At 37.4% G+C, this 57,671-nt stretch carries 49 protein-coding genes, 1 tRNA gene and 1 pseudogene (1 of these 51 running past the window's edge); 32 read left to right on the forward strand and 19 right to left on the reverse strand.

The annotated features are described in order from the left end of the window. Window positions 1–291 precede the first annotated feature (291 nt). Together ABEB31_RS13955 and ABEB31_RS13960 are read left to right on the forward strand one after the other, a co-directional pair. On the forward strand, window positions 292–423 hold the full coding sequence (locus tag ABEB31_RS13955) for a hypothetical protein (RefSeq protein ID WP_347052247.1): 132 nt from the start codon (window positions 292–294) through the stop codon (window positions 421–423). A gap of 496 nt (window positions 424–919) precedes the next feature. Beyond that, window positions 920–1,618: a hypothetical protein gene (locus ABEB31_RS13960; protein ID WP_347052248.1), complete on the forward strand. Its 699-nt coding sequence runs from the start codon at window positions 920–922 to the stop codon at window positions 1,616–1,618. Window positions 1,619–2,237: 619 nt separating this feature from the next. Here the strand turns inward: ABEB31_RS13960 and ABEB31_RS13965 are convergent. Continuing rightward, window positions 2,238–2,684, reverse strand: a complete 447-nt coding sequence (locus ABEB31_RS13965) for a hypothetical protein (protein WP_347052249.1) — start codon at window positions 2,682–2,684, stop codon at window positions 2,238–2,240. A 491-nt stretch (window positions 2,685–3,175) separates the two neighbouring features. On the opposite strand from ABEB31_RS13965, the gene ABEB31_RS13970 reads away from it, so the two are divergent. Further along, window positions 3,176–3,883, forward strand: a complete 708-nt coding sequence (locus tag ABEB31_RS13970; RefSeq protein ID WP_347052250.1) for a protein phosphatase 2C domain-containing protein — start codon at window positions 3,176–3,178, stop codon at window positions 3,881–3,883. Window positions 3,884–4,945: 1,062 nt separating this feature from the next. On the opposite strand, the gene ABEB31_RS13975 is transcribed toward ABEB31_RS13970, so the two are convergent. The 5 genes from ABEB31_RS13975 to ABEB31_RS13995 are packed head-to-tail and all read right to left on the reverse strand — an operon-like array spanning window position 4,946 to window position 14,515. Continuing rightward, entirely contained in the window at window positions 4,946–7,975 is a 3,030-nt protein-coding gene (locus ABEB31_RS13975; protein ID WP_347052251.1) for a type I restriction endonuclease subunit R, read from the reverse strand. Window positions 7,976–7,984: 9 nt separating this feature from the next. After that, window positions 7,985–8,800 carry a DUF3226 domain-containing protein gene (locus tag ABEB31_RS13980; protein ID WP_347052252.1) on the reverse strand — a complete coding sequence of 272 codons (816 nt, stop codon included), beginning with the start codon at window positions 8,798–8,800 and terminating at the stop codon, window positions 7,985–7,987. A gap of 2 nt (window positions 8,801–8,802) precedes the next feature. After that, window positions 8,803–10,932: an AAA family ATPase gene (locus ABEB31_RS13985; protein WP_347052253.1), complete on the reverse strand. Its 2,130-nt coding sequence runs from the start codon at window positions 10,930–10,932 to the stop codon at window positions 8,803–8,805. 23 nt (window positions 10,933–10,955) lie between these two features. Further along, entirely contained in the window at window positions 10,956–12,167 is a 1,212-nt protein-coding gene (locus ABEB31_RS13990) for a restriction endonuclease subunit S (RefSeq protein ID WP_347052254.1), read from the reverse strand. Next, window positions 12,167–14,515 (reverse strand): type I restriction-modification system subunit M, encoded by a 2,349-nt coding sequence (locus ABEB31_RS13995; RefSeq protein ID WP_347052255.1) that lies wholly within the window; start codon window positions 14,513–14,515, stop codon window positions 12,167–12,169. The genes ABEB31_RS13990 and ABEB31_RS13995 overlap by 1 nt, the downstream gene beginning before the upstream one ends. 568 nt (window positions 14,516–15,083) lie before the next feature. On the opposite strand from ABEB31_RS13995, the gene ABEB31_RS14000 reads away from it, so the two are divergent. The 6 genes from ABEB31_RS14000 to ABEB31_RS14025 all read left to right on the forward strand — a co-directional run bounded on the left by ABEB31_RS14000 (window position 15,084) and on the right by ABEB31_RS14025 (window position 20,949). Next, window positions 15,084–15,587, forward strand: a complete 504-nt coding sequence (locus tag ABEB31_RS14000) for a PcfK-like family protein (protein ID WP_347052256.1) — start codon at window positions 15,084–15,086, stop codon at window positions 15,585–15,587. Then, complete coding sequence (locus ABEB31_RS14005) at window positions 15,584–16,900, forward strand: PcfJ domain-containing protein (RefSeq protein WP_347052257.1); 1,317 nt, start codon at window positions 15,584–15,586, stop codon at window positions 16,898–16,900. Before ABEB31_RS14000 ends, ABEB31_RS14005 begins: the two co-directional genes overlap by 4 nt. A gap of 414 nt (window positions 16,901–17,314) precedes the next feature. Further along, window positions 17,315–17,731, forward strand: a complete 417-nt coding sequence (locus ABEB31_RS14010; protein ID WP_347052258.1) for a single-stranded DNA-binding protein — start codon at window positions 17,315–17,317, stop codon at window positions 17,729–17,731. A 33-nt stretch (window positions 17,732–17,764) separates the two neighbouring features. Further along, on the forward strand, window positions 17,765–18,826 hold the full coding sequence (locus tag ABEB31_RS14015) for a DUF932 domain-containing protein (protein ID WP_347052259.1): 1,062 nt from the start codon (window positions 17,765–17,767) through the stop codon (window positions 18,824–18,826). A gap of 249 nt (window positions 18,827–19,075) precedes the next feature. Then, entirely contained in the window at window positions 19,076–20,617 is a 1,542-nt protein-coding gene (locus ABEB31_RS14020) for a MauE/DoxX family redox-associated membrane protein (RefSeq protein WP_347052260.1), read from the forward strand. A 62-nt stretch (window positions 20,618–20,679) separates the two neighbouring features. Then, entirely contained in the window at window positions 20,680–20,949 is a 270-nt protein-coding gene (locus ABEB31_RS14025) for a DUF6520 family protein (protein ID WP_347052261.1), read from the forward strand. 55 nt (window positions 20,950–21,004) lie between these two features. On the opposite strand, the gene ABEB31_RS14030 is transcribed toward ABEB31_RS14025, so the two are convergent. From ABEB31_RS14030 to ABEB31_RS14040, 3 genes are read right to left on the reverse strand one after another with little or no spacing between them, the layout of a single operon-like run. Further along, window positions 21,005–23,623, reverse strand: a complete 2,619-nt coding sequence (locus tag ABEB31_RS14030; protein ID WP_347052262.1) for a S9 family peptidase — start codon at window positions 23,621–23,623, stop codon at window positions 21,005–21,007. After that, on the reverse strand, window positions 23,610–24,995 hold the full coding sequence (locus ABEB31_RS14035) for a RagB/SusD family nutrient uptake outer membrane protein (protein WP_347052263.1): 1,386 nt from the start codon (window positions 24,993–24,995) through the stop codon (window positions 23,610–23,612). Before ABEB31_RS14035 ends, ABEB31_RS14030 begins: the two co-directional genes overlap by 14 nt. Before the next feature lie 11 nt (window positions 24,996–25,006). Beyond that, entirely contained in the window at window positions 25,007–28,039 is a 3,033-nt protein-coding gene (locus ABEB31_RS14040) for a SusC/RagA family TonB-linked outer membrane protein (protein ID WP_347052264.1), read from the reverse strand. A 486-nt stretch (window positions 28,040–28,525) separates the two neighbouring features. Here ABEB31_RS14040 and ABEB31_RS14045 point away from each other — a divergent pair, with 486 nt between their 5' ends. After that, entirely contained in the window at window positions 28,526–28,807 is a 282-nt protein-coding gene (locus ABEB31_RS14045; protein WP_347052265.1) for a helix-turn-helix domain-containing protein, read from the forward strand. A 47-nt stretch (window positions 28,808–28,854) separates the two neighbouring features. Here ABEB31_RS14045 and ABEB31_RS14050 read toward each other — a convergent pair whose 3' ends face one another. Both ABEB31_RS14050 and ABEB31_RS14055 read right to left on the reverse strand, forming a co-directional pair. Continuing rightward, window positions 28,855–29,031, reverse strand: coding sequence for a histone H1 (locus tag ABEB31_RS14050; RefSeq protein WP_347052266.1), 177 nt, complete (start codon window positions 29,029–29,031; stop codon window positions 28,855–28,857). A 64-nt stretch (window positions 29,032–29,095) separates the two neighbouring features. Further along, a complete protein-coding gene (locus tag ABEB31_RS14055) occupies window positions 29,096–30,772 on the reverse strand; it encodes an AraC family transcriptional regulator (RefSeq protein ID WP_347052267.1) in 1,677 nt (558 codons plus the stop codon). Window positions 30,773–31,103: 331 nt separating this feature from the next. On the opposite strand from ABEB31_RS14055, the gene ABEB31_RS14060 reads away from it, so the two are divergent. The 18 genes from ABEB31_RS14060 to ABEB31_RS14145 all read left to right on the forward strand — a co-directional run bounded on the left by ABEB31_RS14060 (window position 31,104) and on the right by ABEB31_RS14145 (window position 47,094). Beyond that, the gene (locus ABEB31_RS14060) at window positions 31,104–31,796 is read left to right on the forward strand and encodes a hypothetical protein (RefSeq protein WP_347052268.1); all 693 of its coding nucleotides are present in this window, start codon (window positions 31,104–31,106) and stop codon (window positions 31,794–31,796) included. Between the two features lie 282 nt (window positions 31,797–32,078). Further along, window positions 32,079–32,963 (forward strand): helix-turn-helix domain-containing protein, encoded by an 885-nt coding sequence (locus ABEB31_RS14065; protein ID WP_347052269.1) that lies wholly within the window; start codon window positions 32,079–32,081, stop codon window positions 32,961–32,963. A gap of 32 nt (window positions 32,964–32,995) precedes the next feature. Further along, window positions 32,996–34,180, forward strand: a complete 1,185-nt coding sequence (locus ABEB31_RS14070) for a hypothetical protein (protein ID WP_347052270.1) — start codon at window positions 32,996–32,998, stop codon at window positions 34,178–34,180. Between the two features lie 144 nt (window positions 34,181–34,324). Further along, window positions 34,325–34,525, forward strand: coding sequence for a YqaE/Pmp3 family membrane protein (locus ABEB31_RS14075; RefSeq protein WP_347052271.1), 201 nt, complete (start codon window positions 34,325–34,327; stop codon window positions 34,523–34,525). 214 nt (window positions 34,526–34,739) lie between these two features. Beyond that, complete coding sequence (locus ABEB31_RS14080; RefSeq protein ID WP_347052272.1) at window positions 34,740–35,195, forward strand: hypothetical protein; 456 nt, start codon at window positions 34,740–34,742, stop codon at window positions 35,193–35,195. A gap of 129 nt (window positions 35,196–35,324) precedes the next feature. Next, a complete protein-coding gene (locus ABEB31_RS14085) occupies window positions 35,325–35,663 on the forward strand; it encodes a DUF4134 domain-containing protein (RefSeq protein WP_347052624.1) in 339 nt (112 codons plus the stop codon). Continuing rightward, a complete protein-coding gene (locus tag ABEB31_RS14090) occupies window positions 35,663–35,989 on the forward strand; it encodes a DUF4133 domain-containing protein (RefSeq protein WP_347052273.1) in 327 nt (108 codons plus the stop codon). Before ABEB31_RS14085 ends, ABEB31_RS14090 begins: the two co-directional genes overlap by 1 nt. A gap of 20 nt (window positions 35,990–36,009) precedes the next feature. Continuing rightward, a complete protein-coding gene (locus tag ABEB31_RS14095; RefSeq protein WP_347052274.1) occupies window positions 36,010–38,478 on the forward strand; it encodes a TraG family conjugative transposon ATPase in 2,469 nt (822 codons plus the stop codon). Between the two features lie 11 nt (window positions 38,479–38,489). Then, the gene (locus tag ABEB31_RS14100) at window positions 38,490–39,179 is read left to right on the forward strand and encodes a conjugal transfer protein TraI (protein ID WP_347052275.1); all 690 of its coding nucleotides are present in this window, start codon (window positions 38,490–38,492) and stop codon (window positions 39,177–39,179) included. 15 nt (window positions 39,180–39,194) lie between these two features. Beyond that, window positions 39,195–39,812: a hypothetical protein gene (locus tag ABEB31_RS14105; RefSeq protein ID WP_347052276.1), complete on the forward strand. Its 618-nt coding sequence runs from the start codon at window positions 39,195–39,197 to the stop codon at window positions 39,810–39,812. Between the two features lie 11 nt (window positions 39,813–39,823). Continuing rightward, window positions 39,824–40,456: a TerB family tellurite resistance protein gene (locus ABEB31_RS14110; RefSeq protein WP_347052277.1), complete on the forward strand. Its 633-nt coding sequence runs from the start codon at window positions 39,824–39,826 to the stop codon at window positions 40,454–40,456. Window positions 40,457–40,466: 10 nt separating this feature from the next. Beyond that, window positions 40,467–41,660 (forward strand): conjugative transposon protein TraJ, encoded by a 1,194-nt coding sequence (gene traJ, locus ABEB31_RS14115; protein WP_347052278.1) that lies wholly within the window; start codon window positions 40,467–40,469, stop codon window positions 41,658–41,660. A gap of 11 nt (window positions 41,661–41,671) precedes the next feature. Continuing rightward, window positions 41,672–42,295, forward strand: a complete 624-nt coding sequence (traK, locus tag ABEB31_RS14120; protein ID WP_347052279.1) for a conjugative transposon protein TraK — start codon at window positions 41,672–41,674, stop codon at window positions 42,293–42,295. Next, window positions 42,292–42,702, forward strand: a complete 411-nt coding sequence (locus tag ABEB31_RS14125; RefSeq protein WP_347052280.1) for a hypothetical protein — start codon at window positions 42,292–42,294, stop codon at window positions 42,700–42,702. The genes traK and ABEB31_RS14125 overlap by 4 nt, the downstream gene beginning before the upstream one ends. A gap of 32 nt (window positions 42,703–42,734) precedes the next feature. Beyond that, on the forward strand, window positions 42,735–44,012 hold the full coding sequence (gene traM / locus ABEB31_RS14130) for a conjugative transposon protein TraM (protein WP_347052625.1): 1,278 nt from the start codon (window positions 42,735–42,737) through the stop codon (window positions 44,010–44,012). Window positions 44,013–44,031: 19 nt separating this feature from the next. Beyond that, the gene (gene traN / locus ABEB31_RS14135; RefSeq protein WP_347052281.1) at window positions 44,032–44,859 is read left to right on the forward strand and encodes a conjugative transposon protein TraN; all 828 of its coding nucleotides are present in this window, start codon (window positions 44,032–44,034) and stop codon (window positions 44,857–44,859) included. Between the two features lie 28 nt (window positions 44,860–44,887). Continuing rightward, the gene (locus tag ABEB31_RS14140) at window positions 44,888–46,030 is read left to right on the forward strand and encodes a hypothetical protein (RefSeq protein WP_347052282.1); all 1,143 of its coding nucleotides are present in this window, start codon (window positions 44,888–44,890) and stop codon (window positions 46,028–46,030) included. Window positions 46,031–46,056: 26 nt separating this feature from the next. Next, a complete protein-coding gene (locus ABEB31_RS14145; protein WP_347052283.1) occupies window positions 46,057–47,094 on the forward strand; it encodes a hypothetical protein in 1,038 nt (345 codons plus the stop codon). Between the two features lie 489 nt (window positions 47,095–47,583). Here ABEB31_RS14145 and ppdK read toward each other — a convergent pair whose 3' ends face one another. After that, window positions 47,584–50,349: a pyruvate, phosphate dikinase gene (ppdK, locus tag ABEB31_RS14150; protein WP_347052284.1), complete on the reverse strand. Its 2,766-nt coding sequence runs from the start codon at window positions 50,347–50,349 to the stop codon at window positions 47,584–47,586. Between the two features lie 759 nt (window positions 50,350–51,108). Here ppdK and ABEB31_RS14155 point away from each other — a divergent pair. Next, window positions 51,109–51,381, forward strand: coding sequence for a DNA-binding protein (locus ABEB31_RS14155; protein ID WP_347052285.1), 273 nt, complete (start codon window positions 51,109–51,111; stop codon window positions 51,379–51,381). Between the two features lie 350 nt (window positions 51,382–51,731). On the opposite strand, the gene ABEB31_RS14160 is transcribed toward ABEB31_RS14155, so the two are convergent. The 7 genes and pseudogenes from ABEB31_RS14160 to ABEB31_RS14190 all read right to left on the reverse strand — a co-directional run bounded on the left by ABEB31_RS14160 (window position 51,732) and on the right by ABEB31_RS14190 (window position 56,704). Continuing rightward, window positions 51,732–52,343: a hypothetical protein gene (locus ABEB31_RS14160; protein WP_347052286.1), complete on the reverse strand. Its 612-nt coding sequence runs from the start codon at window positions 52,341–52,343 to the stop codon at window positions 51,732–51,734. A 182-nt stretch (window positions 52,344–52,525) separates the two neighbouring features. Continuing rightward, window positions 52,526–53,833 (reverse strand): site-specific integrase, encoded by a 1,308-nt coding sequence (locus tag ABEB31_RS14165; protein WP_347052287.1) that lies wholly within the window; start codon window positions 53,831–53,833, stop codon window positions 52,526–52,528. A gap of 292 nt (window positions 53,834–54,125) precedes the next feature. Continuing rightward, window positions 54,126–54,206 (reverse strand) — tRNA-Tyr (locus tag ABEB31_RS14170). Window positions 54,207–54,392: 186 nt separating this feature from the next. Then, window positions 54,393–54,779 (reverse strand): annotated as a pseudogene (locus ABEB31_RS14175) (TlpA family protein disulfide reductase); the annotation flags it as partial. Between the two features lie 18 nt (window positions 54,780–54,797). Then, window positions 54,798–55,562 (reverse strand): DUF4369 domain-containing protein, encoded by a 765-nt coding sequence (locus tag ABEB31_RS14180; protein ID WP_347052288.1) that lies wholly within the window; start codon window positions 55,560–55,562, stop codon window positions 54,798–54,800. Window positions 55,563–55,820: 258 nt separating this feature from the next. Then, window positions 55,821–56,261: a KTSC domain-containing protein gene (locus ABEB31_RS14185; protein ID WP_347052289.1), complete on the reverse strand. Its 441-nt coding sequence runs from the start codon at window positions 56,259–56,261 to the stop codon at window positions 55,821–55,823. Window positions 56,262–56,455: 194 nt separating this feature from the next. After that, window positions 56,456–56,704, reverse strand: coding sequence for a hypothetical protein (locus ABEB31_RS14190; RefSeq protein WP_347052290.1), 249 nt, complete (start codon window positions 56,702–56,704; stop codon window positions 56,456–56,458). 85 nt (window positions 56,705–56,789) lie between these two features. On the opposite strand from ABEB31_RS14190, the gene ABEB31_RS14195 reads away from it, so the two are divergent. From ABEB31_RS14195 to ABEB31_RS14205, 3 genes are all read left to right on the forward strand, one after another. Beyond that, window positions 56,790–57,344 carry a hypothetical protein gene (locus ABEB31_RS14195; protein ID WP_347052291.1) on the forward strand — a complete coding sequence of 185 codons (555 nt, stop codon included), beginning with the start codon at window positions 56,790–56,792 and terminating at the stop codon, window positions 57,342–57,344. Next, on the forward strand, window positions 57,344–57,490 hold the full coding sequence (locus ABEB31_RS14200; protein ID WP_347052292.1) for a hypothetical protein: 147 nt from the start codon (window positions 57,344–57,346) through the stop codon (window positions 57,488–57,490). Before ABEB31_RS14195 ends, ABEB31_RS14200 begins: the two co-directional genes overlap by 1 nt. Before the next feature lie 91 nt (window positions 57,491–57,581). Continuing rightward, a protein-coding gene (locus ABEB31_RS14205) for a hypothetical protein (RefSeq protein ID WP_347052293.1) crosses the window boundary here: on the forward strand, window positions 57,582–57,671 show its 5' portion. Its footprint extends 144 nt past the window's final position; only the first 90 of its 234 coding nucleotides appear in the window; it begins with the start codon at window positions 57,582–57,584; its stop codon lies beyond the right edge, outside the window.

Consider the following 57,671-nt stretch of genomic DNA (forward strand, 5'->3'; position numbering starts at 1 on the left):
TAGTTAGTTAGTTAGTTAGTTAGTTAGTTAGTTAGTTAGTTAGTTAGTTAGTTAGTTAGTTAGTTAGTTAGTTAGTTTTTTACTTTATTTAAGATTGTGTTTGATTGTAGCACATTGTTTAAATGTTTTAGAATTTTTTAGTTTGATTTTGGCCGGTGAGGGGGAGGTTGGTTGGAAGGTGGCTTGCTTTGATGGAAGCTTTTTTTCTTTATTTTTTTAAAGTTTGTATGTGTTTTCTTATATTAAATTGCTTATATTTGAATTTGCATAACCAATTAATTTTTTAAAATTATGGCACTTAAACCAGGACCAAAAAGAATTGCTGATTCTACAGGCAAACCAGACCAGCGCCAGCGTGATAATAAAAGCACGCCTGGAAATAATCCATCATTAAAGCCATCCAAAGGTTCAGGTAAAAAGTAATTTTGGGATGATTTTTAAAAGGTGAGTTTTAAAAACCTTAGAATTAAAGACCTATCACTATGGATAGGTTTTTGTTTTTTAGTATGTGATCCTTGATGATTAAATTGCTTGGAAATTCAGAGCTTTATTGTACAAAGGCTTTAATAATTCACTATGTTTCTTAACGCCGGACGCAAACATGCCGCCGCATTGATCAAGAACTGAACACTTAATACATTCGTCAAAATATATATTCTTCCAGTCGGATATTGATTTACGGGAATACCTCCAAAGATGTTCAGGCAGTGTGCAGAGCTGCGCATTATAGATTGAGACATTCATTCCAAAATCTGCAAGATAGCTGATGGCATCCGAAACTGGGCTCCTTATTGGTTGAAAAATAATAAATGGAATTTGCAGGAATTAAAGAGCTTAGAGCATGCAAGGGTTGACCTTTATAGAGCACGTTTTGCACCGAAATGGGTCAAGGAATTAGAAAACTTAATAACTAAATAATATGTTTAATTTTTTTAAAAAGAAAAAGAAAAAAGAATATCCCATAACAAAAATTGAACTAAATTTTTTTAAAAGCTTGGTAGATATATTACCTCATAAATATCAATATTTGTTACCACAAATAAATGATGATTTTTTAATTGCTTATAAAGAAAATGAGCTCGGATTTAAGGATAGTTATACTTTTTTGCTCAATGCAAAATTAGATCCTAACTATATAAATAAAAGATTACCTCATTTTTTTATCTTGCAAAATATTAAAATATGGAATATAGTAAAAGGTGATTTCATCTCAATTAATTTAAATATTCTATCAGGTTATTTAGGTGGTTTTAATGTCGAAAGTATTGAATTCTCCAATTTTGATTTTGCTAAATTTGATATTTCGGAAATAAATGAAAAACATTTTGAAAATAAAGATTTAGAAAAACTATTACTGAACTTTGATAAAAATGAAAAAAAGATTTTGTCTGAATATTTAAACAGTACTTATAATATAGATCTTCCGGAAGGAACCTTTTATTATATTGACAATATTGGAAATGGGGATGTTATAGCTCTTGATAAAATGGGCATTGTGTACTTGTTAACTCATGACCCCGTCAAAACAATTCCTATTTTTTCGAAAGAAGAATTGCTCTCTAAATTAGAAAATAAAACCTTAATAAATGATTCAAAAATAATTTATGAATCAATGTAAGATAGGAGTAGTTAAATTAAGTATTTATAAATTTGACGTTAACGAGTCTCATAAATAAAAATGGTAATTTATCCGATTTCTTGGTGGTTAAGTAGTGCATCAAACATTATAGGTTATCAATAATTCATATTAATAGTGCATAAAATTAAAGACAGCCTTCTGGCTGTTTTTAGTTTTATACTGCCTTAATCGAAAAAAAAGAGTCAAATCAAACTGGCCTTACAAATTGTGTTGGTGGTATGTTGGAACAAGTTTATTTTAATTTGACCGATAAAGGGGAAATGGCTGTAATGTTTTTTTAGATAAAGCAGAGATTATTAAAAGTTAGTTAGTTAGTTAGTTAGTTAGTTAGTTTTTTACTTTATTTAAGATTGTGTTTGATTGTAGCAGATTGTTTAAATGTTTTAGATTTCTTTAGTTTGATTTTGGCCGGTGAGATAGATGTTGGTAGGGGAGTGTAATTTTTTAAAAAGGAAATTACTTTAAAAAGATTTGTAGAGTCTGGTTCGAGTCCTGTTCCCGATACAAGTAAAAAGCTTCAGAGAAATCTGAAGCTTTTTTGTTTTATATTTCGTTGTTTCCATGAGCGAAACGCTCGAACAAGCAAGGCTATAATATTCTATATTTGTTTAAACAATTCTATCAAGGCATTTTTTGTTGCAACATGATGTGCGGTTCTTTCTGATGTTTTCCAGTTTCCATCGACAACTGAAAATTTTAAAACTACATTGTTGTTTTTGCTAATTGTCGATAAGACTTCGATAAATCTTAATATCACTGGTTTAATATATTCCTCAAAATATTTCGGAAGTTTTTCTTCTTTAACTTTCCATTCATATGTATAACTATTAACAGGAGTATTACATTTACTATGTAAGTCTTGAATATACTCTATTTTTTCACTATCCCTTTCAATATCTAATTTTATTCTGACTTTACCATATCTTCCTGCGTTCATTCTATAAATTTCATTTTCTCCGTATAATGGAAGCTTAGACAAATCTATTTCTCTCAAAAGATTATCTAAAATTTGATAATAATCACTTCCTAATATTATTTCGCTCATTTTAAAAATTTAAATTTTTATTAAAGTATTAAAAGATATGGTTTTAACAACTTACTATAAGTAATAAAATGACATTACTTTTATATCATAGTTTAACATTACAAGCGAATATAAGGAATGTTTCCAATACAATTTATGCAGATAAAATTTTATTAAAATCATCAACAAATCGGTTAGATATTTGAATGCTTCCCGCTACATTTAAAAGATTATATTATAAAGAGATAGGTTTTTTTTATGATGATTTTAAAAAAAAAGAAAAAGTTTTACCTTACAAAACAATATGATTCATAAATCCTGTCAAGTTAACCTTATAGGATTCGAACCATTTTACTAAAGTATCATATCTAAAAATTAGATAAATCAATTATTTACGCTCATGCCACTCTTGGTGGAAATGAATTATATTCGCACTAAAAATCCCTCTTAATATAAACATATATTTCAATCAAAACAGATTACTAATTTCCGCACAAAAAACCAGAAAAGAAATGAATATTTATTCCTCAATAAGAATCGGAGATTACCATCAAAATAATTGTGAAGATCATTTATACATAAATGAATATGGAAGAGATATGATTTTATGTGCTGTCATGGATGGTTGTACAACAGCAATGGAGAGTCATTTTGCATCTACTTTAATTGGAAAGATATTAAAAAAAATATGCATAGAAAAAGGTTATAAAGACTTTATTGATCCTAATAGTTTAGAAGATATTGACGAAAGTTTAAAGTCTATTTTAAAAAAAATACTAATTGAGTTAAAAAATATAAAAAATGCATTAATGCTGGATACGAAAGAATTATTGACAACAATGCTAATAATGCTGATTAATAAAAAAACTGAGCAAGGACTTATTCTTGCAATCGGGGATGGATTTGCAATTGTTAATGGGAATAAACATGAGTTTGACCACGACAATAAGCCAGACTATTTGGGGTTTCATCTGTCAGAAAATTTTGAAAAATTATATGATTCTCTAGAACAAAAAATAAAATTCAACAAAATAAGTGACATTTCTATTGCAACAGACGGCATATTTACCTTTGAGAAAGTAAAATCTGCCAAATCAAATGAAGATATTGATACTATAGATTTTTTAACAATGGATACTACCAATCAAGATCAAAATGAAATGCTTACTTTAAAACTAAAAAAAATAAGAACATACATTTGGCTTAGTTCCTACCGATGATTTCTCTATCATTCGTATAATAAAAAAGTAATGGATATATTATCCTAAATTGGGATCGGCGAGAAAAAGTAAACTGTTAAATCAAATTGGAGTTAAATTTTTCAAATCATCTTGAAAATGGTTCGAGAATTGTCCCTTTAGGGCTAATAAAAATACTATCTAAAACTTAGTTTACTAGCGGGTACAGTAATCGGATAATGTATTATCAGTAATTAAGTAAATTTTTTACATATCATTTCGAACCTAATGCCGGCAAGCCTTGATTTTGCTGAGGTTTTAATCTTGCATGAATGATGTGTCATGATTGTTGTTGCGGATGAAGAGGTTCCGCTTTGAAAGAATGTGACCACCAGTAAATACTGGAGTTTATATGTTATTTAAGAGCAGGCAAAGAAAAAAGTGTACCTCGGTTTAAACAATTTTTTTTACACAGTTTTTAGTTAGTAAAATTCTTTTTTTTTAAAGATTGTTTTTAAGTGTTTGTTTTGGCCGGTGAAAGGTAGATTGGTAGGGAAGTGTAATTTTATTAATGGAGAAAATATTTAAATGAGATTTTTAGCGTGTTGGTTCGAGTCGTGTTCCCTCTACCAACAATTACTTTCAATAGCTCACTTTAATAGCGGGAAGCATTCAATTATCTAACCAGATATTGCAGATTATGATGTGATTTTTGCATTAGCATCTTAAAGTAATATCTAAATAAAATAATATAAATCATTTGGTTACAATCCCGTCAGTCTACAAAAAAAAGCCTGATATTTAAATTATCAGGCTTTTTTATGAAATAACTATGTCAATTCAAATCCTATTATCAATTATTGTGTAAATTTGCCACACTTAAATGGCCGTTTTTCCCCATTTGATAGAACCTAAACCTTCAAGATGAACATCATTATAAATATCCTGTAGTCTAATGCAGTTTAAATCAGGAGCTGTGCATAATGTCGTTGGGCTAAGATTACCTTACTTGTCTTTTAATAAGCTGATTATAGAATATTTGTAGCTAAAAGCAAGAAACTGAAACTCTTCAGCTAAATCATAGTTATTAGCCATGCATGCTTTTTAAACACTTAAAATTCTCTTCAATGTATCTTGCATCGCTATTCTAAAAGCATCATCTTGTGTCACCTTCTTGTATAAATCTAGCTCCATCTTACGTTGCTGTGCCATCACATCATCGAATATTTTTTTGAAAGCGATTTCTCTATTTTGATTATCTGCGTTTTCAGAATATTTTTCGACGAAATCTGGATGTGCCTGAATGTTTTTTGCTAAACTTACAAATTTGACTCTTTGCTCTTCAGGTGTTGCTTCCCACCCTTGAAACCATTTTTCATTAAAACTATTGATAATTAGATCCAGTGGATTTTCTTCCTTGCCGCTGCCGTGCGCACCTCTTGGATTCGGATTTTGTGGATCAAGTTCAGTTTCAGAATCATCCAAACTTATTGTTGTATTCAATTTAACACGCTCTAGACCATAAGTTGATAAATCAACTGAATTTAGAAGTTCGTCTAAAACATCTATACTCGTATCGACAATAATCAATTTGGGTATCAAAAATTTTAAAAACCAAAATAGCTTTTCCCAATTCAGAACTTCATAAGGCAAAATAGAAGCCATCTGACCATATATCTTGACAAACTGTTTTGCTTTAATTTTAAAATCAGCTTTTTCACTGTCTTCTAATTCCAATTGTGAATTGAATCGATCAGCGGCTAAATCAATTATTGGACTTAACAATTGCGCATCTACCTTTTTAAAATATTTATCTACAAAATCTTCTACTTCGCTCCATTCATAAACTCCAACATTATCTAAGACGGCTTTAATTTCGTGCAATACATTTACATCTGTAGCTTTATTTAGCGATGTTGCTGTATAGAATGGATCAAAAGCATCTTTCATATCTTCTGAAGAATTGAAAAAATCAAGAACAAATAAATCCTCTGTTTTCTTTCCTAATTTATTAGCTGAACGATTCAAACGTGATAATGCCTGAACTGCCAAAACACCCTGTAGCTTTTTATCAACGTACATTGCGGTTAATTTTGGTTGGTCAAATCCAGTTAAATATTTGTTAGCGACAACCAATATTTTGTATTCATCACTATCAAACTTATCTCTTGTATCTTTTTCCGCAAAACCATTAATACTATCTTCTGTATATTCAATGCCATCAATTATTTTCTTACCAGAAAAAGCAATAACCACTTTAAACGGTTCTCCTTTTTCTTTAAGTATTTTTTGAATAGCGAAGAAATACTTTATCGCTGATTCAATACTTTGCGTTGCGACCATTGCTTTAGCCTTTCCTTTAAGCTTTTTTGTATTTACAATTTTATTGATAAAGTGATCAACAACAATGTCTGCTTTTATGGCAATTGTATGTTTGTGCTGCTCAACAAATGCTCTTAATTTTTTTTGAGCTTTATTAGTATCAAACAATGGATTATCCTCTATTGATTTTTCAATTTCATAGTAACTTTTGTACGTAGTGTAATTGGCTAAAACATCTAAAATAAATCCTTCTTCTATCGCTTGTTTCATTGAATACAAATGAAATGGGTTGAATTTTCCATCTTCTTGTTGTTCTCCAAACTTTTCCAGAGTATTTGATTTAGGAGTTGCTGTAAAGGCTAAATAAGAAGCGTTCTTACTCATCTTACGTGAACGCATGATTTCGATTATCTTATCTTGAGGATCTTCGCTTTCGTCTTCATTGTTACTTCCCATAGCACGATTCATATTGTCGGCTGCGGAACCACTTTGACTACTGTGAGCTTCATCAATAATTACGGCAAAACGTTTATCCCTTAAATCTGCAATTCCGTCAACAATAAATGGAAATTTTTGAATAGTGGTTATGATAATTCGCTTTCCACTTTCTAAATTTTCTTTTAATTCTTTGGAGGAGTAAGCAGGAGCTACAATGTTTTTTACTTCAGAGAATTCCTTGATATTTTCGCGCAATTGTTTATCTAGCAATCTTCTATCTGTAACTACAATCACGGAATCAAAAAGTGGATTTGTTATTCCTCTACTTCCTGCAGTTGTTTCACTTTCAGGATATGTTTCTATTAGTTGATAAGCTGCCCAAGTAATTGAATTTGATTTTCCAGAACCCGCTGAGTGTTGAATTAAATATGTTTGACCAACACCATTTTTACTAGCATCAGCAATAAGTTTTCGTACCACATTCATTTGATGGTAACGAGGAAAAAATAAATTCTTTTTATTAAGTGGGTCATTTTCTTTACCATCAAAACGAACAAAGTGCTGAATGATATTGGACAAACTTTCACGCGTTAAAACTTCATCCCATAAGTAAGATGTTTTATGACCAAATTGATTTGGCGGATTTCCTTTCCCGTAATTATGACCTAAATTAAAGGGTAGAAAAAATGTTTTTGCGCCATCCAATTTTGTCGTCATATAAACCTCATCTGTATCAACAGCAAAATGTACTATACAACGACCAAAGTTTAATAAGGGTTGCGTAATATCTCTTTTAGTTTTGTATTGGTTTTGCCCATGAACTTTGGCATTTTGCCCTGTCCAATGGTTTTTAAGTTCCATTGTTGCGATAGGCAAACCGTTGATAAACAGCACCATATCTATTTCTTCGCGCTGATTGAGTAAAGAATATCGAATCTGGCGAGAAACGCTAAATTCATTATTTCCGAAATTAGCTTTTGCTGCAGCACTACTACTAGCCAATGGTAAAACATATAACAAAGTAAAATGAGCATCATCAACCTCTAAACCCTTACGAAGCAAACGCAAAATGCCATACTTTTTTACCAAACGATCAAAACGTTCCAAAATCTTGAGTTTCCAACCGTTTTGCTTTTGTAATTTAGAAAGTTCCTCTGCTTGTGTGTTTTCTAAAAAATGCCAAAATCGAACTTCATCAATAGCATATTTTGTGTTGAAATCTGAAGCATATCCAATATAATAGCCATTGCCTCTAACATAGGATTCTCTTTGTTCCTGAATATCTCCGTCCTGTTTCAAATCTTCTAAACAAGAACCTGTTAATTTTTTTTCTATTGCAGATTCTAGTGCTTGTTCGTTGGTTTGCGATGGCATATATTTTGTTTAATTAAATGAATTAATATAATCAAATATCTCAACGCATTTATCGCTGGCTTTTATTTTAGCTTCTGTAATATAGTCAGATTTTTTTATGCAAACAGTATTTGATGAACCAGAAATTTGCAATTGCCCAACAACACCAATTGTTGATTTTTCTTTATCATATTTTTGGGCTTTTCTTTTATCATCATAATGACCTACCAAGTAATTATTTGCATTGTCAAATATTTGCTCATTACCTTCTATCATCAAAGGCATTAAAACATCTTCAAGTTTACCTTTCTCATTATCAATTCCTGTAAATATAAAAGAGCCTAATTTTAATCCCAAATGATTAAAGACCTCTTTATGATTTGTAAAAGGTTTTATGTTTAAAACTTCAAATATTTCATCGTTTAATTCTGAAATCCTTGTTACCACTCCTTTATCATCCGCATCTAAAAAATACAAGACTCCTAGGCTTGTACCTTCTGGTAAAGAACTAATTTCATTTTCATTAGGTATTAAGGAATAGAAATCATTTAGTAATTGTTTACGTATATCTTTCTTGCTGTCTCCACCCATTGTATATAAAAGATAAAAATTAGAATTAATTTTTAAAGAACTACTAGGTAAAAGGACTTGTCTCACCTCTTGTAAGTTTAAATCCTCTACATTAGTTTTTGACGCTTCTGTCCTTAATAAGTCATTAATCGGAGTCGGAAAATCTTTTATCTTTAGTTTATCATTACTAGAATATCCGTTATGTTTTAAAATTCTTGCAATAAATTCTACATCGTGTGGACCTTCACAAAGAATTGCTATAATTTGTACTGCCATACTTATCTAATATCAATGTTAATAGTTTCAACTAATTGTTTCAATTTATTTCCTTCCAAATATTTACAGACCACTTTGCCATCAATTTCACTTAATGCAAAGGCTGTAAGTTCATCGTCTGGGAAATCATTTTCAACAAAAGCATCAATGCATTCTTTGCTATGTGTCGAGAGAAATACTTGAACATTAAATTTTACCGCCAATTCCTGTATAAATTGCGTAAAGTCAATTAAAAGGTTTTTATGAATTGCACTATCTAACTCGTCAATACATATAATGCCATTTTTGCTGTATCCCATTAATAAGGCAATTTCAAAAATTCTTTGTAAACCCTCTCCATATTTTGTTATATCAATAGCGTACGGAATTTCATTTGTACTAACCATGAAACGACTTTCGTTCTCTATACTAACCATTTCGATTTTATCGATATTTTTATCCATTTTTTCACGGATAAACAACATTATCTCATCAAAATATTTTTCTTGTATGGCCTTTGCATGCGCTTTTTTTAATAATGAACCATCATATCGGTAAGGACTACTAAAAGTCGCTTGACATAAAAACTGACTTTTTTCAAAATAGAATTCGGGATCTTTATTATCAAATAAATGAATAGTACTCGAAAAATTATCACCATTTACATTTGCATCAGTTACAATACTATTTAGATAATGACTTTTTTCAATGTTTTCAGTTGTTTCATATTTGTTTATAGCTAGCGAACATTGGGTGTTGTTAAATTCAGCTTCTATTTGAATATCTTCAACAAAAATTTTATTAAACCATTTTGTTGGAAACTGCTGATAAAAACGCCCCCTAAATCTTTCTAAATCAATAATTGATTGAAAATTATTTAATCTCGTGAATAAGTAAAATAATTCTAGTATAGAGGTTTTACCTAAATTGTTTCCACCCGCAAAAATATTTACACGGTTTAAATTCTTTATCTCAATATTGTGTAATTTTCTATATTTGGCAATATTTATTATTGAAAAGTGATTTCGTACCTCAGTGAAATATATTGCTGCATTTCTTTCAATTAACTCAATATTTGCAGAATTGCTTGGTATTAATTTATCTAATTTATCTCTTAATTTTACAACTTTAGCATATTCTTCTTCTGACATAAATTCGCTGAATTGAAATGCTGTTTGTACTTCTTTATTTATATTTTCCATTGCATTCCGCAAACGCGATTCTCCTACAGCATCACTCAGCGCAAAACCTGCAGTAATACTCCTTGATTCTTCCATTTGTTCAACTGCTTTTGGCTCATTAATAAACTTTGACAATTCTCTTATTTCATGACTTTTGGTGATTATAGGTTCTTTTATAATTTCTTGTTCGTCACCATCCTCGTTTGTTTCCGTTGTCTCCTCTCTAGAAATCCACGAAAACAACTTTTCTTCATTCATCATCTGTTCAGGAGCCATATCATGATCGTTCCATTGCAACCAATCTTTCATTTTAACATTTTTGATAATTTCTTCAAAAATTGAAAACATTGTCGTTTGAAACTGGTCCCCATAGTCACTCTGCTTATATCTCTCAATTAATGATAAAATACGCAAACTTCGCCTCAAATTATGCTTATTTATTGCCAGTGAATTACAAATTTCTAATTCCGACAATCCGTGTTTGTATCTTAAATCTTGAATCAGTTGTGCTTGATTGACTGGATTCCATCTTTTTTTTCCGCTTATATGATGTAAACCCATAGTAATTAAATGTTGTACAGGACTTTCACCAGATATCAGAACAAGCTCAACACTTTTGAAATCACTTTCAGATAATTTACCTACATCATTTCCTTTTTTAAATTGTTCAAAAAGAAATTTTAAAGTTGCGGCTCTTCTATTCCCTTCTATTACTAAATAATTGTTATTTGGTAATTCTTTGACTTGAATAGGATCGAGTTTTAACACCCCATTTGCTTTAAAACTTGTAAGTAAATCAGATATGTTTTCTTCGTTTTTGCCTACTAATAAATTATAAGTTCTATCTTGAATCCTTCTTTCACTAATGTCATTTTCATGTACTTCACGATATTCTTTATTATCAATAAATCGGTAATTATTTGCATCAAGCATTAATCTGTCTATATGCTTTATGATGAATTTATCCTCCATAATGTACTTTTTTTCAAATTTACTTAAAAAACTCTTACCTTTCCACTAACAGCATCAGCTATCAAGCTCATTCTATATTCCTTCAATTTTTCAATTTCTTGCTCTTTGAACGAAATAGCTGCATCAAATTTTAGTGTAAAGTTTTCTATATTAGAGACTATCTTTTGTTGTTCTTCAATTGGCGGGATAGCAATTTTATGATTATTCAAATCACTTTGAGTCATACTTGGTAATGCAGTTGCGGTACTATAAAATTTAAATGGTATTGTGGTAGCCACAAAATATAGAAACTTTACAATATTTCCATTTTTAGAATTTGCATAAAACATTGTGTCAACAGCCCAAAATTTTCCATTAAAATATAATGGCTTGTCTATTGTTCCTTTCCTCCCTAACAAAACTACCTCACCATCATACATGTATTCAGTAGCAAAAGCGAACTGACCTCCTGATCCAATGACAGGATAACCCTCATTTGTTTGTATATGTTTATAATCCGAACCGTTATTTATATTTAAAACATATTTCAGCTTTTTCAATTCCCAATGCTTAGGAATTTTTCCGATCCATTCTATACCAGTATCTTTCAACTCAACATTTATATTTAATCCTCCAGTCACTGCATTTTGAATGAGAATTTGCCTACGTTCTTTGAGTAATTCAATTTGTTTTTGCTTGATGGCAATGGCTTGTTCTATTTTTGCAGTTTTATTGTTAAGAAAATTTGCGATTGCGACTTGTTCATTAAGAGGAGGATAAACAAGTTCGCAATTTGCAATATGTGTAAAACTTAATGTTTGTCGAACTCCTGACCCTAATGTTTTCATATATTGCACATCAAAAATATGTAGCAGCCACTTGTAATATTCTTTATTTAATTTCAAATTCGCATTTAAAACAATATATCCTGAACTCACTACAACATCTTTATCTGAAAGTGCAATTCTTAAACTGATAAGGTCATAATTTAAGTTTAAAGGATTTATCAAAAAATCCCCTTTTGATAAAACCTGATAAGATCTTTTTGTTGATTCAGGAATTTTTTCATCATCCTTGAAAACGACTTTTCCAAAGCTGATTGAGCCGCAATTTAATGCCACATTAGTTGTTTTCTTCTTTTCTGAAAAGACATGTTTAAATTTCTTTTCTTCCCAATGCTCGGGAATGTCTCCTAACCAAGATTCTCTTGATTTTTTATATTTAGTATAGGGATGTAAAACAGTAACTACTTCCATTATGCTAAATTTAAAATTTCATTTATTAATCCATCACTTTCTTTCTCTAAAGCTAAAATATCAGCTGTTACTTCTGCGATATTACGTAATGATTTATGTTGATAGAAATATTTATTAAAGCTTATTTCATAGCCAATTTTTGTAGCATCTAAGTTTATCCAAGCATCTTCGATATGCGGTTTTACTTCACGTAAAAAATATGCATATATATTTTCTTTCAATGGTATATTTTCCGTATCACGTAAATCACTTTCGGTCTCATAAATGATGTATTCTCCTTTTTTATCAGTTGTATAATAACCGTAATTTGGTAGTTCACTTTCGTTACAATTTAAGTGCTCTAAAAGTTTTTCGAGTTTGTTCCCGCTAAGTTTTATAATTCCTTTTACTACTTTTTGGGCATCCGCATCGTACCAACTTATTATATTTAGTATTGTATTTTTTTCTGAAGCGGAAAGTTTTAGTTTTTCTGTTTTAATTACATCATCAACTAGAGCACGAAACTTATTAAAATCATTAAATTCGTTTGTTCCAATTTTTTGAAGTAATTTCAAACCATTCTCCAGTAAAAACTTTTGCTTTTCCCATAGAGTCTTATTTGTTAAGGCGGCTTCTTGTTTGCTATTTAAATTAAGTTCATGTTTTTCTGCCCAGTGTAGAATCTCTTTTTTATGTTTTGTTATATTTGTATAAACTTCTTCACCATAAGTTTCATACGCATATGACATAGCAACTTTTAGAGATTTATCGTATCTCAATTCTTTAATTTTTTCTTTAGTGAACTGAGCTTTTAAACGTTTGGGTCTTTCGATAGTTATTTTGTAGTAACCAAAATCACTATTATCAAATACTTTTGAAGCTATACTATTATCAGCGCTACGTTCTATAGTTTCTAAATCAGTATACGTTTTTACGATTTCTGTGATATGTTCTGGTGATAACTCACAGTTTTTATTTCCTAAATTCTTGCGAAGCTTACGATACAATTGCGCCGCATCAATAAGTTGTACTTTACCTTTTCGATTATCAGTTTTGTTATTACTTAGAATCCAGATATAAGTTGAAATTCCCGTATTATAAAATAAGTTGTTGGGTAATTGTACGATTGCTTCAAGCCAATCGTTTTCAATAATATGACGGCGAATATTACTTTCACCTCCGCCAGCATCACCTGTGAATAAACTGCTGCCATTATGCACAGAAGCAATTCGTGTTCCTGTTTTGCTATGTGTAAGTGGTTTCATTTTACTTACCATTTCCATTAAAAACAGCAATTGTCCATCTGAAGAACGTGGAATAGCATCTGCATCTTCTTGTACTCCCCAATAATTTTTCAATTTTAATTGAAATCGGAGATCTATAACATCTTTTCCATCTTTAATATATTTTTGTTCACTTGCCCATGATTTACCATAGGGTGGGTTGGATAGCATAAAATCGAAAGTAGTACCCGCAAATTCATCAGTAGATAAGGTGGAACCCACACGAATGTTCTCAGGATTATTTCCTTTAATCATCATGTCAGATTTACAAATTGCATAAGTTTCATCATTAATTTCTTTGCCGTACAAATAAACATCACCTGTTGCTCGAATTTCTCCATCTTCATCTTTGATAAAATTTTGTGATTCTGTTAGCATACCACCACTTCCGCAGGCGGGATCATAAATAGTCATAACAGGAGGCAAATTATTCTTGATAGGATCAAAAATAATATGCGTCATTAGATCAATTACTTCACGAGGTGTAAAATGTTCTCCGGCTTCTTCATTATTTTCTTCGTTAAACTTCCTAATTAATTCCTCAAAGACATACCCCATTCCTAAGTTTGATAATGCTGGAAGTTTACGTCCATTGCTGTCATTTTTCTCAAAAGGAGTTAAATTAATATCAGGTGAAGTAAATTTTTCTAACACGTCAAGCAATACATCTTTGCTTGCCATATGCCTTACTTGGCTTTTTAGTTTGAATTTTTCAATGATTTCTTTAACATTATTGCTAAAACCATTTAAATAATCCTCAAAATTTGCCTTCAATAACTGTTGGCTATTTGTAGCGGTATCATGTAAACGTTGTAAAGTCCATTCGCTTGTATTATAAAAAACAAATCCTGAAGCAGCACGTAATCCATTTTCATCCCATTCTGTAAAACCTGCTTCGTCTCGTTGAAAGAATAATTCTTCCATAACTGAATCTTTCGTTGGCTCTAGTAAGGCATCTAATCGACGTAGAACAACCATTGGTAAAATTACATCACGGTATTTACCTCGAACGTATACATCTCGCAAGCAGTCGTCTGCTATTGACCAAATGAAGTTAACTAATTTATTATGTACAGATTGATTCATTAAATATATGTTATTCTTATAGTTTATTATTATGAGCTGTAAAACTATAAATTTCGAAGCTGTTAACCTAAGCTTGTTTGTATAGATTAACTTAGGTTATAAAAATAACTTTTACTTTTATATAGTTAGGGTCTGTGGATACAATGGTTCCGCATACCATAATCCATAGTAAGCCTATTACTTAGCATTGAAAAGGTTCATTAAAAATGATCTTTAAAAAAGTGTATTTCAAATTTCATCGTTGATTTAATTTTCTAAAACCGCATCATTTAACTTTTTGTAGATTTTATATTATATACAACTAATCATATTTCTTATAGATTAATTTATCCTGTTTTCATTCAAAACGGCTAAAAAGGGCAGCCAAGATAGCGCCAGCAGTATGCTGCATGCGCATAACAGACTTCATTTTATTACGTCTGCCCTTCGGGACTTATAGCACTCCGCATCCTTTACCTGCCGCTTGATCTGTGCTTTCTTTTTTTTCGTTTTTTCTTTTGAAAACAATTTTTTTAAGGGGCGGATTTTAAGAAGCACAAGCAGATGTTTAATCTTAAAGCGATGAGTTATGAAAGGTTCTGACAAATTTAATACTGCCATTGAAGACTATTTAAATGACAGGGCGCAGGGCGATACTGCCTTTGCACAGCATTACAGTAAAGCTTCCAAAAACCTGGAGAGCTGTTTTAATTACATTTTTGGCGAGGTTAAAAAGACAGGATACTGCGGTTTTGACAATCAGGAAATATTTGACATGGCAGTCAGGTATTATGAAGATGATTCCATTGGAGTGCCTGCGTCTGTTAAGTGCAGGGTGGAAGTTAATAAGCCTGCTGAAAATGATTTGTTCAGCTGTCCTGCGGATGTTGCTCAGCCTGCTGTTACTTTAGGGCAGGGTAACGTTTTCGAAAGTACGGTTCCTGAAAATGATACAGCGGAAACGGGGGAAATTGCAATAACTCACGATGATGATGTTGTGAAAACGGAGCCAAGCGCTGTAAAGTCAGATATAAAGACAGTAGTCACAGGTCGAAAAGCAGATTCAAAAACTTTAACGCTTTTTGACCTATGACACCGAAAACCACTATCGAAAAGGAGCTTACAGGTTTAAGTGAAACACTTGCACCTGTTAACGAGAGAATGAAACGTTGGGCGGAAAAGAATATTTTCCTGAAATGGGGCGTGCTGTCAAGAGGAAAATTCCACTGTTTGGAATGTGCGCACTGTTGGAAACCTGATGCGCAGAAAGCATCGTGCCAAAAGTATATGAACTGCACCGCATGCCGAGGGAAACTCAGAATGCAGCAGTACAATCAGGTGCATTTCAAAGAAATAGAATACTGGGCAGTACTGAATGTCTGCATGGAATTTCAGGTAGTGCGCATCATCTGTTCGCACAAAAACATGAAAAAGAACTGCCTGCCTGATTACTATCATAAGGAAGTAATGCAGCATTGGATTAGTTCCGAAGGGGAGGTGCGCACCTTATCGCTGAGCACGAACGTCTTTTCCAATACGTATGATGCATGGAAATATTACACCGCCCTTGAAATCCGTCCCAAAAGTTTTGAGGGCAGCCCAAAATACCGCATCAATCCTTATAAGGTCTATCCGACCTCAAAAGCACTTTCTGTTTTAAAGAGAAACGGATTTAAAGGCAGCTTTTACGGCATCGCTCCGCAGGTGCTTTTTACGTCTGTACTGAAAGATTCACATGCAGAGACACTGCTCAAGGCAGGTCATACTGAATTTCTTTGTCATTATCTGACCTCGCATTCTCAGTACATCGTGCAGAACTGGCAGGCAGTGAAGACCTGCGTCAAAACCAATTATAAAGTCAAAGATTTTACCATGTGGGAAGATTATATCAGCCTGCTGAGATGGTTTAAAAAAGATTTGAATAATGCCGAAAACGTGTGCCCCGAAAATTTGGAGCAGGAGCACGACAGGCTCGTGGACAGGAAACGAAAAATTCAGAGGCGTCTGCACATCCAGGAACTGCGTGCACAAATAGAACAGGCACAGGTTGTTTATGAACAACACAAAAAGTCTTTTTTCGGATTGGAGTTTGAAAAAGAGAATTTAAGGATAAGCGTGATGGAAAGTGTTCAAGATTTTCTCGACGAGGGAGACACGCTTCGTCACTGTGTCTTTACCAATGAATACTATAAAAAGAAAAACTCGCTTATCCTATCTGCTAAATACGATGATATTCCTGTGGAAACCATAGAAGTGGCGCTTCCGTCAATGGAAGTATTACAGTGCAGGGGAAATAAAAACAATTACTCTGTGCATCACAAGAAGATTCTAAAGCTTCTCAATGAGAACCTGTATCAGATTAAAAAGCGTATGAAAAGTAAAATGAAAGCTGAAGCCGGAAATTAGTTTCCGGCTTTTTTATGGCATCCCGGCGAGCAGACACCGTAAGGCAGGGAGTATACCAGAGTTTCTCAGTTTTCAGGGATGCACCTTATGGTAAGATCAGCAGCGCTTCAGCTTTATTTTATGATGACTGGTGGTACTTCAGAAGTAAGAAGTAAGACGCTGTTTTCATTCGAAACGGCTAAAAAGGGCAGCCAAGATAGCACAGGCCGTATGCTGCATGCGCATAACGGACTCCATGCTTGCGTCCGCCCTTCGGGACTTATAGCACTCCGCATCCTTTAACCTGTACTTGTTCTCTGCTTTCTTTTTTTCCGTTTTTTCTTTTGAAAACAATTTTTGGATAGGGCGGGTTAAAGGAAACAGTTAAATCATTCAGTAGTAATCGGCAGTTTAATGCCATTAAATTTTAAAGTTATGGAAATTACAGGAAGAGTTACAGCAGATGCTGTAGTGCGTAAAGCAGGCGAAAAGGAAGTGGTTAATTTCAGCATAGCGGTCAATGACCGTTATAAATCAAAAGACAGCACCGAGTACAAAGAGGTTACAGTCTTTATCAACTGCTCGTACTGGCTCAGCGTTAAGTCAGCGGAGTATATTAAAAAAGGGGCAGTGGTTCAGGTCTCAGGCAGAATCGGAATGCACGTGTATATCAATAATGAGGGAAACCCTGTTGGAAGTTTGGATTTTCATGTGAATGCAGTAAGCATTATTGCTTTTGCTAAAAGAAGCGATGATACCGAAAGTAGGGAAGATGTTAATTCGGATAAGCCAAACGGCAGAAATGCTGTCGGAAAGAGTAAAGGCAAAGTTTCTGACGATGTGCCTTTTTAAGGGGAATGTTTAATAGTTTAAAATTAGGAAATCATGGCACATCAGATTCATTTTAATGACCAGACAGGCAGACACAGCTTTTTCAGCGTAAAGGAAAAACCGTGGCACAACTTAGGGCAGATAGTGGAGGACTATCCGACAAGCGCAGAAGCGATAAAACACGCAGGACTTGATTTTGAGGTGGAGAAAAGAAGGCTTTTTACGCCTTCTTCACCCATCGTGACCCAAGATGAGATTATTTCAGGCAGTTTGGAGATTGCAGGTTACAGCAGTACGGTGCGAACTGATACCGATACCGTGCTTGGTGTGGTGGGCAAAGATTACCATATCGTACAGAACAGGGATGCGTTTTCTTTTTTTGACAGTATAGTCGGCGGAGACGGCATTCTGTATGAAACAGCAGGAGCGCTCGGAAAAGGCGAGCGGATTTTTATTACAGCTAAACTTCCCGATTACATAAAAGTAGGAAAAGAAGACCTGATTGAAAAATATCTGTTCCTGACCACCTCCCATGACGGAAGCGGAAGCATTACAGCGGCATTTACCCCTATACGTATCGTTTGCGCCAATACGCTCAATGCGGCAATGAACGCTAAAACCAACACGGTGCGCATCCGCCACACCTCCAATGCAAAAGACCGTTTGGAGCAGGCGCACAAGGTACTGGGAATAAGTGACCAGCTGGGGTCGAGCCTTGAAGCAGTTTTTAATTATTGGACACGGACGAGTATATCAGATAGGGAAGTTAAAAAACTCATTCAGCATGCTATGGCGCCAGGCAGGGACGTGCTTAAAAAACTGCAGGAGGGAAAAGATGAGCAGTTGTCTGCCTGTTTCAACAACATGGTAGAAAATGCCTTTGAATATGCAATGAGCCACCCCACACAGCAGACCGTAACCACTAAGGGCACAGTTTTCGGCGCTTACAATGCGGTTACGGGTTACTTTCAGAATGTAAGAAAGTACAAAAGCGATGAGGCAAAACTGTCCTCCATCCTGATGGGAGGCACTGCACAGCTTAGAGGTCAGACCGCATTTGATTTATGCCTTGATTTTGCTGTGAAAGGTCTCAGTTCGTATGTGGTTCAGAATTGAATTAGTTTTTTACTTTGTCATACAGGCAGTTCTCACTGCCTGTATTTATACAAAAAAGCGTCTGCGCCGCGGCGTAAATCTAGCCGATTTACACCGCGCTTTTTCTTTTAGAGGCGATTTTAGAGTAGAAACCTTAATTTGGAAAAATTAAACCGTGATTTGGATATATTTTACTCGAAAATACTGATTTACATTTGTGTATGTTTTATTTGAATTGTTTCTAGTTTAATTTCTAATCAATTAATCGCCATGACTATCAAACCGCAAACACGAAGTATCATAATTGAAATTATATGCATGCTATTTGTACTGCTCTTTGTTTATGCGGCAGCCAGCAAACTGATGGATTTTCAGCAATTTAGAATTGAACTTGGGCAGTCGCCGTTGTTAACCGCTTTTGCAGATTGGTTTGTGGTGCTTGTTCCTTTAGCAGAATTTATCATTTGTTTGCTATTAATAATTCCAAAATTCAGACTAATTGGCCTTTTCTCTGCCTATGGTATAATGGTTATGTTTACTGTGTATATTTTTATAATCTTACAATATACCTCATTTGTACCTTGTTCCTGCGGAGGAGTTTTGGAAAAGTTAGGGTGGAAAGAGCATATGGTTTTTAATCTTGCTTTTGCCGGTCTTGGAATGCTTGCAATTATTCTCTGTCGCCAAAGCGATAAATTAGAAGGAAATGCCCTGTCGTTAAAAGCTACATTTAAATTGATTTTGTCAATCACTGCAGGCGGTTCAGCCATAGTTGCGATATTGTTTGTTTTTTCTGAAAACATAGTACATTACCATAATAAACTTACCAGACGTTTTCCTCATTCACCTCTAAGTGATGCAGCATCAGCAGACTTGAAGCTGAACTCGTTTTATTTTGCAGGAGCGGATGATTCAAATCTGTATCTGGGAAATATTACCGCTCCGCTAGTGGTAACCACATTAAATAGGGATCTAATTAAATCCCAGACCAAGATGATCGATCTAGACCGAAAGGACCTGCCGTTCAGGGGGGTAAAGATAAGTGTGCGGGACGGCTTTTTTTTTGTAACGGATGGCACAGTACCATGCATTTTTCGAGGGAAAATTGGCAGCTGGAAAGCTGAACTCGTTTACCGGAACGGCGAATATTTCGGCACAGCTCTGGCGATTGATTCGACGGCGGTTGCAGTGGAGACATATAGTAAAGTAAATGGAAACAGAATACTGGGAATTATAAAAGTTGGAAAGAAATCAGGAACGATCCTAAACCCTGAAATACTTAAAAAGCAATTTGATGGAGTTTTTGATACGGAAGGACATCTTCTCTACAGCGAGGGAATGGAAAAATTAATCTACCTGTATTCGTATCGAAACCAGTTTAGCATTGCGGACAAAGGTTTAAGAATTGTATCTGGAGGAACTACAATTGACACTATCACGCATGCAAAATTAACCATAGCCAAAGATGAAAAACATAAGCAGAGAAGGTTTTCAAGTCCCCCTTTTTTTGTAAATAAGAGCAGCAGTGTGTATAAAAATATTCTGTTTGTAAATTCTGCGGTACCGGGACGTTATGAAGATGATCGAATGTGGAAGCGGTCAAGCGTTATTGATGTTTATGATCTTGCATCTAAAAGCTATCTGCTGAGTTTTACGATACTGAATATTGAAGGTAGGAAAATGAAAAGTTTTTTGGTTTACAATGATAGGCTATATGCACTAATTGGCAATCAAATAATCTCTTTCAGAATCGATTCGCAGATTACCTCAAGATACATGAAAAAAAATACAGACAATCTATTGGCCAAATAGCAGGGACTTGATCGAAAACCTGTACAAAAGAGTAGATCATTAACCATATAAATTATATTATTATGAAATCTAATGTTTTAAAAACCGTTCTGCCGATGGCAGTAATTGCATTTGGGCTTGCTAGTGCAGCAGGCACAAGTTCATTGGACAAAAGTTCCACATCTGTAGCTCAAATGGGCTACCAGCGTATTAACAGCCCTTTTCAATGTCTTGCCATTCAGGAATGTGATGAAGGAACAGAAGAAGCTTGTAAGGCTCCTGATGGAGTAACACAGTTGTATGCGCCTAGCACAACTTGTAATGTTCCGCTTTTTAGAAACCATCCAAACTAAAAATGGTTTAAAGGATACCGCCGCCTATATTTTAGGAGGCGGTATTTTATTCTGCCTATCTGTTAAAGTCACTTTGCATCCAGTTCATTTTTTTGCCGTTTTTGAGGTAAAAGTCGAACCATTGCATAATACGCACACTTAAGTCAATCTTGTTTTCTTTTATACGTATTTCATGTGTTTCATTAGGATATACAAGCATTGTATGCTCTTTATTGAGCCGTCTCAGTGCAAGATAAAACTCCATTGTTTGCGTTGCATTAACATGTCTGTCTTCTTCGCCTACCCAACTTAAAAGTGGTGTTGTAACTCCGGCAGCCTGCAGAACTGGAGAATTTTGCAGATACGATGGCATATCCTCATACAACGATTTGCCAATTCTAAATTGATGATTTTCAGTTCTGAAAAAATCAGGTCTTCTAAATGAGGGGCCGACATACAGATACGTGCTAACCAGATCTGTGACAGCTGCTCCTGCAACTGCTGCCGCAAAACGGCCAGTTTTGGAGATAATGAGATCCGTCTCATACGCTCCGAAGGAATGTCCGATAAGGCCAATTTTATCTTCTGTAATATGCCCTTTTGCGATGGCTGCATCAACAGCCGAGATCACGCTGTTTGTAACAGATTTATGCAGGTTGCCAAATTCATATAGAATGTCAGGCAAAAGGACGAAGTACCCTTGAGCTGTGAAATTCGAGACATTAAATCCAATTCCTTCCAAAAGAGAAGGATTTACATAATTATTAAAGAATGAAAATTGACGTTCATAAATGCTTACTATCATAGGGTATTTTTTTCCTTTTTCAAATCCAGCAGGATAGAATAAAATACCTTTTATTTTTTTGTCACCAACCGCATAATCAATGCGCTCGTTTCTGCCCCATAGAAAATTCTTTTGCTGGGGGTTGCTCTGAAATATTTCTTTCTTTTTTTCCTTGTAAGACATCAGTCTGGGAGCATTTTCAAAGTTCTCTTCCAAGTATAGGTAAACATCCTTTTTTTCCGCTTTGATAATCTGTGAAATTTTACGGTTCGCCCACATCTCTTCTCTAAGCCCTGATTCGTTGTTCCAGTATCCAAAACCTGTTGCGCCAGTCTCTCGGTCATAAGATGCGACCAGAAATCCTTTTTTGAGATCAAAGCGGTATTTTCTATAATGGATATCATCGTAATACAGCTTATCATCGAAGGCTTTAATTCTGTAGGTCTTTTGTATTTCACGTCCTTTGGTCAGTCTTTTTTTTGTTTTGCTATCAAAGGAAATGCACCAGAGGTCATACTTATCATAGAGCAGAACCTCATTGTTTTCTGTCCATCCCGCCATTCCGTAATAAACTTCCTCTTGCGGTCTGTCAAGGTCTTCCACGAAAAAAGAACTTGAAATGCCGGAAGTTAGGCAAGTGCTTTCATTTCGGGCCACGTCGTAAATCCACCACTGTCGGCCTTTGGCGTAGCAGAGCTGCTTTCCGTCAGGCGATACCTCCGGTTTGGTATCCGGAAGATAGTGCGCTGTGACAAGTTCTTTTTTGCCTGTTTTTATGTCAAGAGCATAAAGATCATACGGACAGTTCTGCCTAGTCTGAGGCTCATAGGCCACCGGGTCATAAATAAAGGCGTGGCGGTAATCCGCACCTAAAAAACAACCGGGAAATTCTTCTGTGGTTATCTGCTTCACAGTGCCTTCCTTAGTGTCCCAAACGGCCATTTTATCAGCCCATCTATAATAAGGCATGTATTTTTTAAAATCAGTGAGCAGCTTATCTTTTGAATTCCATATCTGTACAGCATCAGAGCTGCTTTCATAAAAGTCGGCTTTTGGTTCTTTAATCCAGAAAAACACCATAAATCCGTCCAAAGAAGCTATTGGATTTCTATGCAATTCGCTGGAAATCTTCATTTCAGCTGGAAAAGACTTCGATGTTGCTGGATCAAGTGCAATGAGCCTATCTTTTTTGATTTCATAGCTGAAAAGGGACGGCGAATCCTTTTTGTTTTCTATAAAAACTATGGATTCCTCTTTCCAAATCAAGTTTTGAAAAGGTGATGCATGATTATCGGCAATTGTTTTTTTTACAACTTTATCAGTAAAAAATAGGGCAGAAATTCCAAAACTAGTGCATTCATCAGTGGCGTAAACAATTCCATTGAACCCAGGATCAAAACAGTATGTCGTTATGTTCGATACACTGCATATTTTTCTGCCAGTTCTGTCGATCACTTCTAAGGATAGTTTCTGATCAAGAGTTTTTAGAATAACGGCGATAAACTTCTGATTTTTTGAAAATCTAAAATTAGCGACATCAGGTTTTTTGAAAGGTTTTTGTGTTTTCAGGTCAATCACAGAAAGAGTATCCTTTACAATGCACGCAAAATCAAGCTCTCCATTAAACCTTCCTTCTCTTCCCAAGGGAAAGGCAATTTTTTTGCGTCCCGAAATGCTCTGAACGAAAAGTGTGTCTGTCTGCTGATAGTCATACCGAAGGCGGTAGCTTGCATAGTTGCCCAATTCCGATATTTTATCGGGAGTAAGAAAGCTCCATAATTTATAGTCATCAACATTAGGAATTCTTTTTTGATTAGCCTGCCCCGATATTCTGGGGCAGATTACTAACCAAAAAATGAAACAGGAAATCCTGAGAAAAGAACGTTTATTTACGATTTTAATATTCTGCATTCTGGGTTAGATTTGGATTTAACAATAATTCTGATTGCGGAATTGGCAGTACGCGGCATTTGCTCTTCCATTGAGGTTTTATTGGTGGGAGTTCGCTGTCGAGTCTGCTGGTTCTTTTAAGGTCAAAAAAACGATGCCCAAATTCCGTAAATAGCTCGAGACGGCGCTCTTGCAGTACTGCATCAACAATCTGTTGGGATGTTTGGGCAGAGGTATCCGAAAGTCCGGCAAGCGTTCTGACCTTATTAAGATCCTCCTTGGCTCCAATTAGGTCGCCAAAGTGCGCCCGACTTTCCGATCTGATCAGATATTGCTCTGCCAATCGTAGGACTATAGAGTATTCCAATGATGTTGGAGTGGAGGACCGCTGTTTGTATTTATAGGCATGAAACCATACTTTCGTGCTATTGGCTACTGCTTTTAGCCAGTTTTTTTTGCGCAGATCGATGTTGCTAAAAGCATTTACCAGATCAGCTGTGATTGCATTGTTTGGCGGAGGTCCCTGTAAGAAAATGAAAATATTTCCTTCGTAGGTATTCGACCCTGCTTTAGAAGGCATTAGCTGCCAAATCGTTGAGGTGCTTTCTTTTAGAAAGACTCCTTCGTTAGACAGTGGCCATTTGTATAATCCGGTCTGGTTGATAACGGCAGATGCATTGTTTGAAGCCTCTTCCCACAGTTCCATGTAAAGGCATACTCGTGCTAGAAGTGCGAGTGCGGCAAATTTATTGGGACGTACCCTCTCGGTTCCTATATAATCTGCCGGCAGCAGTTCTGAGGCCTCTTCAAGATCTTTTTTTATGAGAATATAGGCCTGTTTTTCTGGTATTGCTGATGCTGTACCGTTAAGTTTGTAATCAGTTGAAGTCAGAAAAGGTACCGCTCCGAAAGTGTTTGAGAGATAAAAACAAACTAATCCTCTTACAAACAGCGCTTCACCCTTTAACTGGCCCTTTTCAGATGCACTGAACGACGATCTGGCAACACCTTCCAGTACTGCATTTGCTGCATAAACCTGATTGTAACTGCTATTCCATAATTCTGAAATTTCTGAACCGGAGGCAAAAAGGGTATTGGAATAAAAATTGGATTGCGAAGTTCCAGACAGGCCATAATACTGCAGCTCATCGCTATAAAGACCAAGCTGTCCCGACAGTCCGGTGCGGCTGCCTGTGAGCAGTCCTTTTTCTCTAATTTTGGAATATATGTCAGTCATGGCGGCATCTGCCGCTCCTTTATTCTCAAAGACTGCATCAGATGAAAGCTGGGAGACCGGCAGATCGATGTCTGTGAAGTTTGAGCATGAGACTATCAGGAGCGAACCTAAAGCAAGAGCTTCAAGTCGGAATTTTTTAAAATTTATTGTTTTCATCCTTGATAAGATTAGAAGGTTATCTGTATGCTAGTTGTGTAAATTCGCAGGGGAGGCAGGTATCCTGCAATCCTAAATTCAGGATCTATCCCTTTGTAACTTGTCAAGGTCAGGATATTCTGCCCCTGTAAACTGAGCCTGCACGTCATTTTTTTTGTCCATTCTTGCGGCAGCCTATAAGAAAGAGAAATGTTTTTTAAGCGTATAAAAGAAGCGTCTCCGATTGCTGCATCGCTCTGTATAAGCCTGCTGTTAGCAATGCTGCGTGCACCATTGCTGTCGCTGTATCCCTGATATGGGCCAGCATCGCCAGGATTCTGCCAGTGTGCGAGAGCCCCAGTAGGCTGGTTGTTCATTGTGCCGGGCATTGGATTTGCTGAATTCTCATTGTAGTTTTCCTGCTTGACAAACTGAAAAAGAAAATCAAACTCAAAGCTGCGGTATTGGAAGATATTTTGAAGTCCGCCGTAAAATTTTGGATTCAGATTCTTAATGGTCTGCTTATCATCGGCAGCATTTAAAATGCCGTCACGATTCACGTCTTCGAACTGGTAAACGCCTGTCATGGGATCAACACCGGTGGAGTGGTAAACTTTCAGGATATTAAGAGGCTGGCCGATTACATATCTGTTTTTATATGTTGATGCCTGTAGTCCAGGATAGGAAATCAATTCATTTCTTGCTGCGGTAAGATTGAAATTAGTTGTCCAGCTGAACGAATTGTTTTTCATATTAAGGGTTCTTAAGGTGAATTCCATTCCCTGATTCTGGACGACTGCTTCAAGATTTGCCTGAATGGATTGAAAGCCAGTAGTGCCGGGTAGCGGTATGCCTACAAGCTGGTTTGAAGATCGGTTTCTATACCAGGCAGCTGTGAGGAAGATCCTGTCTTTCATGAATCCCAAATCAATTGCAGCTTCAAGCTTTTTGTTGACCTCCCAACCAAAATTTGGGTTGAATAGCCTGCTTGGTTGTATACCTGCGATTCCCTGGTAATTAAATCCAGACGAATTATAAGTATCCAGATACTGGTAATCGCCAATCTGGTCGCTCCCGCTGGTACCGTAGCTGGAACGGAGTTTTCCAAAGCTTAAAAAAGAAAGATTTTCTTTTATGGCTTTTTCCTCAGTAAAGACCCACGCCGCCGCGGCAGAACCAAAATCTGCAAACTGCCTTCCGGGGCCAAAGCGGCTTGAGCCGTCGCGTCTGCCGGTAAGGTTCACTATATATTTCCCTGTCCAGTTAAAATTAATTCGGGCGAAAACGGAGTTATATCGGTAAAGGTTCTCATCACTGTTTAAAATACCTGTCGTGGATGCCGAGGCTGGATTCTCAATAAGATTGTTATTAGAAAATCCCGTTGCGTATCTCACCAGATTGTTGCCTCTCTGCTGTTGGAAAGTCGTTCCCAATAAGGCCTCTAATGAAGCATTGCCAAGGCTTTTTTTCCATGCGAGCTTTGGTTCCGCAATCCATGAACTTCTTTTTACATCATTGGTATAGACTGACGAGAACTCGCTGCCAAGTCCATATGCCGGATTATAGACCGTTGAAGGCTGTACGTTAAGCTGCTGCTGATTCAGGTTTGTATATCCCAAACTGGTACTCAGGTTAAAGCCCGCTCCGATTTCGTATGACAGCAAGGCATTCGCTATCATATCAGATGTATCACCTTTTGTCTTAGCCTCTAAAGCAGCTAGAGGATTGTCAAATGTATTATTTTCCCAGTTCAGGTTTCCTTGATCGTTATAAAGTGCAGGGGCATTTGGAGGAAGTATTGCTGCTGACTGACTAAAGTCCGAAGACGGCAGTTTGCTGAGCTGTACCGTATAAAGTGCAGAAAGCGTCAAACTGAACCTCTTATCAATCGATTCATGGTTTAAACTCAAGTGTCCGCCTGCCTTAACATAGTCAAAGTTTCCAGGAAAGACTGTAGATTCCCTATGATAATTTCCTCCAAGTAGAAATTTTGTCTGCATTGAGCCTCCAGAGATAGAGGCTTGAATATTAGTGTATTCAGTGGTGCCCCCGATTAGCATTTTTTGCCAGTTCGTATTTCTGTTCTGGTCCCACATTCCGTTCACATCATACGCAGAGACTGGATATTGGGTTACGCCGTCATTTGCAAAAGCCTCCTTACGCATTGCAAGGTAATCCGGAGTACTTAGGACATCCTTGAATCTTGTGACCTTGCCAAGCCCATAATCATATTGGCCATTAAAACTGGTTGTACCCGCCTTCCCTTTTTTTGTTGAGATCAAGACAACTCCGTTTGCTCCACGTGAACCATAAATGGAGGTGGCATCGGCATCTTTTAGGACTTCAATGGAATCTATATCGGAGGGATTGATACTGTTCAGTGGACTGTTCTGGGAAGGCATGTTTGTGGAGGTATAGGTACTTCCTACACTCTGGGAGGAATATGGAACGCCATCGATGATGTACAATGGATTATTACCTTCGTTTCTTATGCTGTTCTGGCCTCGGATTGCAATGGCGAAGCCTCCGCCAGGCATGCCAGTGTCCTGTGTTACGCTGACACCGGCCATCCTTCCCTGCATGGTGGCAAAGACATTGGAAACAGGCTGAGTTTCGATCTCTTTGGAGGTGATGCGTGCTATGCTTCCGGTGCGGTCGCTTTCCTTTACCGTATAATAGCCTGCGTTGATTTTTATTTCCTTAAGTTCTGTGGAATCAAACTCTAGAGAAAAGTCAATCTTAGCACGGCCTTGTATCGGAATGAAAGCCGTCTTATATCCTATAAAGGAAACAATTAAAGTGTCATTAGGCGATGCTGCAAGCGAGTACTGTCCGGTGTAGTCCGATATTGCAGAGGTATTTAAGGAACTTTTAAGTGAGATGGTGACACCCGGGAGGGGAACTGTTCCGTCGGTTATGGTTCCCCTTACCTGATGCTGTTGGAAAATTGAAGTGAAACACCGATTTGAATTCCGTGCTGAAGATGATGAAAAAGTCAGCAAGATGCCAGTAAAAATTAGGCAATAAAGAGCTCTTCCATCCTTGTAAAATGAAAAATAATTCATAATATTGGTTTTGGTTAGTTAAATGGTATTTGATTAGCTAAGGTCCTCTACGCTAGTTTGGTCGCTGCCGTTGAGGGCCATTTTTTTGCTTTGAGATTAAGCAAATAATAAATTTTTTTTAATTCACAGGCATTATTATTTCGAGGTTATATATTACCTATGCGATAGAAAAATAGAGAAGATATTGCTAAGAATTAAGAAGATGAGTATAATAAAAAAGGCGCGGAACTCAGCTTATCGAACGGAGGTACTGGTATACCATGCAACAATAAGTGAGCCCACGCCAAAAGACGTGAGCATCATACTTATCATCCCGTTGCTAAAAATTACCAGTTTTCCGTCCGAGATTCAAAGCGAATGCTTCAATATTTTTTTGAAGAATCGCAAAAATAATATTTTTTACAAAATGTATGACGTAAAGATAAAAAATAAAATGACAAATATGTCATTGTCTGTGATTTTTTTTCTTGGTTGCTTTGGTAAATTATGGGACAAATTAAAAATGATAGACTTCTAACAGCCGTAAAGCTTGTTCTTAAAGAACTTCGCTTGAAAACTGGTTTGACCCAAGAAAAAGTCGCAAACGATATTAAAGCTAATAAAAATCTGACAATTCATATCGGCAGAAACGAATCTGGTAATTTGAATATTAGTATAAGTACGCTATTTGAAATTTGTAATTATTATGAAATTTCGATTTCAGACTTCTTTAGACGTGTAGAAGAGATTGATAAAGATTTAAAGATTATTAAGCCAAAAAGTAAGTAAAAAAATGCCTTTCTATATTTGAAAGGCATAAATTTTTAAGGAGAAATTTACTTTTTTGACTCCTCAATAGAAACTTTTCTAAACTCTTTTAAAAGTTTTTCAATTTCTAAAGAAGCTTTACGTGCTCTGGCTCCAGCGGCTTTTACTCCTTTTTCTGATAAAGATTCAGATTCTGTTTTAAACGTTTCGATTTCTGCGTTAATTTTTGCAATAAGATCATTCATAATAATTGTTTTTTTAATTACGCGGGCAAATATATATTTTTAAAATTTAAAATAGCTTTATGCATCATAGACTTTCCGTTCTAAGCTGTTCAATGAAATAAGCTGTTGGCATTCCCGTTTTGGCTTTAAATAACTGAGCAAAGAGTTGTTTGCTTCCGAAACCAGCTTCTTCTGCCAATGCTAAATTATTATATTTTCTTATTTTTTTGTCATTGTGAAGTAGGTCAATGATATGTTCAATCTTGAGATCATTTATATAATCTTTGAATACCTTCCCACTATAATTACGGATGATTCTTGATACATATGTTTGATTGGAATTAAACATTACAGCCAATTTAGATATGGTTAAATCCTTCTGCAGAAATTTTTTTTCGTTTTCGAATTTTTTCAATTGTTTAATTATATGGGAAACTGTTTCCGGATTAATGTCTGTTAGATTTTCGGTAGCTGTTTTGAATTTGTCTTTAATAACCTTGCCAGAATTCAGTTGCAGCATTAACTGATCAAAGTTTTTTTTATAAAGTCTCCTGTTTCTAAAGTGATTAAAGGTCAAAAATAGTGATAATAAGAGCAGTGCAAGTGCCAAACCTGTGAATGCATAAACTTGTTTTTTCTTTTTTATGAACTGCTCCTGGATTTTTTCTTTCTCAAATATCAGCTCATTTGTATCATACTCCTTGTGAAGTTTACTGACCAAATATTTATAGGTTTCATTAAGGTAGTTATCTGCCAGAAGCAGTTGATCGATACAATACAATTGTGCATCTAAGTTATTTTGTGTCTTATAATATTTGATTAATAATTCATATGTCTCGCGCAAGTCCGGTCTAATATAGCCATGGCTTTTAAATATTTGATCAACTTTCAAAAAATAAGATACTGCATCTTCATAGTTTTTTAATCTCCAATAGCTTTTACCAATGTAAAAACAGCTTATAGATTCACTAGCAAAATCTTCATTTTTTTTGATCTGGTCTAATACTGATTTAAGATTTTTTATGGCATCATTATAATCTTCCTTAAAAAATTGGTTGACTGCTTCTGAATGGATGAAATAGGGGATCATGTCCTTATTTCCCAGCCGTTCGCTTTCGGATATTCCTAAAAGATTAGTCTGGTTACATTTACCATAATTTCCAATTTTATTGTATGAAAGTCCCAGGGCATGAAGAGAATTTAAATATGGCCTTGATTCTTCATCTTTAAAATGGTCTACACACTCAATCAATAAAGAAATGGCTTCATCGTAATATCCTAAATAGGATTTGATAACCGCAATATTATACTTTACCTTAAATTTTAAATATTGATCCGAAGTTTTGTAAATGTATTTGTTTGCTTCTATGTAATTGTCTAAAGCTTCATGAAGTTCTTTTTTACTATAATATACAATCCCTTTAGACAGATAAGCTGAACCCAGTAAAGAATTCATACCGGATTTTTGCGCTGCCAATATCATGCTGTCGGCATAAATTAATCTTTGTTCTTCTGGTGATTCATGAAGGATATTTTGATAGCCGTTAACAATTTCTCTATAGTTCTGTTCCGTTTTTGCCTTATAAAGATACGTGTACATGTAAACTGAGGCTTTGCTGCTGTCTCCTCTGTAGAGATAAATTTTATCGTCCAGGTATTCGAAGTTTTTGTTCCTTAAAGAATCAGGTATCCGAAAATTATTTCTTTGGGATAGAATTAATTGAGTAGCGATAAGAATAAAGAGATAGCGATGCTGAGTCATATTTTATGATTTTAAGTAAAATCTTCTATAAAGGGAGAATCAAACCGTTCTAGTCTCATTAACGTCTCCATAACATAAAAGTAACATAAAACTTACATAAAACGTTGAACTGTAGTGAATTAATTTAAAAAAAAGTGGGTATGGATTTACCGAAAATCTATACCATAATTACCGAAAACCCACACTCATGTGCTTGCCTGGGATTTTGAGTGGGAGTAGATTTGTTTCGAATTCAATAGCAAAATATCGGGCATCGTGCCAGATAGAGGTTCTGCTAATCCGGATGAAATGAACTAAGAAGAAATTCTTATTCACATCAAAAAAACAAATCATGAAAAATTTTTTATTCACCAGTTTTATGTTTTTATTATTTAGTTCTTGCTCAACTGATTCAGAAGTTGCAATTGACAAAAATCTAATTTCTAACCCTGAAAGTCATGAAAGCAAAGCAACATTTCCTTTGAGTTCTAAAAATCCGTACGATAGTCAAGGCTTAGAATATTATAAAACATTACAGAAATTTTTAAAAGAAAATAGTTATCCCAATTCAGCGGCTGAAATTAGTAAACAAATTTCATTTTTATCGGTTTCTGGAAAGGAGAATCGAACTGGAAAAGCGTTTAACCTTGGATACTCGGAGCAGGAGATTTTAGAAATACTGGACAGTCCGGAAACAAAACTTATTGAAATTGTGGAAAACAGTTCAATAAGTTCTTCAAGCAAAATGATGGTAAACATGTTTGTTCAGAGTTTAATTGTTCAAAAAAATTCAGAATACGCGAGTATTCGCAACTATATAATTGATTTTGATGCTGATATTATCTCAAATGAGGATTTGAATTCTGAAGAAAAGGAAACAATTCTTACGGTATCAACAATTTCCAGCTATGCGTTGTTTGCAGAAGCGGAACGTAAGGATCGTGACTGGGAAAAATCAGTAGGGACAAAACCTGCCCGACCTTTATTTAAAGCAAATGAAGTTTCCATTACTACAGTAATAGCTTTGCTTAAAAAGCTATTGTAGGGAATCGAAACGTTATTATAATAGTCCAATATGAAACTGCCCATTATATTTTATGTCGCTTTGTTTTTCTTTAATCTGTTGAGTCTATATTTTATTAAATATGTTCTTCTTTAATATTAGTGAAGATCTCTTGAAATGCGATTACGGAAGAACGATGTTCTATTCTCAATATGTGAACATACTTTTGAATCTCTATCTTCTATGCTACATCGCTATAAAAAATAGGTTTGATGAATAACAGGATTGTTTCCTTTTAAGTTTTCAAAAATTCTAACTTAAATTATGCTGAAAGATTTAATAAATATTGAAAGAATTGAATTGTCTGCAGATTTGTTCAAGATCTATTTCGTCAAGAAATATTTTACCAAGACCGCTGTTGACGAAACTTTTGTGATACGAAATCCAGCTGTGCTTTTAATGAAATCCGGCACTTTTAAGATGCAATTAAGGGAAGTTAATGAGGATTTAAAGGCGCATGATCTGCTGTTGATGCCGAAGGACACTACAATTACGCAGGTGAGTGCGGGAACAAATCTCCAGTTTTTCTTGATTGCGTTTTGGACAGAAAGAAATGGACATTCTATGAGCTACAGTCAGAGCGATTTCCTGTCCAAGTATGCAGGAAGTGAAGCCGTAAAGATTACTCTAGAAGAGAGTGACTATAGGGTGTTATCGTTAATCTGCAGACTGTTGTATGCCGAGATAAATATGAAGCTTTCCACTGAATATGAAATTAAACTGCAGCAGATCAGTCTGAATCTGCTGCTTTTTGAATTGAATCTTATTAATATGAAGTACTTATCAGCTACTGATAAGAACCACTCGCGGTCGGAAATTCTTGTTTTGCAGTTTCTATCTACTTTATCTATACACTGCCGCAAACACCATAATGTAAAATTCTATGCAGGTGTTCTTTATGTGAGTCCGCAATATCTAGGTGAGGTGGTAAAAAAAGAGACTGGAAAATCTGCAAAAAAAATTATAAACGAGGCTGTTCTATCAGAGATAATAGGTCTTCTCGAGAATCCTAACTATTCCATGGCCGAGATAGTAGAGCAAATGGAATTCAGTTCGGTTACCTCTTTCAGCATCTTTTTTAAGAAAGCGATGGCGTGCACCCCATCTCAGTACCGTAAGAATACTATCGAAAGATTTAAGACTCGCTAGTCTTCACTGTTAACTACTATTAAAACATGAAAATGATGAATAATGAATATCCTTTAGAATGGCTGGATTCATTAGTGTTGAAGTATTTTAATCCCGCTAAGACAGATGTCACTAAACTTACAGAAGCCGATTTGGCAGAGATAGAAAAAAATGGTGTACTTGAAATTGCCCGTATCCAGGTCAGAATCAAAAATGAAATTTTTGCACTGAAAAGAAAGAGGCAGATCAGATTACTGGTTAGAAAATATCATACCACCCTAATATTTCTGATGGACAATATGGTCGAAATTTGTAAAAACGGTACTTTTAAGGTACCCAGATTATCCAGGACTGCAGATAATATTATTAGATATCTGGACGAACTGCTGTCATTTTTGGAAAACAGGTATGCCGCCTACTTAAGCCTAGATGAAAAGGTACCATTATCCTATCTGTTGGTTTCGCGTAAAGAACTTCAGTTAAAGCTCAAAAAGTTACAGAACCGAAATCCGAAAATGAAGGAATCCAATGAGCGGCAGGTTTTTAAATTAGTGACTGAAGAATTAACACAGGCGCTTTTGCTGCTGAATAGAAGCAGAATTACATTCCGGCAGCTGTTATACCAGAGAAGTGTTTTGAAGGAATTGGAAGAAATGGATGATTATTGCGAGAGCACTCTTTTTTCATTTTTGGACTGCAAACTGATCGGACTGAACTTTAACAGCAAAAAATATATTGATTTACTGCTAAAAGGACTGGCTGAAAAACTTTTAACGGCGGAAAGTATTACGGAAAAATTAAGTCTGCTTTCGTATTTTTTTAAAGAGTTTCGACAGGTTAAATCAAATTCGGGAATGTTTTTAAACTCAGATGTGCAATCCATTGTTGAAATCGTTGACAACTGGATTCAAAGCGAGATAAAGTACTATGAGAGACTTTTGGAACTTTCAGCGTCTGGAGATACGAACATTGGATCTATAGCGGAGAATAAGGTTGAATGTGATCTTTCTGCAGATCAGATCGGAATAATACTCCGGGCTGCGGATGAGGCACGAATAGTTAAGGCCAGATCTATGAGTCTGGTGTTTCAAAGAATCGTTCCTCATTTATCGACAGGGTTTAAAAAGCAGCTTTCGTATCAGTCGGTAAGGAGCAAATCTTACAATGCGGAGGAAAGCGATAAAGATATTGCCATTCTTACACTGGAAAAAATGATAAAAAAGATCAAGTCGTACTAGAACTGCAATTTCTTTTGATAACATGAAACAAAACGGCGTAAGCTGATACTAATGTTATAAAAGAAAGAACTAAAATTTCATTGTCTGATATTTAGCTGCAAAGCTTTTTAATCAAAATTATTTTAAAAATTTAAATCAGAAATTATGATGACCTTAATCGCGATATTCTTTCCTTCTCTTTCTTTTCTTCTGAGAGGAAGAGTGCTGACTGCGTTACTGTGCCTTATTCTCCAAATTTCACTTATCGGATGGATACCTGCAGCCATATGGGCAGTATTGTCTCTTCAGAATTCAAGAGCAGACAGACGCAACGCAAAACTTATTAAAGCAGTGAGATCAAAATAAAATAAGCTCATTGACCAATGGAGTCCCTGATACCTTTACGGTTTTCAGGGGCTTTTTTTATGATTATATATTTCTGCAGTGCCAGTTTTTCCAAGGGGTACAAAGAGGTACAGAAAAAGTTGTACTTGTAGCGCCTGCCTTCTAATTGTTCCTTTGTCCTGTAATAAAATTAGAATGTACAGATTGATTTTTATAGAGGAATGTTTAATGATAAATGAGAAAAATTATGCTTGAAGCTATTTCATGGGGAACTTATATAACAGTTGTGATAGTACTGTTGGGATTGTGGTACGGTTACCTGATTTTCAGGTTTTATTCATGTAAACTGAAAGATGTTTTTAAAGGAAATTTAAATTGGGACTTTTTTAAGAAGAGTTCAGAAAAAAGAAGCGGGCCTTTTGCGGAATTTGAAGCACCTTTTGACACTTTAGGAGATGCCGAAGAATTGTATAGGAAAATTGTAAAAATATTTGCTGAAAGTGATAACAGTACTATATCCAGGCAGGAATTCTTGAACTATTTGCGGTTTGTACTGGAAGAATACCCATTTGTAAAGCAGTCTGCTTTACGATCCAAAATAAACTCGCTGATTGTCCTCGAGAGCCAGAAGTATCCGTTATTACTGTTAAATTCAGAAGACGCGGACGGTTTGTGGGAGGTTGAAGAATAATAATATGCAGAGAAAAGTCCCCTGTTCGACCTCGTGCGGTATGGCGGAAAGTGACAAGGAAATAGGTACTGTAACAGCGGTTTTTCTCTGCTTTTTTCAAAAGAAGTTTAATGTAAATGAAGTGAGATGATGAAAAGGTGTGTTAGGAAATTAAAATGTTTCTGGATTGAAAACAAGGTAACTATTATCTGTCTTGTACTGCTTCTTGCGGTTAATGGCAGTGGCTATGGACAGGACGGCGTTGCCGGAATTAATGAAGCAAATCAGAAAGTACGAAGCTATTTTGACGCAGGTACAGAATTAATGTATGCTGTGGGTGCAATTCTGGGTTTGATCGGAGCAGTTAAGGTATACCAGAAATGGAATGCGGGAGATCCTGATACAGGGAAAGTGGCAGCAGCCTGGTTTGGCAGCTGTGTGTTTTTGGTAGTAGTTGCTACTGTGATTAAATCTTTTTTTGGAGTCTGATGGCGTCAAGTGTCTACCAGATCAATAAAGGTATCAATCAGAGTATTGAGTTTAAAGGTTTGAAAGCACAGTATATCTGGTATCTGGGCGGAGGAGTTGTAGGTTTATTAATTGTATTTGCTGTTCTTTTTATAGTCGGCATTCCCTCGCTAATCTGTGTAGGGATGATTGGCATCGCTGGTACCGTACTGGTCCTGAAGATTTATAAAATGAGCAGGCAGTACGGAGAACACGGGATGATGAAGGCCCTGGCGAGAAGACAGCTTCCACGAAATATACGGGCATGCAGCAGGGTAGTTTTTATGTTTGATAGCCGTAAAAAGTGAATAGTGAAAAATGAGGAGTGATGGAGAAAAAGATAGAAGATGTTTTGCCGATAATGGACGTACAGCATGACTGTATTTTATCCAAAAGCGGAGATATTACAGTGGTATTCAAGGCGGATCTGCCGGAAATATTTACTTTATCAGATCAAGAGTATGAGGCATTTCATCAGTCGTGGATAAAGGCAGTCAAAATATTGCCGAAGTTTACTGTTTTTCATAAACAGGACTGGTTTTTAGAAAGCAGGCATAAAGCTAATTTTGAAAATGAGGACAGCAGTTTTTTAACCAGAAGCAGTGAGCGTTTCTTTAATGAAAGACCATTTCTGGATCATTCCTGTTATATCATGATTACTAAGAAACCGGACGGAAGGAAAAATTCCAGCTCGCTGTTTTCGAGTCTTATCAGAAATAGTCTGGTACCTGAAGAAACACTTAAGATAGAGCGGCTTCAGGATTTCGTTGACAGCACCGGGCAGTTTAAAAGAATTATGGAGGACAGCGGATTCGTAAAGCTGGCCAGACTTAGAAATGATGAACTGAAAAGCCAGAGCAGGAAAAGAGGCCTTATTGAAAAGTATTATTTCTTATCCGGAAATGAAAGTTCATTTCTCTACCGTGATCTCAAATTTTCAGACGGGATGCAGATAGGGGATAAGCACAGCCAGCTCTTCACGCTTGGGGATGCTTCCGATCTGCCGGCATTATGCGGGTCGAGGATCAATTTTGACCGGTATTCCACAGATAAGACCAAGTTCAGTATAGGATTTGCCTCAACGCTGGGACAGCTGTTGTCCTGCAACCACATCTATAACCAGTATATATTTATTGAGGATGCACAGAAGACTATACAGAAGCTGGAAAGCAAGAGACTTCGTCTGCAGTCGCTGTCTGCTTACAGCAGGGAGAATATGATCGCCAGGGATGCGACCAATGATTTTTTGAACGAAGCCATTTCCCAGCAGCGGCTGCCGGTTAAAGCGCATTTCAATGTACTGGCATGGACTGACCAAAAGGAAGAGCTTAAAGAAATAAAAAACAAGGTTTCATCAGCGCTTGCGCAGATGGATGCGGCCGCCAAACAGGAAACGGTCGGCGCTCCGCAGATTTACTGGGCAGGCATTCCAGGCAACGCCGCAGACTTTCCGATGAACGATGCTTTTGACACCTTTACCGAGCAGGCTGTCTGCTTTCTGAATCTGGAAACAGGCTACCGGTCCTCACTGAGTCCCTTCGGCATCCGGCTGGGAGACCGTCTGACCGGCAAACCAGTTCATGTGGATATCAGCGATGAACCTGTTAGGATGGGTATCTGTACAAACAGGAACAAATTTATATTGGGGCCTTCCGGAAGCGGCAAGTCTTTTTTTACCAATCATATGGTCAGAAGCTATTATGAACAGGGAACGCATATCGTGCTGGTGGATGTGGGGCACAGCTACAAAGGATTGTGCGATATGGTCAACGGCTATTATTTCACCTATGACGAAAAGAATCCGATCCGTTTTAATCCCTTTTATATCAGTGGAGGAGACAGTCTGGATACTGAGAAAAAAGAGAGCATTAAAACACTGCTGCTGGCATTGTGGAAGAAAGATGATGAAACATTCAACAGAAGCGAGTATGTGGCGCTTTCCAATGCGCTGCAGCTTTATTATGAAAACCTGGATGCGGATAAAACTGTTTTTCCGTGTTTCAATACGTTCTATGAGTTCCTGAAAGAGGAATTCGTGCCCATCCTGCAGAACGATAAAGTGAAAGAGAAAGACTTTGATGTCAATAATTTTCTCTATGTGCTGCGTCCTTATTACAGCGGAGGCGAGTTTGATTATTTGCTCAATGCCACAGAAAATCTGGATCTGTTACAGGAACGCTTTATCGTTTTTGAACTGGATAATATCAAAGACCACCCGATACTATTTCCAGTGGTGACCATCATCATCATGGAAGTGTTTATCAGCAAGATGCGTAAACTGAAAGGCATACGTAAAATGATTTTAATAGAGGAGGCTTGGAAAGCCATTGCCAGGGAAGGAATGGCGGAATATCTGCGGTATTTATTCAAGACCGTTCGCAAGTTCTACGGCGAGGCAATTGTGGTAACCCAGGAGGTTGAAGATATTATTTCATCACCTGTAGTGAAGCAGGCCATCATCAACAACAGCGACTGCAAAATACTTCTGGACCAGAGCAAATACCAGAACAAGTTCGACCAGATTCAGGAACTGCTTGGGCTGACCGAAAAAGAAAAAGCATTGGTGCTTTCTGTAAATAAAGCCAATGATCCGGATAAGAAATACAAGGAGGTATTTATATCGCTGGGAGGAATGCAGTCAAAGGTTTACCGAACTGAGGTGTCACTGGAAGAATACCTTGCTTACACTACAGAGGAAAGCGAGAAAGTAAAAATGAACCAATACGCGGCAAAGTTCGGCGGTGATATCAAAAAAGGAATCGCTGCCATGGCCCGAGACTTAAGAAACGGAACCTAAAATTTTATGAAATGAAAACAAAAATTAAAGCAATTACCTGTGTCATCTGTTTTCTCCTAACCAGTATGCCCGCAAGACCGGCGGACAAGCCAGCGGCGCTGCCCATACTGGAGATTGTCAAGGCGGTTACAAAAAAAGTGATAAAGGCCATTGACCTTGGCATACAGAGGCTGCAGAACAAAACAATCTGGCTTCAGAACACGCAGAAGCAGATTGAAAACACGCTTTCAAAGTTAAAGCTCAATGAGATTTCGGACTGGACTAAAAAACAGCGTGATGTGTATAAGGATTATTATGAGGAACTCCAGAAAGTAAAATCGGTTATTACCTATTACCAGCGGATCAGGGAAATTTCTGCCCAGCAGACCCGCCTGATAGAGGAATATGAAAAGGCGTGGTATCTTTTCAGGAGAGACGCACACTTCACGGTCTCGGAACTGGAATATATGAAAAAGGTGTATGACGGCATTCTGGAAGAGAGCATGAAAAATATCGATCAGATTTTTTTAATCATAGAATCCTTCACCACCCAGATGAGCGATCTGAAGAGGCTGGAAATCATAAATGCGGCGGCAGATCAGATTGATTCCAATTATAATGACCTGCGGCTTTTCAACCAGCAGAACGTGCTACTGAGTCTGCAGAGGACCAAAACAGCTGCTGATGCTAAAAAAGTGAAACAATTTTACGGAATTCCGTAATCAATTCAAAAAAAGATGAAAAAGATACTATTGGTGTTTGCGGTGTTGGGCTTATCTGTCTGCCAGCTTCAGGCGCAGCAGGCCAAGCAGAGGAGAATGCTGCTGCTTCAGATTGCCGCGCTGCGGACCTATTCGGATTATGCGGCCAAAGGATATAAGACAGTGAAAAGCGGACTAAATTTTATTTCAGACGCGAAAAAGGGAGAGCTCAGCCTGCATAGCGATTATTTCACGTCGCTTTCAGCAGTAAATCCCAAGGTGAAAAATTACGGCAGGGTTGCTGAAATAGCCATGCTTCAACTGGAGATCCTGAAAACTTATAAAACAGTTTTTCGAAACCTCCAGGAGGATGATCTGTTTTACGGCAGTGAAATGGATTACATTGAACGAACCTTTACACGGCTTTTGCAGAGCTGCGACGAAAGTCTGGATACGCTCCTTTTGATTACTGCAAGCACAAAGCTGGAAATGAGGGACGATGAACGCATGGAGCGAATTGATAAACTCTATGAGGCAGCCAGTGAAGATTATGCTTTCTGCAGGAAATTCAGCGGGGAAATACAATTGCTGGCATTATCGAAAGCCAGAGAGAAAAATGATGTCAAACAGGCCGGGAAACTGCTCGGCTTATAAATCAACGGATGATGAAAAGGATGTTTTTAATTTTTACAGTTTATCTGCTGCTAGGTATTCCTTCGCCGGTAAAGGCGCAGTCAGCCGAAATCCAGCAGCTCATTTTGAATATCGAAAAACTGTCCCAGTTTAAAAAGATATTGAGTGATATGAAAAAGGGTTACAATATGCTGAGCGGTGGCTATAAAACGGTAAAGGATATGTCTGAAGGGAATTTTTCCCTGCACAAGACTTTTTTGGATGCCCTGATGCAGGTGAGTCCTGTTGTGAAAAATTACAAAAGGGTGGGAGACATTGTGGAATATCAGGTTACGCTGATAAAGGAAAGCCGCAAAGGCATTGACAGGATCCTTACAAATGAAAGCTTCAGCTCCAACGAGATACAGTACTTTGAAAAGGTGTATTCGAATCTCAGTAAAGAAAGTCTGAGGAATATAGAGGAGCTGACTTCGATAATCACGGCCGATACATTCAGGATGTCAGATGATGAAAGGCTTGAAGCAATTGATAAGATCTATGCGGACATGCAGCAGAAAGTGCTGTTCCTGCGGGATTTTAACGGTTCAGCATCTGTGCTGGCTTTACAGCGCTCCAAGGAACTTAACGATGCACAGACTGTGCGCAGCTTCCAGTTTAAGAATTAAACCTATTGATATGAGAGAGATTTTTAAAACAGCTTTTCTGCTTTTTCTTGTTCCTGCTGCAGGTTCTGCACAGGGACTCGGAGATGATATCGGCAGCCTGCACAGTATTCTGGAGCAGCTTTATGAGGAGATGATGCCGCTCTGCAGCAATCTTATGGGAGTGGGGCAGGGAATAGCGGGATTTGCTGCAGTATTTTATATTGCCTCAAGGGTTTGGCGCCATATAGCCAATGCAGAGCCTATTGATTTTTATCCGCTCTTCAGGCCTTTTGTGATCGGTTTCTGCATCATGATTTTTCCTTCCGTGCTCGCGCTAATTAACGGGGTCATGAAACCCACGGTCACCGCCACCGCATCGATGGTAACGGGCTCCAATAAAGCAATTGAAGTGCTGCTGAATGAAAAAGAAAAAGCAGTCAAAGAAAGTGCACCCTGGAAAATGTATGTGGGAGTGCTCGGTACAGGCGACCGGGACAGATGGTATAAATATACGAATGAAGGAGCTGACCCTGCTGATGAAGGGCTTATGGAGGGAATAGGTAATGATGTGAAATTTGCCATGGAAAAAGCTTCGTACAGTTTTAGGAATTCTGTTAAAGAGTGGGTAAGCGAGGTGCTTCGGATTCTCTTCGAGGCTTCGTCCCTCTGCATTGATACGCTGCGGACCTTTCAGCTCGTGGTGCTCTCTATATTGGGACCGCTGGTTTTCGGAATAGCAGTCTTTGACGGATTTCAGCATACTCTTACAGTATGGCTTGCCAGATACATCAATATCTATCTGTGGCTGCCGGTTGCCAACATTTTCGGCAGCATTATCGGAAAGATTCAGGAACAGATGCTGAAACTGGATATCTCCCAGATCAATTCCTCCGGCGACACCTTTTTCAGCAGAACCGATATCGGGTACCTGATTTTTATGATCATAGGTATTGTTGGCTATTTTACAGTGCCCTCAGTAGCCAACTACATCGTGCATGCATCAGGGGGAAGCGCACTGGGACAGAAAGTGACCAGTCTTTTCGGCGGCTCGGCCACTTCATTCCTAGGCGGTGCTGCAACAGGAGCGGGAATGGTTACGGATTCGATGGGCAATGCGGCAGGGAAAATGAGCCAGAGCATGTCCTCTTCTGCGACCTCGTCGCCATACCTTGAAGAAAAGGGAAGCTATATGAGCGACAGGCTGAAAGGAAATTCTAAAAATTAAATGCACCGATTATGTTTACCAAGATGAAAAATATAGATACGGCTTTCCGTCATATCAGGGCTTTTACAATGCTCATTATCCTTTCCTGCGCCGTTATCACCTGTTACGGACTTTATAAAAGTTTCAGCTCAGCGGCTTTAATGCAGGACAAGGTATATATCCTTGCCAATGGAAAAGCGCTCGAAGCTTACGCATCAGACCGTAAAGATAATGTAGCGGTAGAGGCCAGGGATCATGTCAGGACATTCCACCAGTTTTTCTTCAGTCTTGATCCTGATGACAAAGTGATTAAAGCCAATGTAACCAAGGCGCTGTATCTGGCTGATAATTCTGTTAAACGGATCTATGATGATCTAAAAGAAAACGGTTACTACTCCGGAATCATATCAGGGAATATCAGCCAGAGCATTTTGATAGACAGTGTCAGCATCAATATTAATGAATATCCCTACCGCTTTAAATGTTATGCCAGACAGAGCATTATCCGCACTACGAGCATTCTAAACAGGAACCTGATCACAGAGGGTACCCTGCGCAATGTTTCAAGGAGTGATAATAATCCGCACGGCTTTCTCATTGAACGCTTCAAAACGCTGGAGAATAAGGACCTCAGTACCTTAAACAGAAAACCATGAAAAGCTTATCTAACAAACAAGTGATGAACCCTAAGGGTGTACGGCTGTTTGAACTGCTAAGATCCTCCTGGGCAGCTGCCATGAACAGGCTGACTAAAGACCTTACCAGAACGCAGCTGTACGGCGCGCTGACGGGATTTATTATCATAGGTGTGCTTATTAGCATTTATGCCGGAGTAAGAGGTTTAAGAGCTCAGAGACCCGCATCTATCGAGATTGATGCAGTTTCGGTAATCAGATCCCCTTATTCAGAGCAGAGGACGACGCTGGATTTATTAGAGATACCGGTTAGAAACGATAGGAAAGAATCCCGTCTTGACCGATACATAGACAGCGTTATAAAAGGATCGGATAAACATAACAATGTAGAGGTGGAGTCCTGCAGCGCTGGATTCACGCAAAAATAAACAGATAAAAAATTGATATTATGGAAATAAAAATGCTTTCAGCCCGGGAATTAAAGAACCGCAAAATGCTGCTGGTGCTGCCCTTACTTATCCTTCCATTCTTAACGCTGCTGTTCTGGGTACTTGGCGGAGGAAGAGGAACAGCAGCTGACAATGCAGATGCAGAAAGGACGGGACTAAATATGCTGCTTCCAAATCCGAAATTAACGGAAGATTCAGCTTTGGATAAAATGAGCTACTATGACCAGGCATCGCTGGATTCGATAAAACTTCAGGAACAGAAGAAAAAAGATCCCAATTATGCAGTGGGACCAGGAGAAGAAAATATTTTGGCAGAGCAGAGTGCTTTTGATGCTGATGCAGCCTCCTGGAAAGGAAAGTACGCAGGTCTGAACACAGCGGGTTTGCGGCCCGATAATGAAAAGAAAATGTATGAGAAGCTGCAGGCCCTTCAGAAAGCCATTGCCGAGCCTCCCAAATCCGGACGTTATGGGCAGGATATGGGTGAATTTCAAAACCAGAAAATGCCTTATGGCGATGCGGCTGAAATGAAAAACTTAGAGCAGCTTATGTCTGCAATGAGTGTGCTTTCCGAACCAGATCCCGAACTTGCCCAGCTGGGCGGAATGCTGGAGAATATTCTCGATATCCAGCATCCTGAACGTGTCCAGGAAAAGCTGAGACAGAATTCCAAACTGCATAAAGGAAAAGTGTTTTCCGTTAGCAAAAAAGCCGATGACCAGCACATAAGCTATTTCCAGAGTGTTGAGCCGGCAGCCGGGCAGCGGGATTCCAATTCCTTTTATTCTATGGATGCAGATGCTGTGAGTGATGAAGCGCAGAATGCCCTTCAGGCGGTGGTTCATGAAACGCAGACCATTGTAAACGGTTCAATTGTGAAAATAAGGCTGGTAAACGATGTCTTTATAAATGGCTTTCTGATTCCCAAAAACAGCTTTGTCTTTGGAACGGCATCAATGAAAGGCGAAAGGCTCGAAATAAAAATCACCACAATAAAATCACAGAATTCCATTTTCCCGGTAGAGCTTTCCGTTTTTGACATCGACGGTATTAAAGGCATTAACATCCCAGGCACTATTAACAGGGATGTTGCAAAAGCATCCGCCGACAGGTCCATGCAGAGCATCGGACTTTCGGGAGTCAGTGATTCCTGGGGGGCACAGGCTGCAGGAATGGGAGTGGAGGCCGCTAAAACACTGCTGAGCAAAAAAGTCAAACTCATCAAAGTTGCCGTTAAAGCGGGATATAACGTGCTGCTGTACGACGAAAAAGAAAAAAATGAAAAGTAAACAACCTAAAAAACTGAAGATGAAAAAGAGTCAAATCATAAGCGCGATCTGTTTTTTTCTGGCGGTGGTCTCTGGTTACGGGCAGTACAACAGCATTGGAGATTTCTCAACGATACAGCTGAGTTATGCAAAGACTACCAGTATTTTATTTCCGTACGGGGTCAAAAGTCTGGATATTGGGAGCAGAGATGTGCTTGTCCAGCAGGCTAAAGGAGTTCAGAACGTACTGCTGCTTAAAGCAGGCAGGAAGAACTTTGAACAGACCAATTTGACGGTGGTCACCTCCGACGCCAGGCTTTACGTATTTGTGCTGAATTACGATGAAGTATGTCCGGACTTACATATAAAGGCGGAAAATACATCGGGATCAAGCAAAGAGATTTTATTTTCACAAGAGAACGAAAATGAGAAGGAAATAGAGCAGTTAGCCGTACTTGCCTTATCAAAAGCGAAAAAGACCAGCGGATTAAAAAAAAGCAGACATCAGATTAGCCTGGAAGTGAACGGCATCTTTATATCACAAGATGTGCTGTATATAAGAGTAGTTTTTGCAAACAAATCCAGAATTAAGTACGATATCGACCAGCTTCGTTTTTTTATAAGGGACAGGAGCAGATCAAAACGGACGGCATCTCAGGAGATTGAGCTGCAGTCGCTGTACACTACTTCGGTATCCGAGGTAATACCTGATAAGTCCGAAGTCGTAAAAGTTTACGCGCTTGAAAAATTTACCATTCCGGAGAACAAGCACCTGACACTGCAGCTTATGGAGAAGAACGGAGGAAGGAACTTAGAGGTTAATATTAAAAATAAAAGGATTACGGAGGTTTTCCCAATCCAGGAATAGACGAAGGCAGTTTTTAAAAAGTTGAATTATGAAAATCAATATAAATGATCTTGAAATGCTGCTGAGCGTCGCGGAAGAATTTGCAGGTTATGGCTGTCAGTATGTGGCATTTCCCGCAGATGGGCTTTGCGATGCCGATAATGTAGACTTTTTTCGGAATGCCTGGCACGCTAAAGAACACTGCTTTGTAATGACTACCGATGCAGACTATTTTAAAAGCCTGCTTTTGGAGTCATTGATACACGATATGAAAACGGTTTTGTATAGCGGTATGGATCTTTACAGCAATGAGGCAATGGATCTCACGGCGACTGCCGAGAAGATTAGGATTAAAGAGGAACTATTAGATAATAACTCAAATACTATAATTATGAATCAGAAGAATTTAGATTTTTTAGCAGACCAGATCAAGTATACTGGTTTTGGGGAGGCGCTGCAGCCTATACTGAAAGAGCAGCTGGAGAAGGGAGAAAAGGAATTTATGATTCCGCATGAAGCAAAATTTGAAAACAGTGTTCTGAAGTCTGAGCTCAATTTTAAGAAATCAGACCAGAGCGATATGTATTTTTTCAATTCCTATAAAGCTATGCTTTCGAAGGAAGATGCCGCACACACACTGGAGCAAATTTTCTATATCGGCAAGGAAAACAACTTTACGATGAAGGAAGCTTTCAATCTGCTCGACGGCAGATCGGTAAACAAAGACCTGACCAATAAACAGGGAGAGGTCTATAACGCGTGGACCGCGCTAAATTTCAAGGATGCCGAATCTAACGGAAACTTTAAAATGACCCATTATCATCAGAATTACGGCTATAACCTGGAAGCAGCGCTTGAGAAACATTCCATTAAAGAACTGCAGACTCCCAAGTTTAAGGAAGACCTTATCAGTTCCCTTAAAAAAGGAAATATTCAGTCGGTGACCGCGGTGATAAACGGAGAGGAAAGCAAAAGATTTGTAGAGGCCAATCCGCAGTTCAAAACCGTTAGGATGTACGATTCAAATTTACAGCGCATCAATGACCGTGAAAGCAAAGAGGAGAAAAAAAGCCAGTCGGAATCCAAAAGCGAATCGAAGGACATGAAAAAGGGGCCTGAAAATGATAACGATTCAGAGCAGGACGGAGGAACTAAAAAAAAACAGTCCCGCAGACAGGGCGCATCGCTCTGATGCCAGATAACAATTAAAAAAAACAGATGATGGAACAGTTTTCAAACAGGGTGGAGCACGAGCTGCTTCAATTCAAGTCGCGTGAAGAGAGACTGGGAAAACTGTTCCCATCTGAAAATGTGAAGGACAGTTTCGTGCTGGCGGAGAAGGTTAAATTCTATAGTTATCTTCTTTTAAAGTTCAAAGAAAGCAGAAATCCGGATGAAATTTATCTTTTAAATAAAATTCAAATTCAGAAGCGGCAATCGGAAAAAGAGCTGTATCCGAATAAATTTGTTCAGATGATGCGCAAAGCGTTCATTTTTTTTAGTGCGGAGAAGCGGTATGCCGCAGCATTAAAGAACGATGTTATAATTGGTCATAAAAAATTATTGGATGAAATTTCCAGATTGGGTCTTCAGATTTCCAGCGATAAGATTCTTCCAAATTTGGAATCGGGAAAAGACCGTTTTTCAGTCTCCGTTTCCAACTATGTAAATGAAAAGGAGCGGGTGGAACAGCAGCTGGTATTTCTTAAGGATATTTCGGGAGTTTACAGCTTTGAGGGTTTCAAGGCTGCTTTACATAAGGAAGGCAGTCCTGAAAGCTGCAGGGAGCACTTTTTTAAAAATGAGCAGAGGGCTTTCAGTCCCGAGCAGGCTTTTCATCTCCTGGCTGGACGGGCGCTGGAGAAAGACGGTTCCTGGCTTCAGTTCGACCTCACCGATAAAAATGCAGAGGGCTGCTACCGTATCAAGGAATTTCGTGCGGATTACGGGTTCAATTTAAAAAATGATCTTGAAGCGCTGCCCTTAAAGGATAAAAGCGCTGAGCATATTGATACGCTTTTACAGGCATTAAAAAGAGGAGAAGCCCGAACGGCAGTTTTTGAAGTAAAAGATAAAGTGCACGGTTTTTCAATTCAGGCCAACCCGCAGTTCAAGACTGTGGATATTTACGACGAGCATTTGAAAAAGATCAATCTTTCTGCTCTAAGAGAAAAAAGGGTAGCTAAAACATCACAGAAGATAAATGCTGGAAAAAGTGCAAAACAAAAAAGTAAAAAAGCGGTGCGAATTCAATAAGTGAAAACGACTCATGGAAAACCTAAAACCCTTAACGGACTTTTATTCAGCAATCGAAAAAGATTTTCGAATCAGCAGCACGCATATTGCCATTTATACTGCGCTACTCTGCATTCGGGCTGTTCAGGATTCTAGTAATCCTATCGAGATTTTCAGGGTGGAACTCTCACCTAAAGCGAAAATATCTTCCAAGTATACCTATCATAAGTGTCTGCAGGAACTGCACCAGTACGGTTATCTGCGATATGAACCTTCCTTCAAAAAGACAAGGGGCAGCCGGATTTATTTTTTTGATTTTGAATTGCGTAAATTAATACAGCCTTGAACCTTTCTTCGATAAATTAAAAAGAGCTGCCTAGGGCAGCTCTTTTCTTTCATCGCAATTACAGAGCAGTATACACTCCGAAATTTTGATGAAAATCAAGAAACAATTAAATTAAAAAAAATGATTATTGGCTTAAAATCATGTTCTGTATAGTTCGGCAGTTTTTACAGCTGCAGGGTTTCCAGCAGGTGTGTATTTGTTTTTTTTTGTTTTATGGACGCGTGGGCGGCAGCCAGCCTGGCTATCGGCACCCTGTAGGGAGAACAGCTTACATAGTGTATTCCTGCATGATGGCAGAATTCGACAGATGCGGGTTCGCCGCCGTGCTCACCGCAGATGCCTATTTTAAGATCCTTTCTTGAGGTCAGTCCTTTTTTCACTGCCATAGCGACCAGCTGCCCAACGCCTTCCTGGTCCAGAATCTGGAAGGGGTCGTGCTTCAGTATGCCCTTCTCCAAATAAAGCGGGAGGAATTTTCCTGAATCATCCCGCGAGTATCCGTAAGTCATCTGGGTGAGGTCGTTAGTTCCAAAAGAAAAGAATTCAGCTGATTCGGCAATTTTATCCGCTGTAAGTGCTGCCCTTGGCACTTCGATCATAGTTCCTACCAGATAGTCAATACGGTCTTTGTATACTGCAAAAACGATTTCGGCTGTCGCATCAATGACTTTTTTTTGCAATTCCATTTCTTCTACAGTGCCGGTAAGGGGTACCATAATTTCGGGCCTGCTTATAATGCATTCCTTTTTGAGGTTTAGGGCAGCTTCCAGAATTGCTCTGGTCTGCATTTCGGTAATTTCGGGATAGGTGTTGCCAAGCCTGCAGCCTCTGTGTCCCAGCATGGGGTTAAATTCGTGCAGGCTCTCTATTTTTTCCTTGACCATTTTCTGGGAGATCCGCATCTGTGCTGCAAGTTCTTTCTGGCTCTCCTGCTCGTGCGGAACAAACTCGTGAAGCGGAGGGTCGAGCAGACGGATGGTAACGGGAAGTCCGTTCATGATCCTGAAGATATCCTCGAAATCCCTGCGCTGGATCGGCAGAAGTCTGGCAAGTGCTTTTCGTCTGCCTTCTTCGCTGTCGGAAAGAATCATTTCACGCATAGCGGTAATCTTATCCTCGTCGAAAAACATATGTTCGGTCCTGCAGAGCCCTATGCCTTTTGCGCCGAAACGTATTGCGGTCTTTGCATCCTGCGGCGTGTCGGCATTTGTCCTGACCTGCATGCGGGAATGCTGTTCTGCCAGAAGCATCAGCTGGTCAAAGTCTCCGCTGAGATGCGCTTCGGTCGTTTTAATTTTTCCTTTATAGATCTTTCCAGTGGATCCGTCCAGGGAGATCCACTCTCCTTCCTTCAGCACTTCCATGCCAAATACGGCTGATTTTGACTTGTAGTCAATTTTAATGTTTTCAGCTCCGGCGACGCAGCATTTCCCCATTCCCCTTGCTACTACGGCGGCATGAGAGGTCATGCCTCCTCGTGCAGTCAGAATGCCCTGTGCGGCAACCATTCCTTTTAAATCCTCGGGTGAGGTTTCTATACGAACAAGGATAACCTGCTCTGCATTTTTTGCCCAGTTCTGCGCGTCGGCTGCAGAGAAAACAATTCTCCCGCTGGCGGCCCCGGGAGAAGCTGGAAGTCCCTGAGCAAGTGCACGGGTTTCTAAGAGGGATGTTTTGTCGAAAATAGGGTGAAGCAGCTCGTGCAATCGATTCGGGTCTACACGCAGTAAAGCATCCTGATCGCTTAAGAGGTTTTCAGTGAGCATGTCAACAGCCATTTTTACCATAGCTGCTCCGGTGCGCTTGCCGTTTCGGGTCTGCAGTATCCAGAGCTTTCCCTGCTGAATGGTGAACTCTATATCCTGCATGTCCCTGAAGTGGGATTCCAGAATGTCAGCAGCTTTTGTCAGTTCAATAAATATTTCAGGCATTGTTTCTTCCAGTGAAGCAAAATCTGCAATTCGCCTTTGTTCCGTCACTCCAGATAAATCAGCCCATCTTCTGGATCCCTCAATAGTGATCTGTCTTGGTGTGCGTATTCCTGCCACGACATCTTCTCCCTGGGCGTTGATAAGATATTCTCCGTTAAAGAGTTTTTCTCCGGTGCCGGCATCACGCGTGAAAGCCACGCCCGTCGCTGAACTTTCTCCCATATTACCGAATACCATTGCCTGGACTGTCACCGCAGTACCCCAATGGTGCGGTATATTGTTCAGTTCGCGGTAGTAGACGGCCCTTTCATTCATCCAGCTGTTAAATACCGCAATCACAGCTCCCCCAAGCTGCTCCCAGGGATCCGATGGAAAATCTTTACCGGTTTCTTTTTTAACGGTTTCCTTAAAACGGGCGGTGATTTCTTTGAGGTCTTCAGCTGAAAATTCACTGTCGTGTGTGATGTGTTTTTCTATCTTTACTTTTTTTATGATGAGCTCGAAAGGATCTTCGTCCTGATCCGATGCAGCTTTCAATCCGAGAACTACTCCGGCATACATCTGGATAAACCTTCTATAGGAATCCCATGCGAAACGCGCATTGCCGGTTTTCTTTATGAGCCCCAGAATAGATTTATCATTCAGCCCCAGATTTAAAATTGTGTCCATCATGCCGGGCATGGATGCCCTGGACCCGGATCGTACCGAAACAAGACACGGATTGGAAGAGTCGGCGAATCTTGTTCCTGACTGCTGTTCCACAAACTGCATGGCTTTGAACAGGTCATGTCTGATGAGGTCGAGAACCGAACTTGCGGCACTGCTGTGGTGAAGACGGCAGAGTTCGGTTGTGATGGTGAATCCTGGAGGAACTGCTATGCCTATAAGATTCATTTCGCAAAGATTAGCACCCTTGCCGCCCAGGAGATCATTCATTTCTGCATTTCCTTCTGCCTGCCTGTTGCCGAAAGTAAAAATGGTTTTGGTTAGGTTGGTCATAGTTTTTTCTTTTTTTTTTCTGCTTCAATTAAAATTTAATAATTAACGAAATCGATATAGTAGATTGGGTAAAAAAAATATTGTAATTGAAGAAAAAGAACTGCTGGCAGACAATCCTTTTTCCGTCCCATCATTTAGTAAAAATATTGCCTTCAAATACAAAGGTTTAAAAAGACAAATTGCAGAATAGCCCTAAAACTGCCATTTTGTAAAATTTGGGTGTGGTTAAGCGTACGTGGTTTTTTGTAATAGCTGTAATATTCTTAAACACCAGTCAGTCCCGTATTTAAATAATCATCATTTTTAAAACCATGATATTCAACAGGAAAAACTCTTATTCTGTCAGCGAAATTATGTAATCTAAAATAAGCCGTGTGTGTCTTTTGTCACACTTAAAGATTTATGCACCGAATTATACAATGCGTTTTTAAAAACGCTTTAGCTGTTTTCACAAACGTTTTTTTGCTACCGCCTTTACATTAGCCAGCTGGCCAATTACAGTCAATTTGACTATAATTCATCATATCAAGCTAAAAAATTTTTTTTAAAACAATAAAAAAAATATAAAATATATTACTATTCGCTAAAAAGTTGGCGCGTCAAAAGCAGGATGGATTTTTTCCTTTGCTATGGGTACAAGAAGGTACAATAAAACTTGTACTTGTACTTGTTCAAATATCTTAATTCCTTTGTTCCATAACCTTGTAGTTTAACAAATAGATGCATTCTAAGGTGCTGACTACAGATAAAAAATGTATTATGGAAAAAGCAGTGACAAAGGAAGATTTGAGACAGTTTGGTCTGCTTCTGCTGGATAAAATGGAAAATCTTTTAAAACTATCCACCGATGTAAAAACCAAGGAAAGTAACCCGGGATGGATCAAAACAAAAAGTGTGAGAATACTGCTGGGAATTTCAGCAGGGTCGGTGCAGAATTTAAGGATAGGGGGGAAGGTGAGATTTAAAAAAGTGATGGGATCGTACTATTATAATCGAGAAGATCTTGAAAAACTGTTTGATGATGAAAGATAATCATTTTAGTCATGGAAAGTTAATGGAGTACTTTTCTGTTTATATGAGTGACCGCGACCTGAATGTCTGGCATCTTGCAATCTTAAGTGCTGTTTTAAATTTAGGCTACCTACAGGGGAAGAGTAAACGAATAGTTGTGAGCAGAAGTATTATTATGAACCTTTCCCATGTAAGTACCCTGCCGACATATCATAAATACTTTAAACAGCTGCAGTTGTATGGTTATATCAAGTATAAACCTTCATACCATCCTTTAGTAAAAAGTGAAATTAAATTATATAAAAAGAGGGTATCTTCCTCTGAATAGATAACCTTTGATAAAAAATTAAGTTTTAAAAAATTAGCATGTATTAAAAAATCGCAAGCCTAAGCTTATTTTTTATAATCAACTCATACAGTTTTTCTTCCCAGTGTTGTGCTAAAGAGCCTCCGTAATCATTATCTTCATTGTCTTCAATTATATCATTGATTAAATAATTGGTTGCTGCTATGATTTTTTTTTCTGAAATCGTTGCTGGCAAACCTCCTCTGGAAACATGATGATCAACAGCTGAGAGTTTTGGATAATTTATATGAAACCCTTCGGCCAATATTTTTTCGCCCTTAAAAATAAAGGATTTATCAGACATGGAAAGTACTACCAATAATTGTGGAGAAACCCATGAACCCTTGGAAAGTCTTTCCCATATTAAATCAAATAAATCTCCTCTTCTTGATTCTTTAATTAATAAGAATGAAACAGATGCTACAAGGTGGAACCTCCAGTCTTCCTGGTCTAAAAGTAATTTTATGCCTTGCTTGATTTCTTGTTCCGAATTGGATTGAAGTATAGCTTCTAATTTTGAAATACTTAATTGTAAGTTGAAACTTTGTGTTTCGTCGCCAGGTAATTCTACCAAACTCAAAAAGGGAAGATGGTTTGGATTTCCATCCCAAAAATCCTTGAAAATTCCTAAATCCATTAGTTATAACTTGGCAACTTAAAAAATATTAATCTGACTACCGATGCCTTTTTAGCAGATTAAATTTGAATGTATGTTTTGCTAATGTAGAAAATTTAATCCAATCATTTCGTATCATAATTTTAACCGCCAATATAATTTATCGGCGGTTTTTTATGTCTTGTTTTAGTATAAAAAATCGTTTATAATGAAATGTCATATTTTTTCTTAATGGTTTCAATCTCTTTTTCCAGTCTTTTTAAAACTGAAATATCGGATTCGGACATTTGAGGCTTTTTCTTGTTGAGTTTTTTATTAAGTATTGACATTTCGCGTCCGATAGTTGCCTGCTCTGTAATAGCATATGCTTCGGTCTGCTTGACCGATGAATGTCCAAGAAGTTCCTTTACGACATTAATTGGAACATTGTTATTGAGAGTTACCGTGCTTCCGAAAGTTCGGCGGGCCATATGTGTGTTGAGTGTAAAAGGAAAACCACAAAGGTTTGCAACTTCTTTCAGATACTCGTTCATTTTCTGATTGGAAGAAACAGGCAGTACAGTGCCGCGCTGAACACAGAGCGGGTGGTCTTTATACTTTTCAATTATTTTTAGTGCCTGAGGAAGCAGAGGAACATTAAATGAAGAATTGGTTTTCTGTCTTTCAGCCATTATCCAGAGATTGCCGTCAATGCCTTTCTTAATATCACTTTTCTTTAATTGATAAGCGTCAATGTAGGCGAGTCCTGTGTAACATTGAAATACAAATACATCCCTTACAACATCGAGCCTGTCTGTCGTAAAATAATGTCTTTCCAGTTCATATAGTTCCTGTGTGGTAATAGGTTTCTTTACCAATTTTGTTTTGCGCCCCTTAAAGTTTTTAAATGGGTCTTTATGTATGATTTCCTTATCAATGGCCCGGATAACAATTTTCTTAAAGTTGGCAATGTATTTCAGCGTTGTGTTATTGCTGCATTTCCGGACTGTTCTAAGATAAAATTCAAAATCCTTAACAAACTCCAGATTCAAATCTTCAAATTCATGATCGTCCTTTTTAAATTTAAATTTAATAAAGGATGTAAGGTGGTTTTTCGTAATGGTAAAACGGTCAAGGGTACCTTTTGCATACCCTTTTCCAAGCAGCGCTTCCATCTCATCGTTGTGCTTTTGGAATTCTTCAAGTACTTTCACCTTTGGCGCATTTTTTCCCAGGACCTGATCCATCACTTTTTCGGTTGTGATGGATTTTCGGCTGTACATCATTTCTGTTTTGATTTCATTAATCTTCAAGGTCAATGAATCCAAAAAGAAGTTCAGCGACTTTGCATCTTCCTTGCTGCCGACTGCTCTTTCCATTTTCTGGTCCCACCTAGAAGGATCCCATTTACGCTTGGTAGAAGATTCCTTTGGAATACCGTCTACGGTAATCCTGAAGTAGACTGTTTTAATCTTGTTGTCATTACTGGTGGTTTTCAGGAAGAAAACCAACCCAAAGCTGCTTTCTAACATAATTCAATGTTTTAGGTTAATAAATGTAGAATTATGGCGTGTAAAATACAAGTCGTTAACCTCCTTAACCCCTGTGTTAATAAGGGATCAACCCAAATTCTGTGGCAGTTTGCCCGGCAGACCAAACTGCCACGATTCTGCCACAGAAGTTTTGGGCGCTTTTAAAAAATTTGAAAAATGCCGTAAAAGCAAAAAACCTGCGAATCCATTGGATTTGCAGGTCTTACCACGTTTTTTGCGGGCTTTTGAAAAGATTGAAAAACCTTCGTTTTCGCTTCTTTTACCCTTTTTGTGGGGAGAGCAGGATTCGAACCTGCGAAGTTCACACAGCAGATTTACAGTCTGCCCTCGTTGGCCGCTTGAGTATCTCCCCGATCTCAGCTTTGTTGCGCTTTGTTGTTCTAAGCGGTTGCAAATATAGGAACGTTTTTCATGTTTGCAAACAAAAAATGAACTTAATTTTAAGTTATTTTAAAGTTATTTTTTAATTCATTGGAATTGAATAAAATAAAAAAATCTCCACTAGGGAGATTTTTTTGGTTTATTTTAAAATGTAAGATTATTTTGCAAGAAGTTTCAGGATTTTTGCTTTCAATTCCGGACCTCTTAAGTCCTGAGCTACTACTTTTCCTGATGCATCAAGAATAAAAGTAGCAGGAATCGATTCAACATTGTATTGTTTTGCAATTGGTTCATCCCAAAATTTTAAATTAGAAACCTGTGTCCAGGTTAAACCATCTTTTGCAATCGCTTCTTTCCATTTTGCAGCATCCTTATCCAGAGACACTCCAATGATATTTAAGCCTTTTGAATGTAGTTCTTTGTAAAGTGCTACAACGTTTGGATTTTCTTTTCGGCAAGGTCCACACCATGAAGCCCAGAAATCTACAATTGTAACTTTACCCAGACTTTCTTTTAATGAAACTACTTTTCCTTGCGGATTAGGTGCTGAAAAATCTGCTCTTCATTTACCAGTTCCTACTGCCGGAGCTGCTGAAGCACCAACTGATGGCATTTTTGCCTGACCTAATCTGGTTTTGATTTCTTTACCGGGAGTAGTATTTTTTACAGAGTCATCAAAAGAGTTATAAATAGTTTCCAGCTTCTTCAGATCTGCTTCGGGATCATTCATTAAATTTTGAAGAATAATAGCTGAAATATAAGATTTTGGATGACTTTCTACATAAGTAAAGTATTTAGTTTTACTTTTCTCCTGTACTTCTTTTTGGATCTCCGTGTATTGTTTCATCAAGTTATTGATAACGGCTGTATCCTGAGCTTGTTGAGCCTGTTGCATTTTTTGATTATTGTTTTTCTGAAAATCAATCAGATTTTTTTGAGTTTTAGTAATATCTTCCATGAAAGTTACATACTCATCATTGTTATAAGTTCCGGAAACTTTAGATTTATGAATACTATCTTTGTCAATGGCAACTTTAATTTCACCTGTCTCAAGGATTAACGGGATTGGACCATTAGCACCTTGTAAGATCAATGCGTGAAAAGCCGGTTCTGTTACTTTTCCTTTAATTTCAAATTTTCCGTTTTCAACTTTTACTGTATCAAGAGAAACAGGCATTTTTGTAGCAGGGTCCTGACCTTGTAAGATAATCGTTTTTCCATTTTCAATCCCTGTAGCAGTACCTGTAATTAGGTATTCTCCATCTTTAACTTTACTGCAAGAAATGATAGCTACAGAAGCTGTAAGTACAAAAAGTATTTTTTTCATTATAAAAAATTAATTAGTTAATTGATTGTGCAACAAAAGTATCTAAAAATATAAAACTTACAGAATTTTGTAACCTAAAATTTTGTTATAGTTTTTTTGATGTTAAAACCCCTGTAATCAATGACTTTGGCTGGATAATTTGATTTAAAACTGCTAATTACAAACTTATTTTAGTTCTAATTTTTCAGTTTTGTAAATTTTACACATAAAAAAAGCACTCTGTAATAAGAGTGCTTTTAATAAATATAGTGCTGTAATCTATTCTTGATTTGTTTTCTTTCTCCAGGTAAAAGAGTTTAAGATGTGTCTTTTTGCAAATCTTCCAGGAGAATCTGCATTTACCATTTTCACGTAAGTTGCTTTAGGAACGCTGATATATTCGTAAACACTTCCGTTAGAAAAATCAATAATTAAACGGCCTTCAACAAACTTATAATCTGTAATCGTACAAGTAGAAATTGTTTCTGTGTACTCAGGTAAGTTAAGTTTAATCGTATCAGGGTGAATACTTACTAAGAAATGGTAAGCCTCGATAATGGTTTTACTTTTTTCTTCTGCTTCTTTTAAACCAGCGTCATCTCCCACAAATTTATCAGGATGAGATTCTTTCATCGCATTGCGATAAATTGTCTTTAAATCTTTTAGCTCTACAGTTTTCTCTACGTTTAGTAACTTGCGGTATTCAACTATTTTTTTCATAAATAAAAGGTAACTACTTGTCTATTAGTTTGAAATCGATATTAATTAGTTCAAATCGACAAATTTTTTGCAAAGGTACACTTTTTTTTAACTTTTCAGTTTTGACAAGAAAAAATATTTGAAGTAAAAGTTTCAGTTTAAGGTCCCGAAAAACCTGAAACATTATCCCAGCCTTCGGTAGAAACAAAAAGAATCTATTGTTCGGGCTTATGATTTGCCTTATCAAAATTCTTAGATTTCTTTGGATATTTTTTATAGCTGATGTCGCTTGGGTTTTCAATTATAGACTTAATAGTAATCCAGTCTCCTTCTTTAAAGTTGGACTGAACCATTTTATAATCCAAAAGATATTCGCCACAGAAATAATTATTGTTTTCGTCTTTTTCTATAATACCGGTAAAAACTCCTTTTTGCGGCATTTTTTGTTCCATATCTTTAGACATGATTTGCTGATTTAAAATTACAAGGCAAAGATAAGCATTTAATGTTTGTTTTAGGGAGTTCAACACAATCTGAGTATATTTGCACATGCAAAAAAACTTTAAGCCACATCCTAATTCTTTTAAGAACACATTTTGTATATTTAAGGAAGTGCCGGCAAATAAAATTGAAGGATTAAAGAAACAATTTGAAAGCAAGGCAGGAAGTTCTTACTATTATACAGAAGAAGGAATGTACCGTGTCTCAAATCACTGGGGGAGACTTGCCAACAGCAAATGGCGACTTATAGCACCAGAGCGCGATTCTGAAGCTTCGGGAGAATCAAAAACTAAAATCGGATTTGCAAAGTGGGATGAATTTTATCCCGATAACGCCGAGGAAAAACTGTACTATATTGAAGCAGACTATCAAAATAATCTGGCCAATTATCAGCATAAGCGAAATCCGGAATATGATGGGAAAGCGGTTTTAAGAACGAGTTTTGAAACGACGAAAAGACTGAAACAGATTCGGAATATGCAACAGCTAACTTCATGGGCAAAACATTTCGATTTTGATGATATTAATGATTTACGAAAACAAATCATTGACCAATTAATTTTTACAGAAAAAACATTAGAACAAATTAAAAGAGACATATAATGGGACGCAATAACGAACGAAATATCAAAAAGCACAATGATAAATTGCATAAAGCCCAGGCAAAAGTTAAGCAAGCCGAAATAGCACGCAAAGAAAAATTAAAAGAAATTATAAAGGAGTTTAACGAGAGTAAGAACGAAGACTAATTAGTTTCAAGTGTAAGGTTTAACGTTTAAGTTAATGTACGTTACCTGAAATCTGATCCCAAAGCTTCGGGAGAAACAAAACAAAAAAACAATGAATACAAAATTTGAAACTTTAAAAGCTAGCGTACAGGAAATCATCGATTTAATTGCTGCCGAAAACCAAAGAGAAGCCAATAATAAA

The sequence above is a fragment of the Flavobacterium olei genome (assembly GCF_039749035.1).
GTDB classification, from domain to species: Bacteria; Bacteroidota; Bacteroidia; order Flavobacteriales; family Flavobacteriaceae; genus Flavobacterium; species Flavobacterium olei.

Coding starts and splice junctions, on each gene's coding strand:
- ABEB31_RS13955 (WP_347052247.1), top strand. CDS start 292: ATGGCACTTAAACCAGGACCAAAAAGAATTGCTGATTCTACAGGCAAA.
- ABEB31_RS13960 (WP_347052248.1), top strand. CDS start 920: ATGTTTAATTTTTTTAAAAAGAAAAAGAAAAAAGAATATCCCATAACA.
- ABEB31_RS13965 (WP_347052249.1), bottom strand. CDS start 2,684: ATGAGCGAAATAATATTAGGAAGTGATTATTATCAAATTTTAGATAAT.
- ABEB31_RS13970 (WP_347052250.1), top strand. CDS start 3,176: ATGAATATTTATTCCTCAATAAGAATCGGAGATTACCATCAAAATAAT.
- ABEB31_RS13975 (WP_347052251.1), bottom strand. CDS start 7,975: ATGCCATCGCAAACCAACGAACAAGCACTAGAATCTGCAATAGAAAAA.
- ABEB31_RS13980 (WP_347052252.1), bottom strand. CDS start 8,800: ATGGCAGTACAAATTATAGCAATTCTTTGTGAAGGTCCACACGATGTA.
- ABEB31_RS13985 (WP_347052253.1), bottom strand. CDS start 10,932: ATGGAGGATAAATTCATCATAAAGCATATAGACAGATTAATGCTTGAT.
- ABEB31_RS13990 (WP_347052254.1), bottom strand. CDS start 12,167: ATGGAAGTAGTTACTGTTTTACATCCCTATACTAAATATAAAAAATCA.
- ABEB31_RS13995 (WP_347052255.1), bottom strand. CDS start 14,515: ATGAATCAATCTGTACATAATAAATTAGTTAACTTCATTTGGTCAATA.
- ABEB31_RS14000 (WP_347052256.1), top strand. CDS start 15,084: ATGAAAGGTTCTGACAAATTTAATACTGCCATTGAAGACTATTTAAAT.
- ABEB31_RS14005 (WP_347052257.1), top strand. CDS start 15,584: ATGACACCGAAAACCACTATCGAAAAGGAGCTTACAGGTTTAAGTGAA.
- ABEB31_RS14010 (WP_347052258.1), top strand. CDS start 17,315: ATGGAAATTACAGGAAGAGTTACAGCAGATGCTGTAGTGCGTAAAGCA.
- ABEB31_RS14015 (WP_347052259.1), top strand. CDS start 17,765: ATGGCACATCAGATTCATTTTAATGACCAGACAGGCAGACACAGCTTT.
- ABEB31_RS14020 (WP_347052260.1), top strand. CDS start 19,076: ATGACTATCAAACCGCAAACACGAAGTATCATAATTGAAATTATATGC.
- ABEB31_RS14025 (WP_347052261.1), top strand. CDS start 20,680: ATGAAATCTAATGTTTTAAAAACCGTTCTGCCGATGGCAGTAATTGCA.
- ABEB31_RS14030 (WP_347052262.1), bottom strand. CDS start 23,623: ATGCAGAATATTAAAATCGTAAATAAACGTTCTTTTCTCAGGATTTCC.
- ABEB31_RS14035 (WP_347052263.1), bottom strand. CDS start 24,995: ATGAAAACAATAAATTTTAAAAAATTCCGACTTGAAGCTCTTGCTTTA.
- ABEB31_RS14040 (WP_347052264.1), bottom strand. CDS start 28,039: ATGAATTATTTTTCATTTTACAAGGATGGAAGAGCTCTTTATTGCCTA.
- ABEB31_RS14045 (WP_347052265.1), top strand. CDS start 28,526: ATGGGACAAATTAAAAATGATAGACTTCTAACAGCCGTAAAGCTTGTT.
- ABEB31_RS14050 (WP_347052266.1), bottom strand. CDS start 29,031: ATGAATGATCTTATTGCAAAAATTAACGCAGAAATCGAAACGTTTAAA.
- ABEB31_RS14055 (WP_347052267.1), bottom strand. CDS start 30,772: ATGACTCAGCATCGCTATCTCTTTATTCTTATCGCTACTCAATTAATT.
- ABEB31_RS14060 (WP_347052268.1), top strand. CDS start 31,104: ATGAAAAATTTTTTATTCACCAGTTTTATGTTTTTATTATTTAGTTCT.
- ABEB31_RS14065 (WP_347052269.1), top strand. CDS start 32,079: ATGCTGAAAGATTTAATAAATATTGAAAGAATTGAATTGTCTGCAGAT.
- ABEB31_RS14070 (WP_347052270.1), top strand. CDS start 32,996: ATGATGAATAATGAATATCCTTTAGAATGGCTGGATTCATTAGTGTTG.
- ABEB31_RS14075 (WP_347052271.1), top strand. CDS start 34,325: ATGATGACCTTAATCGCGATATTCTTTCCTTCTCTTTCTTTTCTTCTG.
- ABEB31_RS14080 (WP_347052272.1), top strand. CDS start 34,740: ATGAGAAAAATTATGCTTGAAGCTATTTCATGGGGAACTTATATAACA.
- ABEB31_RS14085 (WP_347052624.1), top strand. CDS start 35,325: ATGAAAAGGTGTGTTAGGAAATTAAAATGTTTCTGGATTGAAAACAAG.
- ABEB31_RS14090 (WP_347052273.1), top strand. CDS start 35,663: ATGGCGTCAAGTGTCTACCAGATCAATAAAGGTATCAATCAGAGTATT.
- ABEB31_RS14095 (WP_347052274.1), top strand. CDS start 36,010: ATGGAGAAAAAGATAGAAGATGTTTTGCCGATAATGGACGTACAGCAT.
- ABEB31_RS14100 (WP_347052275.1), top strand. CDS start 38,490: ATGAAAACAAAAATTAAAGCAATTACCTGTGTCATCTGTTTTCTCCTA.
- ABEB31_RS14105 (WP_347052276.1), top strand. CDS start 39,195: ATGAAAAAGATACTATTGGTGTTTGCGGTGTTGGGCTTATCTGTCTGC.
- ABEB31_RS14110 (WP_347052277.1), top strand. CDS start 39,824: ATGAAAAGGATGTTTTTAATTTTTACAGTTTATCTGCTGCTAGGTATT.
- traJ (WP_347052278.1), top strand. CDS start 40,467: ATGAGAGAGATTTTTAAAACAGCTTTTCTGCTTTTTCTTGTTCCTGCT.
- traK (WP_347052279.1), top strand. CDS start 41,672: ATGTTTACCAAGATGAAAAATATAGATACGGCTTTCCGTCATATCAGG.
- ABEB31_RS14125 (WP_347052280.1), top strand. CDS start 42,292: ATGAAAAGCTTATCTAACAAACAAGTGATGAACCCTAAGGGTGTACGG.
- traM (WP_347052625.1), top strand. CDS start 42,735: ATGCTTTCAGCCCGGGAATTAAAGAACCGCAAAATGCTGCTGGTGCTG.
- traN (WP_347052281.1), top strand. CDS start 44,032: ATGAAAAAGAGTCAAATCATAAGCGCGATCTGTTTTTTTCTGGCGGTG.
- ABEB31_RS14140 (WP_347052282.1), top strand. CDS start 44,888: ATGAAAATCAATATAAATGATCTTGAAATGCTGCTGAGCGTCGCGGAA.
- ABEB31_RS14145 (WP_347052283.1), top strand. CDS start 46,057: ATGATGGAACAGTTTTCAAACAGGGTGGAGCACGAGCTGCTTCAATTC.
- ppdK (WP_347052284.1), bottom strand. CDS start 50,349: ATGACCAACCTAACCAAAACCATTTTTACTTTCGGCAACAGGCAGGCA.
- ABEB31_RS14155 (WP_347052285.1), top strand. CDS start 51,109: ATGGAAAAAGCAGTGACAAAGGAAGATTTGAGACAGTTTGGTCTGCTT.
- ABEB31_RS14160 (WP_347052286.1), bottom strand. CDS start 52,343: ATGGATTTAGGAATTTTCAAGGATTTTTGGGATGGAAATCCAAACCAT.
- ABEB31_RS14165 (WP_347052287.1), bottom strand. CDS start 53,833: ATGTTAGAAAGCAGCTTTGGGTTGGTTTTCTTCCTGAAAACCACCAGT.
- ABEB31_RS14180 (WP_347052288.1), bottom strand. CDS start 55,562: ATGAAAAAAATACTTTTTGTACTTACAGCTTCTGTAGCTATCATTTCT.
- ABEB31_RS14185 (WP_347052289.1), bottom strand. CDS start 56,261: ATGAAAAAAATAGTTGAATACCGCAAGTTACTAAACGTAGAGAAAACT.
- ABEB31_RS14190 (WP_347052290.1), bottom strand. CDS start 56,704: ATGTCTAAAGATATGGAACAAAAAATGCCGCAAAAAGGAGTTTTTACC.
- ABEB31_RS14195 (WP_347052291.1), top strand. CDS start 56,790: ATGCAAAAAAACTTTAAGCCACATCCTAATTCTTTTAAGAACACATTT.
- ABEB31_RS14200 (WP_347052292.1), top strand. CDS start 57,344: ATGGGACGCAATAACGAACGAAATATCAAAAAGCACAATGATAAATTG.